This is a genomic window from Arthrobacter sp. M71 S08, from assembly GCF_059089725.1.
This window is the reverse complement of sequence record NZ_JBNHEY010000001.1, coordinates 570,716-628,386: the sequence shown is the minus strand read 5'-3', so window position 1 is coordinate 628,386 and position 57,671 is coordinate 570,716. Positions and strand designations below refer to the sequence as shown.

Here is a 57,671-nt window from a genome sequence, read left to right as displayed (position 1 = left end):
GCACGTCGGCACGGTCAGGTCTATCCTCACCCCCGCCGGGAAGCGTGCACTCGTGCTCGGCGCGCGCACCCACTACTACGAAGGCCGCGGCGTCCGCGCAGTGGTCCACGGGGTTCGGACCGCAGCCGCTGCGGGCGCTCAGGTAATGGTCCTCACCAACGGCTGCGGCGGGCTGCAGGAACGGTGGGCGCCCGGCACCCCGGTGCTCATCAGCGACCACCTCAACCTCACAGCCACCTCGCCGCTGGAGGGTGCCACCTTCGTCGACCTCACCGACCTCTACTCCACGCGCCTTCGCCAACTGGCCCGCGAGGTGGACCCCACCCTGGACGAGGGCGTCTACGCACAATTCACCGGGCCGCACTACGAAACCCCGGCGGAGGTCCAGTACGCCAAGCGGATCGGCGCTGATCTGGTCGGCATGTCCACCGCACTGGAGGCCATCGCTGCCCGTCACGCCGGCATGGAGGTCTTCGGAATGTCGCTCGTCACCAATCTGGCCGCAGGCATCAGCCCGGTCCCGCTCAGCCACACAGAGGTCCTGGAAGCCGGCCAGGCGGCGGGCCCCCGCATTTCCCGGCTCCTCGCAGACGTCATCGGCAGGCTCTGACATGGACCTTTTCACCCAAGCCCGCGAATGGGCCGCACAGGACCCGGATCCCGAGACCCGCGCTGAGCTCGAAGACCTGCTGGCCCGCGCCGGGAACGACGACCAGGCCGGACAGGGCGCTGCCCTGCAGCAGCTCGACGACGCCTTCCGCGGCCCGCTGGTCTTCGGAACGGCCGGCCTGCGAGCCCCGCTGGGCCCCGGCCCCAACCGGATGAACCGGGTGGTCGTTCGAAGCGCAGCTGCGGGACTGGCAGCCCACGCGCTGAACCTGGCCGGCGGCGCCTACGCGCCGCGCGCCGTCGTCGGCTTCGATGCGCGCCGCAACTCGCGCGTCTTCGCCGAGGAAACCGCCGCCATCTTTACCGCAGCCGGCCTTGAGACCTTCCTCATGCCCAGTGAGCTTCCGACGCCGGTGCTCGCCTACTCGGTGCGCGCCCTCGAGTGCGAGGTCGGCGTCATGGTGACGGCAAGCCACAACCCGCCCGAGGACAACGGCTACAAGGTGTACCTCGGAGGACGCGCGGTGGAGGACACCGCCCGCGGCGTGCAGATCGTCTCTCCGCATGACTGGCAGATCGCTGAGCAGATCGCCGCTGTGGACAGGGTCCACCTGGCCGAAGGGGGCTGGAACGTCCTGCCCGAGAGTATCGAGACCGACTATGTGGCCTCGGTCTTCAGCCTCGCGGACCACAACGCCTACCCTGCACGCGACCTGTCGATCGTGCTCACTCCCATGCACGGCGTCGGGGGCCGCACGGCGCAGCAGGTCCTGGCGTCCGCCGGGTTCGACTCGGTGCACGTGGTCAAGGAACAGGCCGAACCCGATCCAACCTTCCCCACGGTGGACTTCCCGAACCCGGAAGAGCCGGGCGCACTCGACCTCGCGCTTGCGGCTGCATCAGACCAGGACGCCGACCTTGTCCTGGCGAACGACCCCGACGCCGACCGCATGGCCGCCGCTGCCAAGGATCCGGCGACCGGCGAATGGCGGATGCTGCGCGGTGATGAGACGGGCGCCTTGCTCGGCGTCCACCTCGCGGCCCGGATTAAAGCCAAGGGGGCGGGCGATCAGGACAACCCGAACGCGGTGTTCGCCAACTCAGTGGTCTCCTCCCGGCTGCTCGGCAGGATCGCCGAAGCGTCCGGAGTCAGCCACGAGCAGACCCTCACCGGGTTCAAGTGGATCTCCCGCGTTCCGAACCTCACCTACGGCTATGAAGAAGCACTCGGCTATTGCGTGGCCCCCGAACTGGTTCGGGACAAGGACGGCCTGTCCGCCGCCCTGCTGCTGGCAGAGCTCGCGGCCGCCTGCAAAGCCGAAGGCAAGACCCTCTTTGACGTCCTCGACGAGCTGGCCCTTGTCCACGGCCTGCACGTCAGCGACCAGGTGTCTGTGCGGGTCGGAAGCCTGGGGCTGCTGGGAGCGATGATGAACCGCCTGCGTGAGGCGCCGCCGTCGTCGTTCGCGGGTTCCGACGTGGTGGTCGCCGAGGACCTGGCCGAAGGCGCACACCTCCCGCCCACCGATGGGCTGCTCTATGTCACCCGGGACGACACCCGGGTGATCATCCGCCCCAGCGGCACCGAGCCCAAGCTCAAGTGCTACCTCGAGGTCATTGAACCGGTGGATTCCGCCGCCGAGCTCGGGAGCGTTAAGACAACAGCGCGGACCAGGCTTGACGCCGTGATCCGCGATGTTGAGGAAGCGCTCGGGCTCTAGACGAGCACTTCCACAGTTCCGCCGATTACCCGTGTCGGGAAGCTCCGTAGAGCCGTCCCTTGTCCCGATGCGGGTTCGCCGGAGTCCAGAAAGTAGACCTCCTTGTGCAGGGGCGAGGTAATGGTGAACCTCTGCCCCTTGGAGCCTACGATTCCACGCGCCATCACCTGGGAGCCGCTCGCTGGGTCCCGGTGCGAGACGGCGAACACCGTCGCCGAGTCCACCCGGAACAGCGCTACCTGGCGACCGTGAATCAGTGCGGCCTCGCCCCAGCACAGCTCGAGGTCGTCCAGCCGGCAGATGGGGTACCAGGTGCCGGCGTAAGACGTTTCGACATCGGGCGCGAGGCCGGGTGTGTGGTCGAGTTGCAGAGTCATGAGTCTCCCCGTTCGGTTTGCCTGTTCTTATGACTGAAGGCCTGCACTCGACGCTACGAATGCAGCGTTACGGCTTTCCGCCCGAAGTGTTGCGAACGCGTAAAACGCACCTCACCCTTACCCCGGACGCAGGTGAGCGTGAAGTTAATCTTCGTTTACATAAGTGAAATCACGGGGCAACTGGGCGTCCGTACGCTCGGTACCTAAGTGCGGAGACCTACTCCCAGCGCGAAAGGTACCCATCATGACTCCAGCGTCCCTGAATCAGATCCTCGTTGTCGGCGGCGGCCCGGCCGCCCACCGCTTCGTCGAAGCCATGTGGTCCCGCGGACTGGACGGCTTCCACGTCACCGTCCTCACCGAGGAGACCTGGCTGCCGTATGACAGGGTTGCCCTCAGCCAGGCACTGCTCGACGACGTCGACCTCACCCTGGGCGAGGCCACCATGTGGGATCACCCCGCAATCACGCTGGCCGCCGGCTCCCGCGCGGTCGCGCTGGACCGGGTGGCCCGCACGGTCACCACGGAGGCCGGCGACGTCTACCCCTATGACCAGCTGGTGCTGGCCACCGGCTCCAACGCAGCGCGCCTCCCCTTCGCGGGCATGGACGCCGCACACGTCTACCGAACGGTCGACGACGTTCGTACCCTCCGCGCGGAGGTCACACGCCTCACCGCGGAGTACGGACGCACTATCGACGCCGTGGTCATCGGTGGCGGCCTGCTGGGCCTCGAAGCGGCCGGCGGCATGCAGTCCCTAGGTGCGAAGGCCGCCGTCATCAACGGCGCACCCTGGCTGATGAACACACAGCTGGACCAGGGCGGCGGGCAGGCGCTCGACCGGCTCATCACTGCCAAGGGACTCGAGGTGCACGGCGGCGTCTTCCCCAGCGAGTTCGTGGTGGAGGACGGGCGGATGGTCGGCGTGGACATGGCTGACGGACGCCGGATTCCCGCGGACCTCGTCGTGGTTGCCATCGGTGTCCGCCCCCGCGATGAGCTCCCCCGCGATGCCGGTATGACCATGGGCCCACGCGGCGGCGTCGTCATTGACGATGCCTGCGCCACCGAGGACCCAAGCATCTGGGCGATCGGCGAGGTGGCCTGCTTCGAGGGCATGTGCCTCGGACTCGTGGCACCCGCCAACACCATGGCGGAGATTGTCGCAGACCGGCTCCACGGCGGATCCGCCACGTTCCCCGGTTTCGACACCGCCACAAAGCTCAAGCTCTCCGGCGTTGAGGTTGCAGCATTCGGCGACGCCTTCGCGAAGACCGAACACAGCCTCGAGATTGTGTACGCGGATCCCGCCCGTGGCCTGTACCAGAAGCTCGTGGTTACCGATGATGCCAAGACGCTCCTCGGCGGCATCTTCGTCGGCGACGCCTCCCCCTACACCGCACTCCGCCCCCTGCTGGGACGCGAGCTCAGCGCCGAGCCCGGTGCTTACCTCTCCGCTGCCGGTGCCGGCGAGGCTCCCGACACCGAGCTGCCCGACGACGCCATCCTCTGCTCCTGCAACAACGTCTCCGCGGGTTCGATCCGCGATGCCGTCAACGGCTGCGGAACCTGTGAGGGTTCCGAACCCGTCCGCGAGCTTGCCCCGCTGAAGGGCTGCACCAAGGCCGGAACCGGCTGCGGATCCTGCGTGCCGATGCTCAAGAAGCTCCTCGAGGGCGAGCTGAAGAAGAGCGGCATCGAGGTCTCCAAGGCGCTGTGTGAGCACTTCGCCATGTCCCGCCCGGAGCTCTTCGAGGCCGTCCGGGTACTGGAACTCGACAGCTTCGAGGGCATCATCGAACGCTTCGGCGTCCCTGAAACCGGTGTGCTCGGCTGTGACATCTGCAAGCCCGTCGTCGCTTCCATCCTCGCCTCGCAGCGCGCCGAGTACGTGCTCGACGGCGGCCGCGGCATCCTGCAGGACACCAACGACCGCGCACTGGCCAACATGCAGAAGAACGGCACCTACTCGGTGGTGCCGCGCATCCCGGGTGGTGAGATCACGCCGGAGAAACTGGGCGTGATCGCCAAGGTGGCCCAGGACTTCAACCTGTACACAAAGATCACGGGCGGCCAGCGCATCGACATGTTCGGCGCCCGGCTGGAGGAACTCCCCGAGATCTGGAAGATCCTCGTGGACGCCGGCTTCGAGTCCGGTCAGGCGTACGGCAAGAGCCTGCGGACCGTGAAGTCCTGCGTGGGCTCCACCTGGTGCCGGTTCGGTGTCCAGGACTCGGTGGCCATGGCCATCCAGCTCGAGCTGCGTTACCGCGGTCTGCGCAGCCCCCACAAGCTGAAGTTCGGTGTCTCCGGCTGCGCCCGCGAATGTGCCGAGGCCCGCGGCAAGGACGTCGGTATCATCGCCACCTCGGACGGCTGGAACCTATACGTCGGCGGCAACGGCGGCGCGACCCCCGCCCACGCCCAGCTGCTGGCGAAGGACCTCGACGACGACACCCTCATCCGCTACATCGACCGCTACCTCATGTACTACATCCGCACCGCCGACCGGCTGCAGCGCACGGCGGCCTGGCAGGCCGAGCTCGACGGCGGCCTGAAGCACGTCGAGGACGTCATCATCAACGACTCACTCGGCATCGCCGAGGACCTGGAGTCAGCCATGGCACGGCACATCGACAACTACGAAGACGAGTGGGCGGCCACCCTGAAGGACCCGGAGCGCCTGCGCCGGTTCCGCTCCTTCGTCAATGCCCCGCACGAGAAGGACGACTGGATCGCCAACGTCCCCGAGCGCGGCCAGATCCGGCCCGCCACCGAGGAGGAACGAGCAGCCGCGCAGTCCGGCTCCGGTCCGGTACTGCTGGGCGCCGGCATTCCGGTCCGCCAGGTAGTGGAAACAGCAACAGAGGCGGCGAAATGAACTCCCCCTCCGGGATCGATCTCACCCTTGACTGCTCCGGCCTCACCGTCCTGATCGCCGGCACGACGACGGCGGCCCGCAACGCTGTGCGCCGCTACAGCGCAGGCGGTGCGACAGTCCGCCGCATTGCGACCCCCGCCCAGTTCCACCCGCGGCTGCTCGACGCAGTGAGCCTCGCGGTAGTCCTAGCGAACGGAGACAGCGAAGCGGATCAGTCCGGTTGGGAACCGCTGCGTGAGGCCTGCCGCGAGCGCAGGATCCTCACCACCTCCGAAGAGCCCGCCACCCCAGGCGGCCGGGTCACCCTGATCGGCGGCGGACCCGGGGTGGAGGACCTGCTCACCGGTCGCGCCAGGCAGGCGTTGCGGGAGGCCGACGTCATACTTTTTGACCGGCTGGGACCGTACCGCACGCTGCCGCAACTGGCGCCGGGCGCTGAGCTGATCGACGTCGGGAAGACGCCCGGGCACCACCCGGTCAGCCAGACGGACATCGAGAAGCTCCTGGTCGCCAAGGCCCGCGAAGGCCTGCACGTGGTGCGCCTGAAGGGCGGGGATCCCTTCGTCTTCGGGCGGGGCGGCGAAGAAGTCAACACGTGCATCGCCGAGGGCATCCCCGTGATCACCGTGCCTGGAATCAGCAGCTCCATCGCCGTCCCGGCGGCCGCGGGCATTCCCGTGACCTACCGCGGAGTGGCGCATGCATTCACTGTCATTTCGGGTCACCAGCCGCTGACCGATCAGGAACTCGAAGCGCTGGCAAAGCTCGGCGGCACTATCGTGGTGTTGATGGGAATCGGCACACTACCGCAGCTGACGTCCGGCCTCCGCAGGGCGGGACTGGCCTCCGACATGCCCGTGGCGATCGTCGAGAAGGGTTACAGCCCCGAACAGCGGACCACCGTCACCAACCTGGGCGAGGCCGTGACGGCTGCCGGCCTGGCGCGCTGCACGTCGCCCGCCGTCGTCGTGATCGGTGAGGTGGTCCGGCAGCGCCGGGACTTCTCCACCACCCTTGAACAGGTTCTGACGCATCCGATGGTGGCGTCGTGACGGTGACTGCTCCGATGGCGACAGATGTGCCGGCCGACGGATCGCTGGCCGGTTTCCGGATCGGAGTGACGTCGGACCGCCGATCCGGTGACCTCATCGACGCGCTGGAGCGGCGCGGCGCCACGGTGCTGCACGCGCCGGCACTCAAGATCGCACCCGTGGCAGCTGATCTGCCGCTGATCGAGGACACCCGGGCGATCATTGCCGCGCGGCCGGACTATGCAGTGGTCACCACTGCGTATGGGTTGCGCCGGTGGTCCGAGGCTGCCGATGCGGCGGGCGTCGGGGAAGCACTGCTGGCGGTGCTCGGCGAGTCGAAGATCTACGTCCGCGGGCCCAAAGCCCGCGGAGCCGTGCGCGCCGCCGGGCTGACAGACGTCGGCATCAGCCACGATGAGACCACGGCCTCGCTCGTGAACATGATGCTCGGGCTCGACCTGCGGGGAAAAACAGTGGCTGTTCAGCTCCACGGCTACACCGACTACCGGCAACTCGACCGGCTGCGGCAGGCCGGCGCGCAGGTCCTCACCGCGACGCCGTACCGCTGGGTCAAGCCGGCTGGGTCCGACCAGCTGCCACGGCTTATCGAGGCCGTCTGCAGCGGTGGGCTCGACGTCGTGACATTCACCAGTGCTCCGGCCGTTGATGCGGTGCTGAGTACGGCATCCGAAATGGGCTGCCGTGAAGCGTTTGTGCAGGCCCTGTCCGGGCCGGTGACTGCCGCCGTCGTCGGGCCGGTGACTGCCCAGCCCCTGGTGGATGCGGGAGTGTCGCCGCTGATTCCGGAGCGGTACCGCATGGGTGCGCTGATCCGGCTGGTGGGTGAATACCTTGGCCAGCACCGCGTCCTTCGGTACCCGAGCCGCTACGGGCTGATCGAGCTGCGCGGGAAGAATCTGCGCATCGACGGGATCGCCGTCGAGCTGGCACCCGCGCCGATGAGCCTGTTCCGTGCACTGGTCGAGGCCAATGGCGCGGTGCTCTCGCGTGAACAGCTCGCGGGTGTGCTGCCGGGGGACGCCGGGGAACACGCGCTGGACATGACGATCAGCCGGCTGCGGAAGTCGCTACCGGAGGGTCGTCTCGTGGCGACGGTGATCAAGCGCGGGTACCGGTTGCAGCTCTAGCTGCTACTACCCGCCCTCCCCCACCCTCCCGCGTTGAATTGTCAGGACACACCCCGTTAGGCGCGTCGTTAGGGGCGTGTCCTGACAACTCAACGCAAGGGGATTCAGCGAAGTTGTTGGCTCGCCCTGCGGATTGCCTCGGAGATCCGGTTCAGCCGCTCCGAGTTCAGGGTCCAGGTCTGCCAGTACAGGGGCACATCGGAGTGCGCGTCCGCTTCCAGAAGCACCAGGGATCCGTCCGTCAGGTCCGTTCCAAGTTGCAGTTCGGGGATCATTCCCCAGCCCAGGCCCGCTCGAAGCGCCGCAAGAAACGCCTCGGAGGACGGGATGAGGTGTTTTGGCGGCGACTGCTCGACGCCATGGGCCTTCAAAAAGCGCTGCTGCAGATCGTCCTTCGCATTGAACTGAAGCACGGGCATCCTTGAGAAGTCCGTGCCGTCGTCGTTCTGGAACCGCTCGTGCAGCTCTCGAGTCGCGACGGGGAGATAGCGCATGAAGCCCAGCATTTCTGCCCGGCATCCGTTGGCGGGCGCCGGATCAGAGGTGATGGCAGCGATCACGTCTCCCTGCCGGAGGAGCCTGCTGCTGTGGTCCTGGTCCTCTACCCGCAGGTCGAGAGTGGTGTCTGCCCACCCGGCGGCCTCGCTCAGCACGGGGACAAACCAGGTGGCCAGCGAGTCAGCGTTCACGGCTACCGGGGTGACAGTCCGGGTGGCGACGCCGCTGCCCAGGGCGTCCCGGGCCTCGGCTTCGATGATCTGCACCTGGCGGGCCATGCGCAGCAGCACCGATCCGGCGTCTGTCGGCGCACACGGGGAGCCCCTCCGCACCACGATCTGACCGACCGATGCCTCCAGTGCCTTGATGCGCTGACTGATAGCCGAGGGCGTGACCCGCAGGGCGTCCGCGGCGGCCTCGAAGGAGCCTTCATCGACGACCGCAGCGAGCGCACGCAGCTGTTGAAATTGCATGAAGCAAATCTAATGCATCCGCAGAATCTATCGCTTGTCTACATCTGGTGCACTGCCTACCGTTGAACGCATGTGGAGTATCTGGGGCACCGGGCTGATGACAGGGCTCGCCCTCATCATTGCCATCGGCGCCCAAAACGCGTTCGTGCTGCGTCAGGGAATCCGCCGGGAACACGTGGGAGTTGTGGTGGCGCTCTGCATCGTCAGCGATGCACTCCTGATTCTCGGCGGCACCGCCGGGATCGGCGCGCTCGTCTCGCGATTCCCCGCTGCCCTGGATGTCCTGCGGTGGGGCGGGGCGGCCTACTTGACCTGGTGGGCGATCCGCTCGTTCCTCTCCGCGTTCAAGCCGGCAGCCTTGACCGCCGAGGCCCCGCGAAGCCGTGGGTCGGTAGTGGCCACCACCCTTGCGCTGACCTATCTCAACCCGCATGTGTACCTGGACACCGTGGTGCTTCTGGGCAGCCTGGCCAACCAGCAGGGAGACGGAACCCGGTGGGTCTTCGCGGCCGGCGCAGTCGTCGGAAGCATCATCTGGTTCTGCGCGCTCGGATATGGCGCCCGGGCCCTGTCCGGGGTCCTGAAAAGCCCGCGCACCTGGCGGGTGGTGGACCTTGTTATCGGGATCGTGATGCTGGCCGTTGCCATCAAGCTCATCGTGGGTTGAGCTGCCCGCGGATTCCGCGGCTGACGCTAGAGTTAAGGAAATACGCCACGCACATCCCGAGGAGACTCATGGCACACCCGGTCAACAAGACGCGCGAATCAAACGGATCACGGCCCGAACACTCCGGTGCAGGGAAACTGCCGGCAACCATCGTCGCCTTCGCTGTGATGATCCTGCTGTTCGCCGGTTCCATCTACTCACTGACGTTCTTCGAGCGCTCGAACGTCTGGCCGTTCGCAGTGTGCCTCGCGCTCTTCTTCCTGGCTTTCTGGATCCCGCAGACCATCCTCGGTCGGTCCGACACGGGCTACCGCATGGCCAAGGGCAGCCGCAAGGCCTAACGCCGCTTTCGTTGACAGGGGGTCCGCCGAGCGGGCCCCCTTTCGCGTGTACGGGCACTCCTCCCGCTGATCCTGGCCGAAATATTACGCAACGTTACGCCGGGGAATAAGCAAGCGCCGTCGACTGCTGGAATGGATAGCCCACACCGGGCATCTTCATCTCCAGCGTCAAAGGATTCATCCATGATTTCTCGCCGTCTTCCGCTGCTCGGCGCCGCAACGGCCATCGTCTTTGCGGTTGCCGGATGCGGTTCTTCTGCCTCTTCCGATACCGCCGAAACCGCTACCGAGTCCGACGGCGGCACTTCCCTCAGTGAGATCCAGGAGTCCGGAGTTCTGACGGTCGGCACCGAGGGCACCTACAAGCCCTTCTCCTACCACGAGGGCGGCGCCGGCGATCTGACCGGGTACGACGTCGAGGTCATCACCGCCGTGGCGGAGAAGCTCGGCGTGGAGCCTGAGTTCGAAGAGACCCAGTGGGACGCCATCTTCGCCGGTCTGGAGGCCGGGCGCTTCGACGTCATCGCCAACCAGGTATCCATCACCCCGGAGCGCGAGGAGTCCTACTCCTTCTCGGAGCCGTACACCTACAGCAACGGTGTCATCGTGACCGCCGCTGACAACAGCGAGATCACCTCTTTCGAAGACCTTGAGGGCAAGACCACCGCGCAGTCGCTCACCAGCAACTGGAAGGATCTGGCCGAGGAAAACGGCGCCAAGATCGAAGCCGTCGAGGGTTGGGCACAGTCGGTGACCCTCCTTGAGCAGGGCCGCGTCGATGCCACCATCAACGACGAACTGACCTTCCTCGACTACCAGAAGTCCACTCCGAACGACGCCATCAAGATCGCCGCGGAGACCGAAGACCAGTCCCGCAGCGCGCTGGCTTTCCGCCAGGGCAGCGATGAGCTGGTCGAGGCCGTCAACGCGGCCCTCGAAGAGCTTCGCGCGGACGGAACGCTGGCCGAAATCTCCGAGAAGTACTTCGGCGAGGACGTCAGCGCAGAGTAACCATTACGACGACGGCGGGCACCGGCTGCGGGGATGCAGCTCCTGAAGGTGCTCGCCGTTTGTTGTGCGGAAACCACCTTCAGCCACTGGGATAGCGTAGGAAATTATGGACATTGACTGGGACCTGGCCCTGACGTCGCTCTGGCCACTTATTCAGGGCGGCCTCACCGGCACCATCCCGCTGTCCCTGGCGTCCTTCGTCTTCGGTCTCATGTTGGCTTTGTTGGTGGCGCTCATGCGGCTCAGCGCGAACAGGCTGGTGTCCGGCATCGGGCGGGCGTATGTGTCGGTGATCCGCGGTACTCCCCTGCTGGTTCAGCTGTTCGTGATTTTCTACGGGCTTCCCTCGGTCGGGTTGACCATCGATCCGTGGCCGAGCGCGATCATCGCGTTCTCGCTTAACGTCGGCGGCTACGCTGCGGAGATCATCCGGGCGGCGATCCTGTCGGTGCCGCGCGGGCAGTGGGAAGCCGGGCACACCATCGGCATGTCCCGCACGCTGGCCCTGCGCCGCATCATCCTGCCGCAGGCCGCGCGGGTGTCGGTCCCGCCGTTGTCCAATACGTTCATTTCACTGGTGAAGGACAGCTCACTGGCGTCACTGATTCTGGTGACCGAACTGTTCCGCCAGGCCCAGGAAATCGCCGCATTCAGCCAGCAGTTCATGCTGCTCTACATTGAGGCGGCGGCCGTGTACTGGGTTTTCTGTCTTGTCCTCTCGGCTGGACAGTCCCGGATTGAGAAGAGGCTGGACCGCTATGTCGCGCACTAATCACCCCGCTGACACATCATCCGGTCCCGTGCTGACCGTCGAGGGACTGAGGAAGTCCTTCGGCGACAACGAGGTGCTGCGTTCGATCGACCTGTCCGTCGCCTCCGGCGGCGTGGTTGCCCTGGTTGGCCCCTCGGGATCCGGCAAGACCACGGTTCTGCGCTCCCTGAACGGGCTGGAGATTCCCGACGCCGGCCGCATCACCTTCGCTGACGGCCCCGCCGTCGACTTCGGCGGCAACGTGCCGAAGCGCCAACTCGCGGCGCTGAGGGACCGGAGCGCCATGGTGTTCCAGCACTACAACCTCTTCCCGCACAAGACGGTCCTCGAGAACGTGATCGAGGGGCCGGTACAGGTCCAGCGCCGCCCGAAGGCCGAGGCCGTCCGCGATGCCGAGGAGCTTCTCGGGCGCGTGGGGCTCGCGGAGAAGAGGGACCAGTACCCTCACGAGCTGTCCGGCGGCCAGCAGCAGCGCGTGGGCATCGTCCGTGCGCTGGCGCTGCGACCGACGCTGCTGTTGTTCGACGAGCCCACCTCCGCATTGGACCCCGAGCTGGTGGGCGAAGTGCTCTCCGTCATCAAGGAGCTCGCCGACGAAGGCTGGACCATGGTGCTCGTCACGCACGAGCTCGCCTTCGCCCGCGAGGTAGCCACCGAGGTGGTGTTCATGGACGGCGGAGTCGTGGTTGAACACGGCCCGCCCGAGATGGTCCTGCGCAACCCTGCCGAGGAGCGCACCAGGCGGTTCGTGCACCGGTTGCTGCACCCGTTCTAGGCTTCCTGAGCTTCAAGCCTCCGTGCTATCGCGGCTGCAGCCGGGCCACCAGTTCGCCTCGGCTTGTGACACCCGTCTTCGCGAAGACGGACTTCAAGTGATCCTGAACCGTGTTCGGAGTGACTGAAAGGTGTCTGGCGATGTGCCGGGTGGGAGCTCCGGCAAGGACTTCACGGCAGACCGCCCGTTCACGCGGTGACAAACCATAGGCGGCGATCAGCATGCCGGTGAGCTCGGACCCGGTTGCGGGACTGATTGAGACTGCAATCCGGCTTTCCTCATCGCCCTCAAGCGGGCTGGCTTCCATGAGCGCCCATTGGCCCTGCCCGTCGCGAATCGTTGCCCGGAACCCTCCCGACGGCTTGGCTCCCAGTCCGTGCGCCATGATGCGCATCATCACCGCAAACCGATCCGGCGCGAACTCGTTCAGCCGTTCCTGCCACTGCCGCGCTTCCGGAGTGATGGAACGGAGTTCTCCGCGGGAGTTGAGGACAACAATTGCCGGCCGGGGACCCCAGGTGTGGGCCGCGAGTTCCGTGCGGACCGCCAGCCTGGTCGCGGTGGCAACGGTCGGTGCAACGGACGTCAGGTACTCCACTTCGCGGTCGGAGAAGTCCCCACCTGTGCGTACCATTCCGGCGGCGCCCCAACAGCTTGCATCGGACGTAAAGAGCAGGCGCAGCTCCTCCTTCACGCCGAGCGGCCTCCACACGTTCGTGTATCTGGCGCTGCGCTCCTGCTCGTGTGCGGGTAGGTCGGACAGCCGGACCAACAGCTTCCCGCTCCGCGCCATGGCTGTGAACGTGTTGGGCTCTTCGGCGGAGTACTCCGCATCTGCGAGCAGCGGCTCGAACTGCGGCGGAATGCGCGTCTCCCCGCTGACCATCGCACTGATCACCAGGGTCCCCGGATCAAGGGTGGCCCAACAGGTCAGCTCTGTGCCGACGTCGCGCCCTGTCAACTGGATTGCCGCGGCGTGCAGGTCATTGACGCCTAGTCCCGACGCGGCCAGCGCTGCGATGTCCCTTCGAGCCCGGCGGGCTCGCTCCTCCCACACGCCTCCAGTTTGGCACTCATCTGCTGGCCGGTCACCCCCATTAATCTGGGATTTTCCCACCCGGCAAGTGTCCCTACCGTTGGTGCCATGAGCTACTCACTGCAACATCTTCAACCGGGCGACGGCGTCGAATTGCGAGCGCCGGACGCCACGCTCACAGTGAAAGTGGATGCTGAACACACCCCGCCGGCTGCCCTGCACACCTTCTCGGTCCTGACGCCCTCCGCCAAGTTCCTGGTGTTCAGTCAAACTGCAGCAATGGGCAGGTTCCATGCTGACATGGCCTCTTCGGTGCCGGAGGGACGTCCACTGCAGGAGGTCGCACAGGAAATCCAGGAGGTGCTGAGCCGCCACGACGTGACGGTTGAGTGGACAGGAGTGCCGCGATGATCACGATCACGTGGGTATTCGCCTCGATCGCAGCCGGGCTTCACATCCTCGTCTTCGTGTGGGAGGCCCTGATCTTCCCCCGCCCTGCAGTGCATCAGCGCATCTTCTTCACCCCTACCCAGGACGTCCCGGCCGTCCGGCTGTGGGCGTTCGGCGTCGGCTTCTATAACCTGTTCCTTGGCTTGGGCACCCTTGTTGGCGTAGGCACCTGGATGGCAGGACATGAAACTGTTGGGCGGACGCTGGTCACCTACACCTGTTGGTTCATGTTCCTTTCGGGCTTGGTGCTCGTCGTCGCCGACCGCATGGAGATGGGCCGTGCGCGCGGAAAAGGGATCGGAGGAGCGCTCGGGCAAGGCCTGCCGCCCCTCGTTGCACTCCTCGCCGTCGCCGCCGCTTGAGGATGTACCGGACATTCCCACCGAACCCCGAGGTTCAGCGGGATATCCCAGGGGGGCTAGGCTCGAAGTCATGGACCACACAATCAGCCTGACCCAGCACGTCAACGCGCCCCCGGAGAAGGTCTGGGCGGTCATTTCCGACATTCCCGGTTCGGCGTCCACCCTCTCCGGCATCAAGTCGATCGAGATGCTAAGCCTCGGCCCCTACGGCGAGGGAACGCGCTGGAAAGAAACCCGCACCATGATGGGCAGGTCCGAGACCGTGGAAATGTGGGTGTCCAAGGCCGATCCTCCCCGGAGCACCACGGTGAAAGCACTGCAGGGCAAGGCCGACTACACCTCTCGAATGACTCTCACGGATCGCGACGGCGGCACCGACCTGACCATGACGTTCGGCGCCACAATGATCAATCCCTCCCGGATGAACAAGCTGGCGATGGCTCTCTTCGGCAAACTTGGCATGCGCGCCACCCGCAAGGCCCTTGCCAGGGACCTCGCGGAAATCGCGGCCAAGGCCGAGTCGCTCTAGAGCAGGCCCTTCGTGTGCCAGACCGTCTTCGTCTCCGTGAAGAAGGTGATGCGCTCCAGGGAGGGGGCACCGGCGTCGGGCCCTGATTCCGGCGGAAGCACACGCTTCAGAGTGTCGGCGGCAGCGATCTGCAGGTTAACCCAGTCCAGGTCACCCGCGCCGAGCAGGTCCAGCGCGTTGACGTCGGCGTGCGCGGCGAGCCAGGGCGCGATCTCCGCGGGCGACCCGCTGAGGATGTTCACGACACCAGCCGGCACGTCACTGGTCGCGAAGACCTCGCCGAGGCTCAGCGCAGCAAGCGGCGCACGCTCGCTCGGAATAACGACGACGGTGTTCCCGCTCACCAGGATCGGCGCCACCGCACGGACAAAGCCCAGCAACGATCCGGCACCCTGCGGCGCGATCACGGCCACGACTCCCGTGGGCTCCGGCACGGACAGGTTGAAGAACGGCCCCGACACGGAATTACCGTTGCCTGCAACCTGCACGTACTTGTCTGCCCAGCCGGCGTACCAGACCCAGAGATCAATTGCTTCGTCCACCTGGGACGTCGCAGCGGAGACCGAGACGCCCTCGAACGCTGCAATCTCCTCGGCGAACTGTGCACGGCGTCCGTCCAGGATTTCCGCGATCCGGTACAGCACCTGCCCGCGGTTGTAGCCTGTGGTCCCGGACCAGCCGCTGACGGCGGAGCGGGCTGCTACGACGGCGTCGCGGGCGTCCTTCCGGGAAGCCTTCGCGGCGTTGACTGAACTCACCGAAAAGCTCCCCTTCGTGGTTGCAACCTCGTACACTCGCCCGGATTCGCTCCGGATGAACTTCCCACCGACGTACAGCTTGTAGGTCTTGGGAACAGCCAGGCGGCTCATCGGTTGACTCCCTTGAAAGAAGAGGACGGCGCCAGGTACGCATGGAGGCCCTGCTTGCCGCCTTCGCGTCCATAACCGGATTCCTTGTACCCGCCGAACGGCGAGGACGGGTCGAACTTGTTGAAGGTATTGGCCCAGACGACGCCGGCACGCAGCTTGTCCGCGACGGCCAGGATGCGGCTGCCCTTGTCGGTCCAGATGCCGGCAGACAGGCCGTAGGGCGTATTGTTCGCCTTGGCGATCGCCTCGGCGGGCGTGCGGAAGGTCAGCACGGACAACACGGGGCCGAAGATCTCATCCCGGGCGATCCGGTGACTGGTGGACACGTTGGTGAAGATGGTCGGCGGGAACCAAAAACCTTCCGACGGCAGGTTGCAGGCGGGGCTCCAGCGCTCGGCACCTTCCTGCTCACCGATATTGGAAAGCTCGCGCATCCGGCCCAGCTGGGACGCGGAGTTGATGGCGCCGACGTCGGTATTCTTGTCCAGCGGGTCGCCCACGCGCAGGGTGGCGAGGCGTGCCTTCAGCCGGTCGACGACGTCGTCGTGGATGGACTCCTGAACCAGCAGCCGCGAGCCTGCGCAGCAGACCTGGCCCTGATTGAAGAAGATACCGTTGACGATGCCCTCAACAGCCTGGTCGATCGGGGCGTCGTCGAACACGATGTTCGCGCCCTTGCCGCCCAGCTCGAGCGTGAGTTTCTTGGACGTGCCTGCGGTTGAGCGGGCAATCTCCCGGCCCACCGCCGTCGCGCCCGTGAAGGCGACCTTGTTCACGTCCGGGTGGTTCACCAGCGCGGAGCCGGTGGAACCGGCCCCCGTGACGATGTTGACAACGCCGGCGGGCAGGTCCGCCTGCTGCAGGATCTCGGCGAAGAGCAGCGCGGTCAGCGGCGTGGTTTCAGCGGGCTTCAGCACCACGGTGTTGCCGGCGGCGAGCGCGGGGGCGATCTTCCAGGCCAGCATCAGCAGCGGGAAGTTCCATGGGATCACCTGTGCGGCGACACCGAGCGAGCGGGGATTCGCGCCGAGTCCGGCGTACTCCAGCTTGTCGGCCCAACCTGCGTAGTAGAAGAACCAGGCGGCGACCAGCGGGATGTCGACGTCGCGGCTTTCCTTGATGGGCTTGCCGTTGTCGAGGCTCTCCGCCACCGCCAATTCACGGGCGCGTTCCTGGACCAGCCGGGCGATGCGGAAGAGGTACTTGCCGCGGTCCGCACCGGACATACGCGACCATGTCTTCTCGTACGCACGGCGCGCGGCCACGACGGCGGTGTCGACGTCCTGCTCGTTGGCGCAGGACACGGTGGCGATGTGCTTCTCCGTGGCCGGGGAAATGGTGGTGAAAGACTCCCCGTTGCCGGGCACGAACTCACCGTTGATGAAGAGACCGTAGTCGTCTTTGAGGTTCAGGATCGCTGCCGACTCTGGCGCGGGAGCGTAGTCGAGGAAGGTCATAGCAGGTCCTTTAGTCGATCGTGACGTAGGCCGGACCGGAGTACCGGCCGCTGGTGAGCTTCTGGCGCTGCAGGAGCACGTCGTTGAGGAGGCTTGAGGCGCCGAAGCGGAACAGGTCCGGCTGCAGCCACTCCTCCCCCACAGTTTCCGCGACGGTTACCAGGTACTTGATCGCGTCCTTCGAGGCGCGGATGCCACCTGCGGGCTTCACACCGATCTTCTCGCCGGTGAGGCGGTGCCAGTCGCGGACGACCTCGAGCATTGACAGCGTGACCGGAAGGGTGGCGGCCGGGGTGACCTTGCCCGTTGAGGTCTTGATGAAGTCACCGCCGGCGAGGATGCCCAGCCAGGAGGCCCGGCGAACGTTGTCGTAGGTGTTCAGCTCGCCGGTTTCGAGGATGACCTTGAGGTGCGCGTAGGTACCGTCGGGGCGCTTGCACGCTTCCTTGACGGCGACGATTTCGTCGAACACCTGGCCGTACCGGCCGGAGAGGAACGCGCCGCGGTCGATGACCATGTCGATCTCATCCGCTCCGGCGGCAACGGCGTCGGACGTATCAGAGAGTTTCACGGACCGGGACGCGCGGCCGCTCGGAAAGGCGGTGGCCACGGCGGCGACGTTGATGCGGCCGGCGGCGCCGTCGTCGTGCGCGCTTCCCAGGGCTTCCACGGCGTGCGGCACCATGTCGCCGTAGACGCACACCGCGGCGACGCGGGGGGTGGACATGTCATCAGGGTCCGGAACCAGCGCCTTGGCCACCAGGGATTTGACCTTGCCCGGTGTGTCGGCGCCCTCAAGCGTGGTGAGATCGGTCAGCCGGATGATTGTGTCCAGCGCCCAGGCCTTGGACGTGGTTTTGATCGAGCGGGTCCCGAGGGCTGCGGCGCGGGCTTCCAGGCCCACTGCATCGACGCCCGGAATTCCTTCGAGGTAGCGGCGCAGGCTGCGTTCGGTGAGGTCTCCACCGATCACGTCCAGGGCTCTCGACGCCGGTGCAACGGTGGTTCCGGCGCGTGTGGTTTCCATGGTCACAAGTTCTCCATACTTCTACTCGCTCCCATGCCGGAACGGTTCCCGCCGCACCCTTTGTGCCGTACGTTTCGCGTACTTGGCGAGGGGTATCGATAGCGCCGGGACAGGTGGTCGGACCCGCATGGACGCTACGACTTTACCACCGGGTAACCGCCGGGTGAGGAACCGGTACTACCCCATCTGCGGCTGCTCCTGAACCTGCTGCGGCTGTTCCTGGATCAGCTGCGGCTGTTCCCGGACCTGGATCCTGCGACTTGGGCTTTGCCACACGCCGCTGGACCTGGACCAAGCCCGCGGCAGCTGGCTAAGGCAAACACCTGCATCAACGATGCGCATGAACGGAAACAACAGCCCGAACAACAGATACACCGGGCGTCGCGTAACCACGGCAGCGAACAGGGAGAGGAGGAAATCGGGAACGAAGACGCCGATAAGCACGGCGCTCAACGGTACAAGCCCCGAGAGCCATACAGCGGGCAACGATGGGTCAGTAGCGTCCACCAGCGCACTGAAGATCAGGGTCAGCAAAGTCGCTGGTACCAACAGGAGGAGAAAGACTGCGCTTGAAACCAGTTCGAAGATGTGAACGCACAGGTTGGCCCAGAATCGGTTGAACTCGAAATCATGCCGCCGCACCGTCTGCCAGAAGCCAAGGTTCCAGCGCCGGATCTGCCGTACATAGTCGCGGAAGTTATCCGGATCCTGCGTGTAGGCGACTGCCGCGGCGGGGTGGAAGGCGATGCGGCCGAGCTTCTTGGCGTGAACCTCGAACGTCATGTTGAAGTCTTCGATGACCAGCCCCTGGCCGACCACATCAATATTCTTCAATGCCTCCGCCCGGTACATGCTCGCGAAGCCGGGGACGATGTTGACCACATTCGCGTGGACCGCTGCCTGACCATATTTCAGCAACATCTGCACCACCACGTAGAGCCGCTCACGGTAGGCCACCAGGAATCGCCCGGCAAGAGTGGGAGGGTGAGGATGGATGAGGGACTTCGCCCGCCCGGCGACGGCCACTACCCCGGGGTCGCCAAACATCGGGAGGCCGGTTTTCAGGTAGTCAGGCGTTGGCCGGGTATCAGCATCAAGCAGCAGGACCACCTTGAAACGTTCGCAGAGGTCGAAGGCCAGAATGCCTTCGGCGAGCGCCCCGGCCTTCCCCCGGTTGGGGTACACCTCCAACACATTCACTCCCGCGTCCCGCGCGATCCTCGCAGTGGCATCGGAGGAACAGTCTGAGACAACGTGGATGTTGTCCAGAGGCACAAGCGCCGCAGCAGCCCGAATGGTCTCAAGAATGACCAGCTCTTCGTTGTGGGCTGCAATGAGCACCGCCACCTCCCCGGGCTCGGGGACGGCTCCGGGTGTTGGGTGCACCGGGTCCCGTCCATACACGCGCTCGAGCCCATACCGGCCCAACCCAACGAGGGACCAGAAGATGGTGCTGATACCCAGAATCAGCAGAAGGATCAGGGTTGTAGTCCAGAATTCCATGTTGACCGTTGCTCACTCTCCACAGACTGATTTTTACTGCACCTGGCGGGTGGTGACGAGTTGTTTCCACGGCCCATCAGGAACGTCTGCGGCGTCTACGAATTGCCAGTCCACTCTGTCGTTCTGGCCGTTGAGGTAGCGAAAACCGAGGCATCCGTTCAGCGCCGGTGAGACGTCCAAGCCTGCGCCGTTGAAATCCTTGCTCGCGGGCCGTGCGTCATCATCGCCGAACACGTAGCGTGCGTCGTTGTATTGACCCGGCCCTGCGTCCTGGATTTGCCCATAGCAGATGCGGTCCCCTTTTTTGATCCGGACCCACCGGTTCTTCATGAAGCTGTACTTGCGGTCGGTCAGAAGATCACTGTTGCCGGCTGCATCGGCCGCCGCCCATGGGATGACTTCTCCCCGGTTCGCGAATGCGTCCGGATGGTTGATGTCGTCGTAAGGCAGGTCCAGATAGAACGGATTCTCCAGCGGAGTCATGTTGAGCGGGAAGTATCCATTGGACGCAATGCGCTCTTCCGTGAAGCAGCCTTCGGCTGTCTGCACGCCGTCGCATCCGCCGTAGCTTTCCCGCCACTTCGAATCGTAGGTGGAGATGACCTGGCTTCCATCGGGCGCCTCGGGGTCAAACACTTCGCCGACCCAGAAGGTAGTGGCAACAATGTCTGTGTGCCATGGGTACTGGCTGTCCTCCGAAGCTGCCTGGGATTCCTTGCCGTTCGGGCACACCGATGCCAGTATCGCGGTTCCGGCGGCAATGACCGCTCCGACGAGTAGGATTCGGTGCCGGAGTGCGGCCGACGTTCTAACCACGGCTGACTCCCGGACGAACGCTCGGACGGCTAGCGGGACTTGTGAAGGGCCGGCAGCAGATAGGGAGCTCACCCGCGCCGCGAGGACGCACTGCTGCCGGCCCGGTCGGGAGCATTAGACTGTCTCCAGCCTTGGGGCCGGTGCGGCGACTACAGACGGGTCCAGTGTCACCAGCATTGACCTGGCAACCTTCAGGATGATGGAGTCCACGGTCGTTGACGGGTTGAATCCGACAAGGTGCTGCGAGCGGGTGTTGTCGGGAACGCGCCGTCGCATATCCTCGTATCCTTCTCCGTAGGCCTCCTCGTACGGCACGAGGCGGATCTCGCTCGAGCTGCCCAGAAGCTTGATGATGCGCTGGGCCAGGTCAAGGATGGAGATTTCGGTCATGCCGCCGAGGTTGAACGCTCCGCCGCGGGCGGCGGGCGCTTCGGCTATGCGGACCATCGCGGGAACGACGTCGGCAACGTAGGAAAAACACCGGGTTTGTTGACCATCGCCGTAGACGGTGAGTGGTTCACCGCGCAGGGCCTGGCCTACGAGGTTCGGGACCACCATGCCGTATCGCCCGGTCTGCCGGGGGCCGACGGTATTGAATAACCGCACTATCGCAACCTGGAGCCCATACTCGCGCCAGTAGGCGTGGGCGAATGCCTCGTCGATCCCCTTTGCGGCCGCGTAGGTCCAACGGGATTTCAACGGGGAACCGAGGATACGATCAGACTCTTCCGAGAGCCGGTCCGACGCGTTCTTGCCGTAGATCTCGCTGGTCGAAGCGAGCAGGAGGGTTGCCCCGGCGTCCCTGCAGGCGTCCAGCACCACTTCCGTTCCGTGGATGTTCGTCCGAAGGCTTTCAAGAGGGTGCTCCACGATGAGATGTACTCCCACCGCTGCAGCGAGGTGGAACACCCGGTCAGCGCCGGAGACGACGTCGGACACGGTTGCCCTGTCCAGTATGTTTCCCTCGACGAAGGCGAAGTTGGCATGGTCCCGGACCGCCGAAAGGTTACGCAGCGAACCGGTGGACAGATTGTCGAGCACTGTCACCTGGTCCCCCGCGCTCAGCAGATGCTCGGTGAGGTGACTGCCGATGAAGCCGGCACCTCCGGTAATGACGGTTTTCATGGTGCTTCCTTTGCGCGCGTGGGTGGGTGGAGCTTCACAGGTGCAGGATGTTGTCGGCGTGAGGCAGACGGAACGTGGCGTCGAGCACGGCCGGGTGGTTGTCCAACCAGCCCAGATCCACGGCCGCATGGGCAGTGTGGAGAAGGACCAGGTCCGCGCCGTAACCCACAGGATCCGCTTCGTGCGCCAGTTCTTCGCCGCTGTGCAGCTGCAGGTTGGGGATCAGAGGGTCGTGGTACGCCACGGTCGCGCCTTCCTCCCTCAAGCTTTCGATGATTTCCAGGGCAGGTGATTCCCGCACATCCTGGACGTCCGGCTTGTAGGCCACTCCAACGACCAGGACCCTCGCCGAATGCAGCGCCGCGTCACGGTCCGAGAGGATCCGACGCATTCGATCCACCACTCGGCCCGGGCGCGACGCGATGGCGCTCATGCTCTGTTCGATCACCGGTGTGCTGAGGCGCCGCTTCTTCATCTGCCACAGCAGATAGTGAGGGTCACATGGAATGCAGTGCCCGCCTACTCCGGGGCCCGGAGTGAACGCCATGAACCCGTAGGGCTTCGTCGCGGCGGCCGTAATGACCTCCATGACGTCCAGACCAAGGGACAACGCGATGTCGGCAAACTCATTGGCAAGGCCGATGTTGACGGCCCGGAACGTATTTTCGACCAGCTTGGTCATCTCGGCGGCGTCCGCTGAACCGACCAGATGTACGTGTCGCGTATACGTACGGATCAGATTCGCTGCGACGTTGCCGCACTCGCTGGTGATGCCACCGACGACGCGCGGAACTTCCTCATGGGCGAAGGCGTCGGTTCCCGGATTGATCCGCTCCGGGCTGAAAGCAACGTGGACGTCACTGCCCGCAATCAGGCCGCGCTCCGCCAACGGGCTCGCGAGCAAATCACGTGTGCTGCCGACGTAAGTGGTCGAGGTAAGCAGGAGCAGCTGCCCCGGCACCGCGAATTCGACCACGGAACGGCACGCACTCCCCAGAATTCGCAGGTCTGGCACCAGATAGTCATCCACCGGAGTGGGCACGCAGATGATGACGGCGGCTGCGCGGGCGAGCTGTGAGGCGTCGGCGCTCAGGACGAAGGTCGGATCCTGCAGAGCCCTGGCGAGGCGCATCCGATCCGTCTCGACCAGGTCCGCTTCCCCGTTGCGGATATCCTCAATACGCCGGGAGCTGACATCGATGCCCAGCACCCTCGAGCCGGCCGTACTGAACGCCAGCGCCGTTGGAAGGCCCACATACCCCATGCCGACTATGGCGACGTCATAGTCGAACTTGTTCTCCACACGGGGGCGCGGAGGTTCAAGGACGGAAACAGGCCGGTCGACGAGGGGGTGCAGCTTGCGGGCCCTCTTTTCGCGCGTGATCTCTTCAGTCATTGGACGTTCCCTTGCGTAGGTGTGCGCCGGGTGGTTCCTCGGCGCTGGTGGGCGAGTGTGACCGCCAGCCACGGGGTCTGTGGAATGCCTCTGAATCCCTACCCGGGCAGCTGTTCAACGTGTTTTCCAGCCTAGGAAGCGGCCTTTCGTTCGACCCGCGTAATCATCACTCGACTTACTATCTGGGATCCTGAGTCCTCGGGTCCGGGCACTTCAGCACCACTTGGAAATCGCGAAATCTTCCACTCTAAGTAGAGTCGGTCAGCCGCGATCGGCTTCACCGAACGGTTTGGTCCTCAGCCGTGCAGGTGCTCCTCGGAGAGCTCTTGCCTGTGATTGATTCCCAGTTTCGAGAAGATCCGGTACAGGTGTCCCTCCACTGTCCGGATGGAGACTGTCAGTGCCTCCGCAATCTTTTGGTTGGAACGGCCCTCCAAAACCAGGCGCACAATCTCGCGCTCCCTTGAGGTGAGAGAAGCCTCCGCCACATCCCGCAGGTCCTCCCGCGCTTCCGGAAAGGCCGCGGGATGGTGGATAAGCCGCTGCAGGACGGCGCGCTGCAACCGGGGCAGGTGCTGCCCGGCATACGCGCGCGCCGCACGCGCCAGGCATTCGGCTGCAAGAAGCGGCTTGCCCTGGGCATCGGCTCGAGCAGCGGCCTCGATCATGCGCTCGGGGTCTTCCCCACGGAGGGCGTTGGCGATGTACCTGAGGGTCTCGCCATCGCTTCCCTGCATCGCGGCGCCGACTTCCGCGAAGCGGTCCAGGTGTGCAGATCCACCCAGCAGCGTCAGAAGCTCCAGCAGCTCACGTTCAACACCTATGATGCCGGCGGCGTTTGCCTCGCTCGCTGCTTCCGTCAGGGCAGGGTCATCAGGCGCTGCAAGTCCCGCACGCGCGGCGGCGACGTATCCGCGGGCCACCAGCCACGTCGCTTCCGAGCCTCGGTGGGGCAGTGCCTCAAAATCAGCCGCATACCTGCGGGCACGGGCGGAGTCGCCAAGCAGCATTGCAGCGAAAGAGGCGTGTCCGACGGCGTAGGGCAGCATGACATCAAGGTCCCGTTTGCGTAGCGCTTCGATCCCTCCGGCAAGGCGCTTGAGCCCTTCGCCCACTTGACCCAGCGTGACCTCGAGGATCCCCCGCAATGACGGCCCTTCTCCACCGAAATAGACATAGCGCGGTGGAGCACTGAGCCTCCACTCCTCGATGAGCTGCAAGGCGTGTTCGTGCCTGTCGGCGTGCTGCAGCACCACCACGCTGCGGAACATCATGGACGGGTACAGGGGTGCAAGACCCGGATCGTCACTGACGAGGGCGGCGGCGATCAGGGCGAGGTCTGCGGCGTCGTCAGTTCGTCCGGCGGCATCGAGTGCTTCCGCGAGGAGGATTCGCGCCAGTGCCTGCTCCTGCGTACTGCCGGACCCAGAGTCGATGATGTCAGGAAGTCGGCGCAGCGGCTCCTGGTAGGTGCCGGCCAGGGAGTGGGCGTACTGACGGAGCAGGTCGCCGGTCGAGGGGGTGTCAGGGACTCCCTCCCCGACCGCTGGGCGCAGGCTCAGCGCAGCATCAGCGCAAGCGTCGGCAACTGACTTCACCGCTGCAGCGGATCGGCCAGTATGAATGGCCACTCGGGCAGCTACCAGAGCGGCGGAGGCGAGAGTGGACGGATCGCGCGCCAACGCGATGGCGGCTCCGCTCTGCGTCGTTGCCTCTTCGATCTCGTTCAGGCACATTAGAGCATACGCGGTCTGGACGCGAGCGGCGGGCACGAGTTCCGGAGATGCAATCGCCGCGGCGAATCTCAACGCGGAGTTCGGGTCGTAGTGACCGTTCGCCAGCACAGCTCCCCCCAGGAGGTCTGCGTCAGGTGCCGGGTCTCCTGTGTCGAGCAGCCAGTGCAGCCATCGAACGGGTCCGATAGCTGCCGGCAGGCCTTCCCCCGCGCTTTCCAGCGCGCGAAGTCTGATCTGCCGGCTACGGCCCACGGGAACGTTTCGTCGGGCTACCTCTGCACACAGCACGTAGCGGATGGACACCGACTCGGACTCCTTGTCCAGCTGCAGGACTCCGTGTTCGAGCAATTGCGTCAGCTGTTCGTGATGGACCATTTCGGAGAGTAGCGACATCGGAGCAGGTTCCAGTAATGCAACCGTCTGTACCAGGGGCCACTCAAGCGGCGAGGAGCGCTGCAGGAATTCCTTGACCGCGTGAGTAAGGAAGGGGTCCGCGTTCTCCTCCCGGCCCTTAGCCACCCATACGCCGTGATGCCGTTCCAGTTCGCCGGCGCGGAGACTCGCGGAAACCAGGGCCTTCAGGAGGTAAGGGTTTCCACCTGAATACTCAGACAGGTAGTGCACCGTCCCGGCGGCGACCACGCCACCGAGCTCCTTCTCGCAATACTGCCGCACTTCCTCCTCGTCCAGCGGATTGAGCCGGAAGGTTGCCAGCAAACCGTCACGGCTCAGTGCGAAGACGCCCTGGTGTTCCGCACCCCTCTCCAGTCCCAACAGAAGCAGTTTGACCACTTCGGCCATCATGAGCTGTTCCAGAATGTGGCTGCTGCTCTCGTCGAGATCCTGGGCGTCGTCCACGACCAGTACAGGGGGTTGGCCCATACGTCCCCGGAGCCCCTCGAAATGGGTCTTCAGGCGTCTCAACACCAGCAGGGGTGAGTTGAGCTCATTCTCCTCCAGTCCGCGGATGAATGGAGACAGCGCCCCATACGGGATACTTCCGAGTGCGGCGCTGGCTCGCAGGAGGAACACATGCATCTCACCCTCGAACCGCTTGACGAGAGCATCCGCGAGCGCGGACTTCCCGAGACCCACGTCTCCGTAAACGACGGCGCCGCCCATCCCTGCGTGCAGTGTTTCAGCTATGGCGTCGATGAGCAGGTCACGCCCGACCAGTTCTGTACGCTCCGACGCGCTCACGGGTTGTGTGCCGGGACGCCGGCAATCTCGGCTACCAGTTCTTCCCGGTTACGCACGTGGAGCTTCGAATAGGCCTGGTAGAGATGCCCCTCCACGGTGCGCACCGAAACCTGCAATTTGCGGGCAATTCCGTTGTTGCTGCTTCCTTCTGCAACCAGCTGAACCACTTCCGCCTCGCGCGCGGTGAGGCTGCTGAGCACGCTCTCGTTGATGTGCCGCTCCTCGGTCCCTGCGAGCGTCGCAACGATACGCCGGTGTACGTGGCGGCTGGAACTGCGGCTGCCGCTGCTGGTGGAGAAAGCGCGGGCTGATTCCGCGGCGTCCCGGGCGAACGATTTTTGCCCCGTTTCCTGCGCGAAGTCCATCACCTGCAACATCAGCTGCGCATCGTGGTTATCCATTGCCTTCGCATACAGCTCGCACAGTCGTGCAAACTGTCCCTGGCAGACAGCGCTGGTTTCGAGCAGCGGTTCGATTGCCCGCCGCTCGCCCAGGCGCAGTGCGCTCGACAGACTCAAGAGCTCGAACGCACGGATACCCTTTTGCCGGTCTTCGAGAGCCGCACTCAGCATGTCGCGTGCCGCCCGTTCCCGGAATCCGGTGGCTGCATCCGTCATGATGGCGAAGTGCCGTGTAAGTCGTTCCACCACCCAGGGCCTGTCAGACGGATCCGCACCGGCAGACGCAGGAAACGTCGTCGAGGGTTCGGACTCTCCGAGGGTCGTCTGGCAGTACCTGGCGGCCGTTGCCGCCAGCAGCGCCATTGCGAACATTTCGCTCGCCTCGCACTGCCGCAGTGCCGGCATGAGATAGACCAGCGCCTCCTGCGCATCGCCCGCGAATGCCCTGATCAACCCGTCGGTAAGTTCGGACAGTGTGCTGCTGACGGCGGCGTAGGACCCGTACGCTGTTCCGGCGTTGTTCTCAGTGCTCCAAACGCCGGTGGCAAGACGGACGTTGGACATGCACTGAGTGGCCCCTTCCACGGGTTTGGACTGCTGCCCCTCGAACGCCGCACCACCTCTGTCCCGTAACGCCAGCGAGTCATAATGACGACCTGTCATGGCGAGCGCCTCGCTGACGAAAGTGTTGGCAAGCTCCCTGAATTCCGACCCGAGGGTGTCCGGGTCAAGCGAACTGTCGCGCAGCAGCTCGAGCACGTCCGGGTACCTGCCCTCATGGGAGGCGACCCGTGCCTGGGCCACCCGTAGGTCACCGCCCCATCCCGCCTGCTTCATCACCAGCGGCGCAACACCAGTGCCGGCTCCCTGCACTGGGCGGTTCTCGCCCAGCTGGTCGGGAGGGTTCTGCGGCGCTGCCTCGCGTACGCGTTCACGAAGTTGCCGGCTATGGGCGGAGAGCATGCCGCCGGTGACTGCTTCGGCGACCAGGCTGTTCGTCAGGGAGACCGTCAGGGTCCGGTCCGTGCTGACCGACACAATGTCGCGATCCTGCAGTTCGTCCAGGTCAGCGGAATGACTAAGCCGTTGCAATGCCGCGAGCGGCGCACCGCCTGTTGCTGCGAGCATATCGACGATCTCGCGCTGGTCGACGGTGAGGTTACCCAGGGATTCGCAGATGGCCTCCCGCGTGCCCTCATGCATCGTGAAAGTACGGCCAGTCAACACCCAGGTCCCGTTGCGAAGCTCGAGGGCACCACACTCCACATAGTCGTGGCAGAGCAACCGCAGCCATCTGGGATTGCCCTGGCTGTGCAGGAAGAGTGTGCGTACCGCGTGACGGGATGCTCGATGTCCTAAAGCACCGGTCAGGAACAACTCAGTGTCGTTCTGAGTGAGCGGAGCGATGTTGAACCGAGCCATTGCGCTCGCCCGGCATATCGCCGAGAACTCCTGGGGCGAACCGGGCTCTTCGCTGCACACCGCGAGTATGCGCACTGTCTGGCTGGATACGAGCTGCCCCACCACCAGGATCGAGTCTTCGTCGAGCTGTTCTGCGTTATCGATGGCAAGCACGGTGTCACGGCCCCGGGCTCGTTTTTCAAGCAAACGCGTGAGGCCTTCAAGGATACGCAGGGGACTGTCGAGCGCGCTCTCATCCAGTTCCGTCAGCAGCAGGCTCAGAGCTCCATAACGCACACGGGACCCAGGGGCTGAACCCCGCAGCGCGACGACGCAGGCGTGCTCGGCGAGCTGCAAGGACGCGTAATGGAGCAGCGAGGTCTTCCCGATGCCAGGTTCGCCCAGAATGACCGCTCCGGCGGAATTTCCCGAGGTCAGCGTATCCACTATTTCCGCGCAGACATCTGCCCGTCCGATGAGTGGGGAAGAGATTCCCATTCGAGGTGGCCGTGCGGCGGATGGGCTCCCTTGCCCGTTCGTGCTCAGTTTAAGAAGAGTCACTGTTCGTCCCCTACGTTGCAGCAGTATCAAGCGGCAATCTAAGGCTAGGGAGGTCCACGCGGAGAGGCATAAGTGGTGGGTACCTGCACGCTGCGTTAGGACTACTCTATGCATCTAGGTGCCGCCGGGCTCTCCTACTCGTCGGACCCCCGTGCGACTAGGCATTTCTACGTTGTTCAGTGGAGTAGAGCGGGTGCCGGCGCCACTCAGGAAACGGCGACATAAAGTCGTCTTCCCGAGGTTTCTCCAAGGTCCCAGAGGCAGTCGCGGGGATCGCGCCCCGTGGGAGGCCCGCGACTGCCTCTGGGACCATTCAGGCCGCGAACACCGCGTTGATGACATTCTGCGCCCACTCGAGGATCGCCGCGTCGGCGAGGTCGCGGCCGCCGATGGACGAGGTCTTTGGCTTGGGGATCAGCGCCGCATTCATCGCGGGCTTCACGGAGGAACCCGGGTACATCCGCTTGAGGCGCATCTCCTTGGACTCGGGCAGGTTGGCCGGCGCGAACTTGATGAAGTTGCCCTGCAGCGCGACGTCGGTCAGGCCGACAGAACGCGCCTGCACCCTGAAGCGCGCCACGGCCACGAGGTTGACAACCGGCGCAGGCAGGTCGCCGTAGCGGTCCTTGAGTTCCTCGACCACTTCGTCAATCGCAGCGTCAGTGACCGACGACGCGAGCTTCCGATACGCTTCAAGCCGCAGCCGCTCCCCCGGTACGTAGTCGTGCGGAAGGTGCGCATTGACCGGCAGCTCGATCTTCATCTCGGCGGCCTTCTCCTCGGCTTCGCCGCGGTAGTTCGCCACGGCCTCGCCGACAAGTCGGATATAGAGGTCGAATCCGACACCGGCGATGTGCCCGGACTGCTCCCCGCCCAGGAGGTTGCCCGCACCGCGGATCTCGAGGTCCTTCAGAGCCAGCTGCATGCCGGCGCCGAGCTCGTTGTGCGACGCCACCGCCTTCAACCGCTCCAGTGCCACCTCGCCCAGCGGCTTCTCCGACGGGTACAGGAAGTACGCGTACGCACGTTCGCGTCCACGGCCCACGCGCCCGCGCAGCTGGTGCAGCTGCGACAGCCCGTAGTTGTCCGCGCGGTCCACGATCAGCGTGTTCGCGTTCGAGATGTCCAGCCCGGTCTCGATGATCGTGGTGCAGACCAGCACGTCGAACTTTTTCTCCCAGAAGTCCACGATGATCTGTTCCAGGCGCGATTCGCTCATCTGCCCGTGCGCGACGGCGACGCGCGCCTCCGGAATCAGCTGCTGCAGGTGCGAGGCCGTCCGGTCGATCGAGGACACCCGGTTGTGCACGAAGAACACCTGCCCTTCACGCATCAGCTCACGCCGGATCGCCGCGGACGTCTGCTTGTCCGTGTACGGGCCAACATAGGTCAGCACGGGGTGCCGCTCTTCCGGCGGCGTCGCAAGAGTTGAGGTCTCGCGGATACCCGTCAGTGACATCTCCAGGGTTCGCGGGATCGGTGTTGCACTCATGGCGAGCACGTCCACGTTGGTGCGCATCTTCTTCAGCGCTTCCTTGTGCTCGACGCCGAACCGCTGCTCCTCGTCCACGATCACCAGGCCGAGGTCCTTGAACTGCACCTCGGTGGAGAGCAGCCGGTGCGTGCCGATGACGACGTCGACACTCCCGTTCTTGAGCCCCTCCACCGTTTCCTTCGATTCCTTGCCGGTCTGGAACCGCGACAGCGCACGGATGCGGATGGGGAATCCGGAGAACCGCTCGGAAAATGTTTCGAAGTGCTGCTGCACCAGGAGCGTGGTGGGAACCAGTACGGCCACTTGCTTCCCGTCCTGCACAGCCTTGAACGCGGCCCGGACGGCGATTTCGGTCTTGCCGTAACCCACGTCGCCGGAGACGAGGCGGTCCATCGGGATTTCCCGCTCCATGTCGGCCTTGACCTCGTTGATCGTGGTCAGCTGGTCGGGCGTCTCAATGTATGGGAAGGCTTCCTCAAGCTCCCGCTGCCAGGGCGTGTCCGGCGCGAATGCATGTCCGCGCGACGCCATGCGCGCCGAATAGAGACGAATCAACTCGCCGGCGATCTCCTTGACCGCCTTGCGCGCCTGGCTCTTGGTCTTTGCCCAGTCAGAGCCGCCCATCTTGCTCAGCGCGGGGGTATCGCCGCCTACGTAGCGGGTCACCTGATCCAGCTGGTCCGTCGGCACAAATAGCCGGTCCCCCGGCGAGCCGCGCTTCGACGGCGCGTACTCCAGCACCAGGTATTCGCGGATGGTTTTGGTCGGCCCCGCACCCGTGGATCGCTGGATCAGCTCGACGAACCGGGCCACACCATGCTGCTCGTGCACCACGAAGTCGCCCTCGCGCAGCTGCAGAGGGTCGACGGCGTTGCGCCGCTTCGAGGGCATCTTCCGCATGTCGCGGGTTCCGGAGGCGGTGGTCCGGCCCAGCAGGTCCGCTTCGGTGAGCAGCCCGAGCTTCAGCCCGTCGAGCACAAAACCCCGGCCGGCGGACGCCGTCGTAATCTCGATGATCCCGGGCTGCGGCGACCCGTCGAGGGACTCAACGCGCGACGCCGGGATGTCGGCATCGTGGAACAGTTCGGCCAGGCGCTGGGCCGGTCCGGGGCCTTCGGTGGCGACCACCACGCGCCACTGGTCGCGCACCCGGCCGCCGATGAACTCCATCATCTCGGCGACGTCCCCCTGGTAGCCGCGGGGTTCGCGTGCCGCGACGGTGAAACTGTCGACGTCGGTGAGCAGGTCGTCGGATCCGAAGGACGTGATCGACCACCACGCGACGCTGTTCGCGAGCGCCGAAGAACGGGTATCCACCAGTGACCGGAAGCTGGCCGCTTCCAGATCGGCACCCAGCTGACCGCTCAGGTCGACGGGTGCGGCGCCGCCGTCGGACGCTGTTGCCCACGCCGCCTGGAGGAACTCCTCGTTGGTCGCCTCAAGGTCGTGGGCGCGCGCGCGCACCTTTTCCGGTTCGACGACGACGGTGATCGACCCGGCGGGCAGCTCGCCGACAAACGGCACCATGGCGTCGACCAGCACGGGGGCGAGCGATTCCATGCCCTCGACGGCGATGCCTCCGGCGATCTTCTCAAGCATCCCGGCCGCAGCGGGCAACTGGTCCTTCAGGTGCGCGGCTCGGGACATCACGGACGGTGTGATGAGCAGTTCCCGGCAGGGCGGCGCGTACAGCTCGGTAGGAACGCCGCTGTCCTCATTGATGGGCAGCGAGCGCTGGTCGGCGACGGCGAACCAGCGCATCTGATCCACCTCGTCGCCGAAGAACTCCACGCGGAGGGGGTGGTCTTCGGTGGGCGGGAAGACGTCGATGATGCCGCCGCGCACCGCGAATTCACCTCGGTGCGTGACCATGTCCACCCGCGAGTAGGCGGCGTCGGCGAGCGCGCGGACCACTTCGTCGAACGCGCGTTCCTCACCTACCTTCAGCGCGACCGGTTCCAGCTGGCCCAGCCCTGCGACGAGCGGCTGAACGACGGCGCGGATCGGCGCGGTGATGACGCGCACCGGGTCGGCGCCCGGGTGGGCAAGCCGCCGGAGGACGGACAGGCGCCGGCCGACCGTGTCCGAGCGGGGTGACAGCCGCTCATGCGGCAGCGTCTCCCAGCTCGGAAACTCCTCAATGGACGACGCCGGCAGGTAACTCCGCAGGGCGGCGGCCAGATCCTCGGCCTCGCGGCCGGTGGCTGTGACGGCCACGACCACTGGCTGCGCGGCGCCACTGCCGTCGTCGTCGTTTCCTGCCTCGGTGAGGCCATCGACCATCTCCGCGAGCAGCGCGGCGCGAAGGCCGGTGGGGGCGCCGATTTCAAGATCGGTGCTGCGGTCTGCAACCGGGCGGGACGCGTTGGTCCGCACCCGGGCAAACGAGGCGTCCTCGGCAAGAGCGGCGCGCAGTCCGTTCAGGGTCATCGATTCCTCCATGCGTTTATGTCTGCCGCTGGGTTGCGTAGGGCCTCGAACGAACGGGAACCGTGGCAGGACAGCACAAAAACCCGAATTCGAAAGAATCCGGGACGGCTCCTAGCTTATCGCGAGCAGGCGGGGAGTACCGCTTGCCCTTCAGAGCAGCAAGCCCTGAAAGGGCTGCGCGCTGCGGTCAGGGCGTCTGCTCAGGATCGGCTTCGGGTTCGGGAGTGCCTGCGGGATCGGCTTTTGCCATGGACGCGTCGTCCGTCACCACTGTGCCCGCTTCTTCGAGTGCGACACCGAAACTCAGCCCGGTAACCCCCTCAGGGATCGGAGGCGTGGTCCATTCTGCGCGGGTGAACTCTTCAGTGGGTTCCATGAAGTCGCTTGACGTCCAGTAGATCCAGACTCCCCGTTCCAGCCTGTAGGCCACACTGAACCGCACGGGAGCAGTGGAGGTGTACCACGTCTCCAGCGAGTAGGTCTCCCCCGGCACCACGGTGGGGGCGCACACACCGAGGTCTTTCCCGGAGGCGAGCTTCGCCTCACCCTTGGTGATGTCCCGGACCTCCAGTGAGATGGCCGTCCCGCCGTCCCGTCCCGGAACGCGTGTGAACTCGGAGTGCAGGTCACCAAAGGATTCGGCGTCCCAGCACATGGGCATCTCCTCGGTAAGGACCAGATCGGGCCGGCGCTCCTGTTCCGGGCCGGTATTCGGTTCCTCCAGACCCGGGTTCTTCAAGACGTTGGGGCCGTCTGCCGGCGGTACTTCCGGACCGCGTTCCACCGGTTGTACTGGCCCTCCCAACACTTGCTCGACCGTCAGCACGATGGTGTTCGTGGTTTCGGTGCGCTCGTCGAGCCAGGCAAGGAACTTCTCCATAAGGTCCTCAGTAATGGAGATTTCGTTGCACTCGGCGGTACAGAGCTGGTGGAAGGTCAGCGGCACCCATCCTCCATCTGCGCCGGGCGCTTCGACCGCGGCCTTCAGGTCATCAAGCGTCCATTCGTCGGTAACTTGGCTCGGCGCCGCCACCAGGTATGGATTTTCTGACGGAATCGCTTCCGCCTCCGGGCAGTCGGAGCAGTCGAAGCGGTTCTTCAGCATGCCCAACTCACGGCCGGAGTTGTAGCCGCATTCCTCCACAAGCCGCTGTACATCCGGCGTGGAGGAGGCAAAGGGGTAGGCGAAATTGCGCACGTTGAAGCCCCAACTGGTAAGCGTCTCCCGGTCAAGGCAGATGTCGCGCTTACCCTCATCCGGGTGCACCACTTCGAGCTCGGCATGTGAGACGGTATGACCGCCGATCTCGTGGCCCGCAGCGCCCATCTCCCGCAGTTCCTTCAGCGTCAGGTAGCCGGGCTGCCCGATCGAACCTGAGTTCACATAGAACGTCCCACGCATCCCATGTTCGTCGAGCAGTTCCACAGCCTTCGCCTGGGTATCCCATCCATCATCGAACGTGATGCTGATAACGGTTTGTCCGGGCTCTTCCTCGACCGGTTCCACCACAGGAAGCGGACTGAGGTCTATATCGGGCGGCACAAACGGATCGAGGGGTTGCGCGGCTTCGGTCGTGGGATTAGCTGCCGGTTCCTGCTCAATAGAGCCGCGAACCACGTTGAATCCCCCCAGCAGCGCGACAATAGAAAGCAGCGCGAGAGTCACCAGGACGCTCACCACCAGTGTGCTCGTGACTCTCCATCCGCCCATGCGGCCATGATAGAGAACCGGCGCTGTAAAAACCTAGGGGGTCTTCTTCAGCGCAGCCCTTCCAAGGTGAGTCGCAACGCCAGGCTCACATAGGATGTACGGGACTCAAAACTCTCAAACTCCGGAGGATTAGTGGCACTCAGCGCCTCAACCACCCTGCCCTACGACGTTGCAACGGTGACCAATGTCTTCACCGATGAAGCGTTCCTCAAGCACACGAGCGAGCGCGTCGGCGGGGAGCTCAAGTCCCTCACGGTCGACGGCGACACCGCCTCCGCCTTCACTCTCACCGCAGTGCGCACGCTGCCCACTACCCGTCTGCCGGACTTCGCCCGAAAGTTCGTCGGCGAGACCCTGACCGTCACGCAGACCGAGGACTGGGCCGCTCCGCTGGCCGATGGCTCCCGTGAGGTGAAGGTGTCCATCAGCGTCTCGGGCGCGCCTGTCTCGGTCGACGCCGTTCAGCGGCTGATAGCCGAGGGCACCTCCACCCGTGTGGACGTCGAGGGCAACGTCAACTCCTCGATTCCCTTCATGGGCGCCAAGATCGCTGCCGCAGCCGAGCCGTATATCGGGAAGGCCCTGAACATGCAGGCGGCCGAGGCCAAGAGCTGGCTGGAGAACCGCTGATGGAACTGCCGCTCGCCCTGTCTATTGTCCTGATCGTCGCCGGACTCTGGACCCTGGTTGTCTGGCCTCCGTTCCTGCGCAGGGTGTTCATGGACCCGCGGGCGAGGGATGACCGTGGTGCTCCCACCCGGTTTCTGAAGGTCCATTTCATGCTGGTGACAACCTCCATGGTGCTGGGTGCAGCAACCCTGGTCATCGGTATCCGCACGCTTACCGCCTAAGTAATAGTCGAGCCTTGGCCGGGCCTCCCCTGCTAGGGTTTTTCAGGAATTGGTGCGCCGGGAAGACTGGTCGACAGAAATTCTTCCTGCCCTGAAGGAGCCGCTCATGTCAGACCTGAATGCCACCCCTCCGAAGCGGGTATTCAGCCGCTCCAGCTGGCTGGAGTACCAGCGGATCAGCGAGATCCTCCGCAAGGAGACCGTTGGCGGCATCCTCCTCATGATCGCCGCCGCACTGGCTTTGATCTGGGCAAACTCGCCATTCTCGGACAGCTACTTCGCGTTGCGGGATTTCGAGTTCGGTTATGAGCCCTGGCACCTCAAGCTCTCGGTGGGGCACTGGGCTGCCGACGGCCTGCTGGCGATCTTCTTCTTCCTCGTGGGCCTTGAACTCAAGCGTGAGTTCGTCGCCGGGGATCTGCGGAGTCCCGCCCGGGCTATCGTTCCGGTGGCAGCGGCGGCCGGCGGCGTGATTGTTCCTGCGCTGTTCTACGTTCTCGTCAACCTCGGTTCTCCCGAAACGCTGCGGGGCTGGGCTATCCCCACCGCAACGGACATTGCGTTCGCGGTGGCCGTCCTCGCCGTGATCAGTTCGCATCTCCCAAGTGCCCTCCGGATCTTCCTGCTCACCCTCGCCGTCGTGGATGACCTCATCGCCATCGCGATCATTGCGTTCTTCTACACGGCGGAGGTGGAATTCACCTTCCTGCTGCTGACGCTGGTACCGCTGGCCCTGTTCGCTTTCCTTGCGCAGACAAATCCGAAGTTCTTCGGACGCAAGACACCTGCGGCCTGGGTCATCCTCCTGCCGATCGGCATGGTCACCTGGGCTCTGATGCACGCGTCCGGCGTGCACGCCACGGTGGCGGGCGTACTGCTCGGGTTCATGGTTCCGGTGCTCCGCAAGGGCAGGGGCGGCAAGACTGTGCAGCCGACGGTGAACAAGCCGGGCCTCGCCGAAACCTTCGAGCACCGGTTCCGTCCGCTGTCCGCCGGTATCGCAGTTCCTGTTTTCGCCTTCTTTTCCGCAGGGGTGGCCATCGGCGGGGTGGAAGGGTTCGTCTCTGCTTTCAGCGACCCGGTGACAGTTGGGATTGTGCTCGGACTGGTGCTGGGGAAGCCCATCGGGATCCTGCTGACCGCCTGGGCCGTGACCAAGACAACCCGGGCGTCCATGGACCCCGACCTGCGATGGGTGGACCTGCTCGGCGTCGGGCTTTTGGCCGGGGTGGGCTTCACAGTATCGCTGCTGGTCAATGACCTCAGCTTCCAGCAGGGAACCGATCAGAATGACCACGCCAAGGTGGCTATCCTCGTTGCATCGCTCCTCGCCGCGCTGCTGGCCACGCTCGTTCTGCGCTCACGGAACAAGCGCTACCGTCTGATCGAAGAGTCGGAGAAGGTCGACGCCAACCTCGACGGCATCCCCGATGTCTTCGAGGACAGGCCTCCGCGCGCCTAGCGGTTCGCTGCGAGGACCGCTTCCTCCAGCGCGACCCAGGCGAGCATCGCGCACTTCACGCGCGCCGGGAACCTGGAGACGCCGGCGAACGCAGCGGCGTCTCCCAGCACCTCCTCATCGGGCACCACGGTGCCGCGCGAGCGCATCAGCTCCCGGAAACGGTCGAGCCGCTCCATCATGTCGTCACGGGTGCTCCCACTGACCAGTTCGGTGAGTACCGACGCCGACGCCATGGAAATAGCACAGCCCGCTCCACTCCACGCCACCCTCTTTATCCGGGAATCGCCAAGCCACACCCGCACGGTCACTTCGTCGCCGCAGATTGGGTTGAGCTGGTGTGATGCGGCAGTTGCCAGGGCGGGATCAGCGTCCGACGCCGGATCGACCGGCCCCTGCCCCACGCGCCTTTTCGCGTGGTCCAGGATGATCTGCTGGTACAGGCTCTCAAGATCGCTGCTCATGAGGACGCCCCGAAGAATGAACGCACCCCGGCGACGGCCGTGAGGAACGCATCGACCTCGTCGGTGGTGTTGTAGAGGTACGTGCTGGCCCGCGTGGACGCCGTCAGTCCGAGACGCCGGTGCAGCGGCTGGGCGCAGTGATGCCCCACCCGGACGGCAATGCCTCGGGAGTCGAGGAACTGCCCGACGTCGTGGGCGTGCACGCCGTCGACGTCGAACGCGGCGAGCCCGATGCGGGGCTGCCCGGAGCGCGGGCCGAGTACCCTGATTCCGTCGATGGCCTCGAGGCCGGCCACCAGGCGCTCCCCCAGCAGTTGTTCCCACTCCTCGATGCGGCCCATGCCGGTCTCGGCCAGGTAGTTCACCGCCGAGCCCAGGGCAACCGCCTGCGAGATCCGCTGGGTGCCTGCCTCGAAGCGGGCCGGCGGCGGGAGGTACTCGGCGCGCTCGAGCGTGACGGTGGTGATCATCGAACCGCCCGTGAGGAATGGCGGCATCGCGTGCAGGTGCTTTGAACGGCCGTAGAGTGCACCGATTCCTGTGGGGCCGAGCATCTTGTGCCCGGAGAACGCAACGAAGTCGACGTCGAGTTCGGCGACGTCGATCGGCAGGTGCGGTACGGACTGGCATGCGTCCAGAACGGTGAGGGCGCCGACCTTCTGCGCCAGTGCCACCAGCTCGGCTACCGGGTTGATGGTGCCGAGCACGTTGGAGACATGCGTGAAGGCGAGAAGTTTGGTGCTGCCGTCGATGACGGAGGCGGCCTGATCGAGGCGGAGGGCGCCGTCGTCGTCGACCGGAATGTGCCGCAATGAAGCGCCGGTGCGGGCGGCAAGCTCCTGCCACGGGATCAGATTCGCGTGGTGCTCCATTTCGGTGACCACAATCGAGTCATCGGGTCCAAGGGCGTAGGGACGCGCGGCGTCGCCGCCCAGTCCCAGCGACGCGTTCGAGAGGCTGTACGCCACGAGGTTCAGTGCCTCCGTGGCGTTGGAGGTGAAGACGATCTCCTCCGGCAAGGCACCGATGAAGGCCGCCACGGTGGTGCGGGCTATCTCGTAGGCATCGGTCGCTTCAACGGCGAGGGTGTGAGCGCCGCGGTGCACGGCGGCGTTGCGCTGCTCGTAGTACTCCTGCTCGGCTTCCATCACGCTCACCGGGTTCTGGGAGGTGGCTCCGGAATCGAGGTAGACCAACGGCCGTCCGTTGAGCTCATTGGAGAGCAGCGGGAAGTCGTTGCGGATGCGGCTCACTTCGTCGTTCGAGAGCGGGTGGGATGGTGCTGACAGGATGGGCATGAATCTCCCTCGACGGCGATGTGCGCTATTCATTCTACTGCCGGCGCACACTGATGGACGGTCAGGATTGGCAGCAAGAACAGCTGTCCCCCGAGATTGCCCCGTCGGAATCGGGCTCAGGGCGGCCGAGCGGGTTGGCGCAGCACGCGTCCCCCGACATGCTTCGAGCCCCTCCTTGATCGCATCCGGCGATGACCCGGACAGGTAGGAACAGAGCAGGGTCTGCTTCGAGTCGGCCACGGCGGAACGTGATCTTATCTCACGGCCGGCGCCGGCGCTGGAGGTAGGACAGCACCGGCATCACGGCCAGGCTGACCGCAGCGAGGACGACGCCCACAGTCGAATGCTCGGCCTCAGCACCGGATCCGGCGGGACAGCACTGCGCGGCGGTCCGGAGAGGGCAGGGTCTGGGGCAGTGTTCTCATCGGCTCACTCATCATGGGATCCGATATCGGAGAAGGTCTGGCCATTGTCGTTCGACGCGAGGACACTCTCTTCGGTGGCCACCCAGATCCGCTGTGTTGAGTCGAGCGACTGGGTGGCTATCGCTGCTGCCTGCCCGGGCACTGTCCCCTGTTCCTGCCAGGTCACGCCGCCGTTGCTGCTGGTGTAAATGCGTCCGTCCGGGGTGATACCCGCCGCGCGATCTTCCGAGAGCGCGGTGAGCATCAACAGCGGTGCGTCCGGAACGGCGGACCAGGTGACGCCGTGGTCGCTGGATCGCCAGAGGCCTTCCTCCGTGGTGGCAAGGACAATGCTGCCTCTCGCCGTGCCTGCCAGGTTGTAGGGGGCGAAGTCGTGCTCCACTGCCTCCCACGCCATGCCGTCCGCGCTGGTGAGGAGTTCGCCGTCGTACCCGATGATGCCGGATCCGGTCGCCGCGAGGGCATGGAAGTCGGACTCCCCCTGCCGGGACAGGGGTTCCCAGGTCTGGCCCTGGTCGACGGATTGAATCAGTCCGACAGGGTCAGGAAGATCTGACCCGGGTCCGGGATGGCCGGAAGCGTAGTAGGTGCCGTTGGCGGTGGTGGTGAAGCCCATCAGGTCGATGCTTGGCCCGATTTTCAGTGCCGGGGACGCAGAGACGTCGTACAGGCCGTCGTGCGTTGCCAGCAGCACGCGGTTCGTCCCCGGATCCACACTCATGCCGTGGATATGCGCGTAGGGATAATCGTGCCCGTGTGCTGACTGTTCAGTCGGGGCGGTCTGCGGCGCAACCGAGGAGCACGCGGCAAGGAGGAGTGTGCCGGCGATGACACCAACCGTTCGCGGTGCCCGCTGCGTTCGGGAAGTTGAAGGGCTGAGAGGTAGCAAGCGCGAGATCCTTCAGGTCGTGAGGTGCGCGGACGCGCACGGAGTCAGGGCACCGCGCCCCAACCTCCTGCCATTTTCTCATTCCTCGGATGCGTGCTCCCAGCACGTGAAGGAGCCGACGACGGCTGGGGACGAGCCTTGTCTGGGGAAGGCTTCGACGTCGCCGGCTCCGCTCACAACTCTAGGAAACCCAGACACGCGGAACACGAGTAGTAGATACCCGCTTTTGCTCGCTTTGAGCCGCGAAGAATACTTAATTAGTACTCGATGAATCAGCCCCGGGGAGCTCGTCACGCCGTGTGATGCCGAGCTTCGCGAAAATGCGGTAGAGATGGCCTTCCACTGTGCGGACGGACACCCCTTGAGCTTCGGCGATGTCCCGGTTGGAATAGCCTTTGCCAGCGAGCCTGGCGATGTCCAGTTCGCGCTGGGTGAGCTTCGAGGTGGACCGTACCGCCTCGAACTGCGGGCTTTGGAGTCCCTCGAGCTGCCCGATAATCGTGTTGAGTTTCTGCTGCACAGCACGGGACTTTTGCTCTTCCCCCCGCTGGGACAGGTATTTGACCGCCTTACCCAGACACTCCGCGGCCACCAGCAGATATCCGGATGACTGGGCAAGTCCGGCAGCCTCTATGAGGGCGGTTGGGTCCTTCTGGGCCGCGGCCTTGGCCATCGAGGTCAGGACTGCACCTTCGGGCCCCTCGAAGGTCTCAGCCATCCGCGCCAACGGCTCGAAGCAGCGTTCGTCTCCCAGCCGTGCGGCGAGTTCCAGCGTGCTGACGGCGAGCGAGGTCATGCCGTCCTTCTCTGCCTGGTCGGCAAGAATGTGCAGCTCGTCGATGCTCCGTGCTGCACCCTGGAATAACGCCCGCGCGGCAACCACATGGGCTTTTCCGAGCAGTTGCCCCTGTCTGGTCCCCACGCTCAGAGCGGACTCGAACTCTTCGGTGTAGCTCCGCGCGCGGGCGGTGTCCCCCACCATGGTGCAGGCAAAGGCTGCGAGACCCAGGGCCATCGGCATGAGCTGGTTCGAGTCGGATTCGCGCAGACCTTCTACTCCGAGGATCAAGGCGGTGCGGGCACTGCCCATGAGCCCTTTGCGGAGTGCGATGAGTCCCTCACACAACTCCGTTATGCCGGTGAAGGAGTTGGGCCCGCTGGCGCTGCCCCGGACCACGTTGTCCAGCAGCTCCTCGATCTCGTCCCAGAGTCCGGCATGTGCCATCGAAACGAAATGACGGGTCATCACAAATTCCGAGTGCGCCAGGAACTGGTCTCCGTGGTCGGCGATTATCTGCAGTGCTTCCGCCGTGGCGCGAGCGCCCTCGATTCCTTTGCCAGTGGAGCCAAGAGCCTCTCCGAGCAGAGCGAGGCCGGCCAGCCGGACTTCATCAGTGCAGTGCTCGTCAGCGAGTACTGCGCGAAGGAGCGTCTCGGCCTCACGGAACCGGCCCTCGTAATTGAGGGCGTAACTCTCCATGAGCCTGTAGCCGTTGTGGGTTATGGCCATCCCCGCTTGTACTGCTGGATGGTCAAGGGATCCCAGGGCTGAGGCGATCCGGTCAGCAACCCGCTTCCAGCGTGCCAAGTCGGCACGGATCGCCTCGGGCGCATTAGGCCCGCGCACCCGAAGGTCCACGGACAGCAATGTGGCCTCTTTGGCAAGGACGAAGGTGGTGCACTGGTCGAGCACCTCATCGACGATCTCCCGGGCATAACCCAGATTTCCTCGTGCCATCTGCGCACGCGCAATCTCCACGAGCGCGTTGCCGCGAAGCTCCGGCGTATGCACTGCACGCGCGGCACGCAGCGCGAACTCCGCATCATGAAGGCGGTTGGCCACTACCGCAGCGCGCAGCAGCGTCTTGTCATCCGGCGGCAACCCGCAATCCAGCCCCCACGCTACAAAGCGCAGGAAACCGTCACCGGTACTGGAGTCCTTGTCCAGCACGTCCAGCACTTTCCTGCGGATCGCGAGGCTGCGTCCCGCAGGAACCTCCTGACGGATCACTTCACCGTAGAGAGGGTGGCTCAGGCTGACCAGCCGGTCCCGGTCCTCCTCAATGGCAACGAGTCCGTCATCAAGCAGGGCCGAGACCGGAGGCCTGCCCGTGCAGTGAACCAACGCATCGAGCGGCATGGGTTCGGCGAGCGCCAACGTTTCCAGCACGGACATCTCTTCGGGCGTCCTGCGGCGGAAACGGGCCTTGATCAGGTCGACGAGGCTAACGTCGAGCTGCGGCGCCGCACCAACCAGCCGCCACACCTTATTGCGTACGCCAAGGTAGCCGGAGCGTTTCCCCTGCCGCAGCAGCGCCAGCAGGAACATCGGATTTCCGCCGGACATCTGCGCCAGGGTGGCGCTGACACTCGCCAACACGTCTCCGCCGAGTTCGCGCCGGCAGAGCTCGTGGACCTCCCCCTGGTTGAGCGGCCGAACTTCGTACCGGTGCAGCAGTCCGTCCTGCCACAGGGAGCCGAATTCTGACGCCGGGCCGGGCGTATTGCGGGCCAGGGCCAGCAGTCGCGCCCGCCTGCCGGTGACGAGCTGGGAGAGCAGCACACTGGTGTTGTCGTCGAGTTCGTGGGAATCATCGACCAGGAACAGCGGCATCTTCTTGCTGCCGTTGAAGCTGACTTCCAGGTGCGCCATGATGCTGCGGTACACGGCAACGGAGGAGCCGACGTCGTTGATCGACAGCGAGTGCAGATACGGGGAGAGCGCACCGAATGGCACTTTGCGCAGCGAAGGGCTGGCGGAAATGTGCAGAACGGCGACGCTACCTTCCAGGTGCCTGGCGACCGTTCGGGCGAGCGCAGTTTTCCCGACGCCGGCCTCTCCCACGAGGAGGGCGCCAAGATATTGGGATCCGTTGAGTGCCGCGACTATCTCTTCAACCAGGTCCTCGCGGCCAACCAGGTCATGAACGCCCTCAGCTTGCTCCCCCATAATCCAGCTACTCTAGAAGCAGAGCGAGCTGGCTACGCGAGGACACCCCAAGTTTCGAATAGAGCCGATAAACATGGCCTTCAATGGTCCGGACCGAAACGCACATGACTTGAGCTATATCACGGTTGGTGCGCCCCTGTGCCACCAACACCGCAATGCTACGTTCCCGGTCCGTGAGGGATTCCAGTGCCCCCCGCCGCCCGGCCACTCCGGGGGCGCCGACGTCGCGCAGCACCTTCCCGGCCTCGGCGATTGTTACCTGGTCACTGGCTTCCTGGGCCAGTTCCGCCGCCAACCGCGCAGCATCCGCAGCCAACCGGTGATTCCCGAGTTCCGCAGCCTTCTGCGAGGCGAGCAGCAGCTGATTGGTGTCCCTGGAGGCGATGCCCTTTCCGTACATGGCACACACCTCGGCGAAGGGTCCCTGCGAGGCGAGAGCTGAGGAGACCAGCCGGTCAGCCGCTGAGTCGAGCCCCAGCTGTACGCTCTGGCACAGGAACAGCAGCTCGTGGCCGTGATTGCCCATGGCGCGGTCCTCGTCTGCGAGCTCGAGCATCCGTTCGGCCACCTCAACGGGTGCCTTGGTGGCGATGTCGGCCAGGGCTGCAAAGTAGTCCGCGGCGCGCCCGGTGTGCCAGGCCAGACGTTCGGGCCGGTGCCCAGCCCGTGCCAGGTGTTCCTTCGATGCACGAGCCTCGCCGGCGAGTGCGTAGGAGTAGGCGGTGCTCGCTTCGGCAACCGGGATGAGTTGCTGCCGGTCGCGGACCCGCATCTGGCTCAGTGCCGGGAGCAGCTTGTCGAGCGCTTCCGTTCCGCGGCCCGCGTACGCCAGGAGGCACCCTTCGGCGAACTCTGATGCAGACCCGTCGTAGGCGCTTTCCTTGCCGTGGTGCGAGGGCGATGCCGCCATTTCGATACATTCGCTCCACCGGCCGGACAGGACCAGCAGCTTGAAGACCCGCGCCATCGCAGCCTCCTGCAGGAGTGTGTCGCTGCCGGCATCTATGAGCCGGGACAGTACCGAGGAAGCCAGCTTGATGGCGTCGTCCTGGCGGCCGGTCATGGCCAGAGCCTCCGCCAGCCAACCTGCCAGGCCCTGGTTCTGGTGCTCTGTCGCGTGATCGCTGAGGAGGTGCCCGTACATCTCAATGAGCTCGGCGTACCGGCCGTTGTAGACCGCCATTTCGGCCGTCAGCACGTCCACGGCATCCATGAGTTCGGCGATATCCTCAGCTGCCGTCTCCACAGAAAGCCTGCGGCGGATTTCCTCCAGGAGCGATTCCGCCTCCGCGTAGCGTGCAGGGCTCCTCAGCAGCAGCCGGCATTGGAGAAGCCCCACCTCGACCCAATCGTGGAGCTGCGGCGCTTCATGGGTCTTCAGGAACTGGTCGAGGACGAGCAGGCCGCCGGCGGTGTCTCCGTCCACTCCCATGGCCTGTGCTTCTTCGACGACCGCCTCAGGAATGGCCGAGTAGTTGGGAATGGCGTGAATGAAGCGCAGTGCCGTTGCGCCTTCCCGGTGCCGGTTGGCGAGGCGCGCTGCCTCGATGAGGCTTTCGGTGTCAATGTCCGCGCCGCAGTCGATGCACCAGTTGGCGTAGGTCATGCGTGCGATCCCGGGCATGTTGTAGCTCCGCGCTTCGGATGCCAGAGCGCGCATCAGTTCACGCCCGCGACCCAGGGGCACCTGCGCGCGAACCACTTCGCTGACCAGTCCGTTGGCGATCCGCACCAGGGGAACATCGCCCTGCTCTACCTGGATGGCCTTCCTGCGCTGCAGCTCATCCACGGTCGACGACGGCACGAACTTGAGCAGCAGGTCCAGCGGCGCAACGCCCACCACGGAGATCATCTCCAGTGCCTCGCGCTCCTCGGTCGGCAACCGGCGCAGGCGGACCATGATCCAGTCGGTCATGGAGCGCCGAGTCTTCGGTGCGGACAACGGCTGGGCCACCCAGACGCCGTCCCGCTCCAGCATTTCGCCGGAGTCAACCTGCTCGCGGGTGAGGGCCTGCAGGAAGAGCGGGTTGCCGCCGGTGATCTGCCACATGCTGGCGGCAGCGGCCCGGGACACGGGTGCGTCGAGGGCTGCCGAGAGGAGCTTGGTGGTGGACGCGAGACCGAGCGGCGCGATGTCGATCCTGCGCAGCGCTCCGTCTTTCCAGAGATCGCAGAATTCTTCAGGCGAAGCGTCGATGGACTGGCAGATGGCGATGAGCTTCACCGCACCAACCCGCACCAGGTGGGCGAGCGCCATGGCGGAAGACGCGTCGAGTTCCTCGAGGTTGTCAGCGAGGATGAGGGTTTGCCGGCCGTCGTCGCGCCGGCCGTAAAGTTCCTGCAGTCCGCGAAGGAGCATCAGTGGGTTGTCCACGATCGCGTCGTCGAGATCGCTGAGGACAAAGCTAAGGGCGCCGTAGGGCATTTTCGACGCCAGGGCCGAGCCGCGGACGTAAACGAGTTCGAAGGAAGCTTCGAGCTGGCGTGCCATGAGCTGGGCGAGAGCGGTCTTTCCTACTCCGGACTGGCCGGTGATGATGACACCGCGGCAGCTGCTGTCCAGGAGTGCGTCGCTGACGTCTTCCAGCTCAGTGTCCCGGCCAACCATTGGCCATTCTCCGTGGACGTTCAGCATCGCTGCATCCCGACTCTTCGAAACTCGCGGCCTGGTGGCCGTACGGTATCGATCCTCGGTGCCAACAGGTCATTGTTCGCACCGGACTCTACGCATTTTCCCATTAGTCCGCCCCAACACGTCGTGCGCTAGGGCAATAGACTACGCCGGAACTGCCGTTGCCGCACTGTTACTTTAAGGCTTCAACCATTGGCGACGACGGGCGGACCACCGCATGAGAGGGCACAAAAAAGGGACCGACGTTGGGATGGGGGTGGCCCAGTCTCAGAGGCCGCCCAACGTCGGCCCCCGCTTTTGGGGCCACCAGGCCGTGCAATTCACGTGCGATTCACTTGTGAACCGCTTGACTAGTTTACCGCTATTTCCCAGCAGAATGAAACCTCTGCTGGGTGGTAAGTAAACCGTCCAGAACAACGCTTTCGACGGCGTCGGCCGCCTCCTCGAGCAGGATGCCGAGGTCTTTCTTCTCGGTGCTGCTGAAGTCGCGGAGCACGTAATCGGCTGCTTCCTGCCGTCCGGGAGGGCGTCCGACGCCCACTCGCACCCGCACGTAGTCCTTGGTGCCGAGCGCTTTGCTGATGTCGCGGAGGCCGTTGTGGCCGCCTTCTCCCCCGCCGATCTTCAGCTTAATCGTATTGAAGGGGATGTCGATCTCGTCATGCACGGCCAGCACGTGGTCCGGCCCGATCCCGTAGAACTTCGCCAGCTGCGACACGGGCCCGCCGGTGAGGTTCATGTAGGTGAGCGGTTTGGCCAGGACCAGCCGCGGCCCGCCTATTCCGAGGCGGCCTTCAAGTACGACGGCGCGTGCCTTGGAGGTGCCGAACTTCCCACCCAGCCGCGCGGCGAGCACGTCGAGGACCATCTGGCCCACATTGTGCCGGTTGCCGGAATAGCCGGGCCCGGGGTTTCCGAGCCCGGCTACCAGCCAGGTGTTGTCAGACACAGATCAGGTGCTTAGGACTCGACTGCTTCAGGAACAACGTCACCGGTGGCTTCCTCAGCGGTGGCTTCGCCGCCGTCAGAGTCAACTCCGGTCTCGGTTGCCGTCTCGCCGAGGTCCTCGACAACCGGTGCGGAAACGTTGATGATCAGCGTTTCTGCTTCGGTGAGCAGGGTGACGCCCTTGGGGAGGCGGATGTCCGAGGCGTAGACGTGGTCACCCACGCCGTGGCCGTCGAGGTTGACGGTCAGCGACTCGGGCAGGTGGGTGGCTTCGGCCTCAACCGAAACGGTGGTCTGCTCGAGGTTGGACACGACGCCCGGCTTGGGCTCGCCCTCAACGTGGATGTTGACCTCAACGGTGACCTTTTCGCCGCTGCGGACGGTCAGCAGGTCGATGTGCTCGACGATCTGCTTGAGGGGGTTGCGCTGTACATCCTTGGCGAGGGCGAGGTGGGTTTCGCCGTCGACGTCGACGCTCAGGAGTGCGTTGGAGTGGCGGACTGCCAGGGTGGTTGCCTTGGCGGGCAGCAGCACGTGGATGGGGTCTGCGCCGTGGCCGTAGATGACGGCGGGGATCTTATTGGCGCGGCGTGCCTGGCGGGCAGCGCCCTTACCGAAATCGGTGCGCAGTTCTGCGGCGAGCTTCTGCTCGGACATGATGTCTCCTGAGTATTCGAGGAACTAAGTGGTCTTCTGGGCGTACCGTGCGAATGTTGACGAAAGCCCAGGACCATCCCCACGCAAACATGTGCGTTGTCAGGAAAGCCGCTAGCCACCGTCGATAACGGAACATGCTCTGGAATCATCCAAAGCGTTCCCTCGCCTAGGCATCGAGAGCCAATGTTACAGCATGGGATGCTTCCGCGGGGATGGCGGCGCTTGTAAGCTGTGGGGCGGAGCACCTGCCAATGAAAATCATGCTGCTGACCGCCGGGACGCGCGGCGACGTGGAACCGTTTCTTGCCCTGGCGCGCGCTGCCGCTGTCAGGGGACACCACGTCTACACTGCTATCCCGGACAACTCCGGTGCGGACACCACGGGTCTGGATACAGTCAGTCTGCGCATGGACTTCGCCCAGCTCATCAGTGACCACGGCGTTTCACCCGGGGTCGCGGCCAAAAAATTCCGCACAGACATCCGGCCTTCACTTCGTCGGCTTTTGTCGGCTGCCGTGGAACACATCATTGCCTTCACTCCGGACGTTGTGGTGTACCACCCGAAAGTCCTGAGTGCTCCCATCGCGGCGGAGAGGCTGGGAATTCCGTCGGCACTGGTGGAGACCATTCCGATGTTGACCCCCACGCGTGAGTTCCCGGCCCCCTTCATCCCCAAGATCAGTCTGGGCCCGCTGAATCGGGCCAGTTATGGACTGGCGAAAGTCGCCACGCTGATGTTCAAGCGGGAGCTTGCAGCGGCGGTGCAGGCCCTTCCGCCCGCGCCACGGACAGGCACGCCACCGCAGGCAACGTTGATTCCGATCAGCCCGCTGCTGCTGCACCGGCCTGCCGACTGGCCGGCCACCGTCCATCTCACCGGCCACTGGACGGGCCATCCCGCACCGACGGAAGACGCTGACACGGACCTGGTGGAGTTCATGGAGGGTGGCGACTTTGTCTATGCGGGGTTCGGTTCAATGAAAGCCGGGGACCCGAAGGCGCGGGGCGAAGCGATTATGGAGGCGGCTCGCAGGAACGGCCTCAGGGTCTTGGTGGCCAGTGGCTGGGGCGGCATCGACGTTGGCAATGCAGCCCATGGCCGCGACCTGCTGGTGAGGGAGTCAGTGGACCACCATGCGGTCCTGCCGCGTGCAACTGCTGCGATCCATCATGGAGGGGCAGGCTCTGTACATGCGGCGGTGCGGGCGGGCATTCCGTCCGTGGTGGTGCCGTTCATCGCCGACCAGCCGTTCTGGGGACATCTCCTACACCAGCGGGGCCTGGGTCCTGAACCGATCACGTACCGAAAACTCACCGCCGACCGGCTCACGGATGCCCTGGCCGAGACCGGGATGTACCGAGATCTGGCGACGTATACCGGGGAGCTGATGCGGAAAGAGGACGGAACCGCCGTCGCGCTCGACGTTCTGGAAGCCCTTGCAGCGTCGTAGGCGCCGAGCCTCCGACGGAAGCGATGAATTGACGACGCTTCACCCGGATCGGCGAAGGTAGCCTGTCGATATGGATTTCCTCTCGCTTCCTACGCTGTCGGGTGATCTGACAACTCTCGAACCCCTTGCACGGGAGCATTCTGAGGAATTGGCCCACGCTGTGGCCGAGGAAGACCTTTATAAGGTCTGGTACACCCGCCTGCCCTCCCCCGATGGCATGGAAGCCGAGATCGAGAACCGGCTAAGAAAGTACGACGACGGCCTCGTGGTCCCCTGGACCATCCGCCGGGTCAGCGACGGTCGGGCAATAGGTACGACGACCTTCCTCAACATCCGACCCGAACACCGGCGCCTTGAGATCGGCTTCACATGGATCGCCCCGAGTGCGCAGGGCACCGGCCTCAACACGGAGGTGAAGCTGCTGCAACTCACCCACGCGTTCGAGACGCTGAACTGCATCGCCGTCGAGTTCCGGGTGCACTGGCACAATCACCAGTCCCGCCGGGCAGTGGAAGCCCTCGGCGCCAAGCAGGACGGCGTTCTCCGCAACCACGACCTGTGGCGGGACGGCACCGTCCGCGACGTGGTGGTGTTCTCCATCATCGACGGCGAGTGGCCCACTGTGAGGCTCTCCCTGAGGGAGAAGTTGCGAGGCCGTAACACTGGTTTCAACCGGTACGCTTCGGAGTAAACCCGTCCTCGCCGCCGTCTTACGCGTTGTCTCCAGGAATAGAGGCCATGACCACCGATACGCCGTTCCGCATCCTTGCCGTGTGTACGGGCAACATCTGCCGCTCCCCCATGGTTGAGCGGCTGCTCCGGAGTTCCTTCGAGAAGCTGGCGCCGGGCGAGTTCGAGGTCTCGAGTGCCGGCACCGGCGCCCTCGTGGGCCGGGACATCGACCCGCAGGTGGCCGGCTTCGTCCGCGTCTTCAATGGGGACGCCAACGGCTTCGCCGCCCGACAGGTGGAGGAGCGGATCCTGGAAGGCAAGGACCTGGTTCTGACCCTGACCCGTGATCACCGTGGGCAGATCATCGAGATCATGCCGTCGCTGCTCCGCAGGACTTTCACCCTGCGCGAGTTTGCGCGGCTCGTGACACCGCTCGACGGCGACACCTCCCTCACCGCCCCAATGCGCTGGCGCGCCATCCTCCCGAAGGTGGTGCGTGCCCGGACGGTCCACCCGTCCGATCCCTCGGGCGACGATGTCGTGGACCCCTTTCGCCGTGAAGATGCCGTTTACCAGCAGATGGTTCGTGAGCTGGTGCCGGCAGTGGACGCGCTGGTGGACTGGGAACGAAAGCACCGGTGACGGTAGCCGCAAGATTGACAGTACGACGACGGCGCTTCCTCGCCCCGCTGCTGGCCGGTTACCTGCTGACTCTGTCCCTCATAGCGTTCTGGCCAACGCCGGTCGATGAGGGCGCGTCGGGCTTCATCGTCCGCGGGCTGCGGGTTCTGCACCGACTCGGTGTGCCGGGCTGGTTCGACTACAGCATGATCGAGTCCGGGGCCAACGTGCTGCTCTTCATCCCATTCGGCATCCTCGTGGCTGCGTTCCTGCCGCTGCGGCGTGCGTGGTTGTCGCTTCCCGTCGGCATCCTCGCTTCCATGTGCATCGAGGTGGGCCAACAATTGTTCCGCCCCGAGCGGGTGGCGACGCCCCGAGATGCGCTGGCCAACGCACTCGGTGCGGCGATCGGCACCGTGGTGGTGTATCGATGGGCACATCGTCACGATCAAGACTCGGAACGCCGATGAATCGTGTAGATGCAACTGCTGCCGGTATCCTCAGGGAGGACACCTAATGCTATGACGTTTGCTATCTAGCCGGTGGAAGTAGTTGGGAAGTTTTGGGGGAAGGTCTCTATGCGCATTTCTGTGATTGGATGCGGTTATTTGGGCGCGGTTCACGCGGCATCCATGGCGAAGCTCGGGCACGATGTAGTCGGCATTGACGTAGACCCGAAGAAGATCGACGAACTGTCCGTTGGTCATGCACCGTTCTTTGAACCGGGACTCCCCGACCTCCTGCAGGCCTCGCTCAACTCGGGTCGACTGAAATTCAGCACCAGTATGGCGGACGCCGCTGGCGCGGAAGTCCATTTCATCTGTGTGGGGACACCGCAGCGGAAGGGTGAATACGCCGCCGACCTACGTTACGTTGACGCCGCTTTCGCCGGGCTAGCTCCCTACCTCAACGCTGGCGACGTGGTGGTTGGAAAGTCCACTGTGCCTGTTGGAACAGCGTCGCGTCTTGCGGACGAGTACATGGAGATAGCACCGGAAGCGGTTCTCGCCTGGAACCCTGAGTTCCTGCGGGAGGGGCACGCGGTGAAGGACACGCTGCATCCCGACCGCTTCGTGTACGGAGTCCCCGACGGCGCTGCCGGCGAGCGGGGAACGGCGGCTCTTGATGGGGTCTACGCGGCATCGCTCTCCGAGGGCACTCCCCGTCTAGTTATGGACTACGCGACGGCGGAACTGGTCAAGACAGCAGCCAACAGCTTTTTGGCCACGAAGATCTCTTTTATCAATGCAATGGCTGAACTGTGCGAGACGGCCGGCGCCGACGTCACGCTACTGGCGGATGCGATCGGCATGGACGACCGCATCGGCCGCAAGTTCCTGAATGCCGGCATCGGTTTTGGAGGCGGTTGCCTACCGAAGGACATCCGAGCATTTATGGCTCGCGCGGGGGAGCTAGGTGCTGACCAGGCGCTGACCTTCTTACGCGAAGTTGACGCAATAAATATGCGCCGGCGCTCCCGAACAGTGGAGCTGACACGCGGTCTCTGCGGCGGTTCCCTCATAGGAATGCGCATCACAGTGCTTGGCGCAGCCTTCAAGCCAAACAGCGACGACGTCCGTGACTCCCCGGCCCTAAGCATCGCCGCACAACTGCAACTTCAGGGGGCAGAAGTGACTGTGACGGACCCCGAGGCGATCGAGAATGCTCGTCGGCGTTTCCCCGAGCTCCACTTCGAGCCAAATACAGATACCGCTCTTGAAGGCGCACATGCCGTCCTACTGCTCACAGAGTGGAATGAATATAGAGAGCTCGACCCAGAGCGGACCGCAGCGCTTGTAACCACGCGAAGGATCCTCGATGGCAGGAATGCTCTACAGGCTGCTGCGTGGCAGAAGTACCACTGGACTTATAAGGGTGTCGGCCGCAATTGAGCGAACATCCCGAGCAAAATGACAGACGGAATAACGGCACCGAGTCATGGTAACGATGCTCATCTGGCTCATTCTGGCTTCGCTTGGAACCGTGATTCACATCCGACGGAAGGGCGGGACCCTCAGCAAAGCAAGCCTCGCCTTATCAGTACTGTTATTCATCGCCGTGCCGACAGTCGTCCTAGCGGAACGAACGGCCATAGTCGCGCAACAACATGCCACTGCTATCCTCGCGGTCATTACTTTGATTGTTGCCGGGACGTCTGCGCGCGTGATGTTGCGGGGTATACATTCAGCATCTGTTCCCTTTATTCTCTTAGCTTTGGTAATCATAGGGTTGTTTATAGGATCATTTATGACCTCCGATACCGCACAGCGGTACATCGCCGACATACCGACGTACGCTCCACTAATCTGCGCACTTGGCTTCCTATGTGATGTTCGAGTAATCAGAGATTTCAGGCATACCGCGGGGTCATTGATCGTATTGGGGTGCACCAATGCGCTGATAATTTATGCAGTTTTACCCGAGGCCGTGACAGTGGGTTATTCATCCCTTCCTTTCAGCTTCCTTCCGGAGGGTCGTCTAGCCGGAGCGTTCCCTCACCCGAATGCCCTCGGGACGCTTGCGCTCGTAGGTTTCGGGCTCACGATGACACAATCGGCGGGCGTGAAACGCTTGATATCCAGCACTGTCTGCCTTCTATGTGTGGTGCTCAGTGATCAACGCAGTGCACTGGTCGCCGCAATTTGCATGATATTCGCTAGCGCACTCCTGAAGAGACACCGTGCCCAGGACCTTCTCATCAAGACAATAATGGTGACGTTCGTTACCATGCTGAGCCTAATCGCGATAGAAATCCGGTTGATTTCCAACATTCTGGAGCGGCGTGACGAAAGCGTCGGCACCCGCCAGGAAATTTACGTTTATGTTTGGGAGAACATCGACCAGATATTACCCTTTGGCCTTGGGCCAAACGGGTTTTACTACATGACCGGTGAAGCATTTTTCGCGATGGGACTGGCCCATGCACACAATACTTGGTTGAGCTTCACCGTGGGAGGTGGGCTGATCGCCGGCGTAGCATTCCTCGCTCTGACTCTGGACGCTTTCCGACGAACGTTCAGCACGCGAGATAAGGCATCGTTTGTTCTGCTTGTGGGAGTGTGCGTAGTAAGCATGTTCGAATCGCCTGTGTTCGCTGGCTCTAACTGGGCCCTAGTCCCCGTGGCAACCGCCGGTCTCATCGCGTTCACCGCGCCTTACGCTGCGGATCGCACATTGACCCCATCTTCGAGCCACGACCGCTCCTCGGGACTTCACAGGTACTCAGCAAGCCATTCTTCCAGTAGGGAACCACGAACATGAAGCCCAGCCGCATGTTCGGTCCGAAAAGAGTTGCAGTGTCAACAGAGGTGCTGAAGTCCGCAACTTCTGGTGGCTTATTTCTTCTGATGGCTTTCGCTCTAGCTCCAGCACAGTATGGGGCGTATGTGGCTTACGTGGCGATAATAAGTGTCTTCATCCCAATTGCCGGATGCGGATTCAGTTTTTGGGCGCAGCCAGCAACCACACAGCACGGACCCGCAGCCACTAGGTCAGCGGCACTAGTGATTCTATTAATGACCACTCTTCCTAGCATATTAGTTGCCCTGCTGGCAGGTGGTCTGTTCGCCAGCGACCAAGCTTTACTACTGGCGCTCTTAGTGACTTCCGAGTTGATTGTCTACCCATCTTGGAACGCGCTCTCACTGATTCTTTTGAGCGATAAAAAATACAAGAGCTATATGGCGCATGCTCTTTTACCCGCTATCACGAAGCTGATCGCAACCTTTTATGCTCTTGCGATCGTACACGGTGACATTCTCACGTGGGCATACTCTGTGGCGCTGTCCGGGGTTGTTGGACTAGCGATCACGTTGGTGTGTTTGCAGCGCGAATCGTTAGCGGTAGGTTGGGCTATCTTGAAACTGTGGATTCGGCGGGGACTAAATTATTTGAGTGTTGGAACGGTCAGCTCGCTCAGCGACAACATCGACAAGATGATGGTTGCTGCACTGCTCTCGCCCACGCAAGTGGGATCGTACGGAATTGCCTCGAGGCTCACTGCCTATGCAGCGGTACCCATCAAAGGCATAGCACTTGAAGCTTATCCGAAGTACTTTGACTTAGCGTCGGCCAAAGAGTGGCGTGACCTTGAATCTCTATTCCATCGAACGATGAAGCGTGGAATCATTGCCGGCTTGCTCGTCGCCGCACCGCTGCTAATAGCAACTGCAATTGGAGCATCGGCCTTTCTCGCGCAGTACCCCAACTTGTTCGCATGTACTGCAGCTCTCACCGCTACGATTCCCATACGTGCAGTGCTTTATGCATCTGGGGATGTCATGTACGCGATAGGGAAGCCAAGCTATCGCCTATACATCACGATTGCGAACGCCGCCGTAACCTTCGTCGCAGTTCTCGCGCTCGGTTCGGTGCTCGGAATAGTGGGTGCGGCCATCGGATTTACTCTTTCGTTAGCCCTGTCCGCCATAGTGTCTGTTCTTTATGTACGACGCGCCATCGCCCGTGCAACCAATAACCTCATGCAAGCAGCAGGGAAAGCCGAATGATTTATTGCATAGTCACAGCCGATGCCGAAGAATTGCTGGAAGGTAATCTAGAGAAGTTTCTCGATTCCACTCCGCTAGGAGCCGTGAGGAACATCGTGTTGCTACGAGATGTGCCAATCGAGGTTGCAGCCCGGTATCAAGCCGATCCCCGAGTATTCGTAGCGGTGGGAGTCCCAGGAGGAGGCATCTCGATGATCAGAAACCATGGACTTCACATTTTGGCCTCTCATGCTTTGGATCCCGACGACATCGTCGCATTCCCCGACGACGACTGTATTTATCCCGATGGTTTGCCTGATCGTGTTCAAGCGCTAGCCGATTCCAGCCGAAGCGAACTGCTCGTCGGATCGTATGGAGAAGGCGCGGGTGAAGTGTCTAACGTGAAAAGTCTCCGTCTTCTCGATGCTCTTTACCGCGCTAGCTCTGTCACGCTGTTCATCAAATGGTCGCTCATCGTCCGAGTTGGCTTATTCAATAGCGCTCTAGGCGTAGGATCGCAGAACTACAACTATGGCGAGGACAACGACTATGCAGTACGTGCTTTTGCCTGCAGCAGCAAGAGCGTTTTCGATCCTTCTCTTCGAGTCTGGCACCTGGAGAAGCGGACTACCAGCGGCAGGAATCCAAAAGGCTATATGACGGTTTGTGCTCTGCATCTGGGCATGCGTGGAATGCTTCGAGTTTTGTTGACAGCAACCGCTAAGGCGGTCATTCAAGACTTAGTGCATCTCGATCGTCGGACGCGGAGCTGTCGGTATGTAGTGGACGCCCTAAGCCCGCGAAAGCTTGCGAAAGCTCGCAAGTCTGCGGCATATGCACGCTCGCCGCTCGAACCAGCGACCCAAACCCTATGACCCGACACATGCTCCAGTTCGGAAGACCCGACAACATGACCCAAGTTCTCGCGATGCACCCGAAGGAAGGGATCTGAGCTTGTACTGGCGAGGGCTTCTTCGGCCGCAAGCGAGCGCCCCCTTCCATTAGTTGTCTCACATTGGCTGGGTTTGAGTTACTAGCCGTATCGACATCGCCGGTCGTAATGAGGACTGCTCGATCTAGGTGTGATGGCCTGGCATTCCTGTTCTGGTCACCGCCATCCACGGTCAACGACGTTCTTCTGCAGTTGAGGGAAACGGTTTCATGACTTAATCTTCCACGCGCGCCGCCCCCACGTTGGGCCGATGAAACCCAAAGTGCTCGACCAGTTCCTTCAGGCTAGACAGGAATTGGAACCCCGACCGCATACATACACTCTTGTCGAGGGGCCGGCGCGCGGCTCCTTCGACGCCCGCCATAAGCCAGAGTTCATCCGCGAGCCTATTGAAGTAACGGACAGTTTCGCCGGAGCGGACCACCTTCACCCCGCAGAGACTGGACCTTACTTCAGCGGTGCAGAGCCCGATGAACTCCGTAAGCCACGGTTCATCTGGAGCCCTTGTAATGATTCCACTCGACCACACGCTGAACCGGCAGCTCACGCGGCATCACTATTTCAAGCACCGATTCTTGGACAACATCGACCCGATCTAGCGGCGCAGGACTCTGTCGCCACCACGCCATAACACCGTTCCGCGGAAGTTCTTCACCGATGTACTGGCCCAGAAAGCGAGGTCGTGATCGTGTGTCCAGAAAACATGGCCAGGTGTGCGTCCACTCAGCCACATCAGCGACAGCGACCGGACCAGCACAAACAGTCAAGTATCATACTTTCGATCAGTATGAATCGCATATGCGCCCGAGTTGGATTAGCTGGAAGAATCATCTTGAACGGACGCCGCTACACTGTTAATTACGGCATTCCACAGATGGTTCACCCTACTCGGACCAAATTGCGCCATTATCGATGCTCGTCCCGCTGAGCCCATCGTCTGACGAAGCTGTTTGTCTTGGAGCAAGGCAGAAAAACTTCTCGAAAACTCATCGCTGTAATCTATCACCGCAGCATCAATGCCGTCTTTTACTTGTATTCCTTCAAAAGCGACAGCGGTGCCGCATACAGGGCGTCCAACAGCCATACTTTGAACGGCGCGGTTCTTCAGCCCGGTCCCAACGGTATCCGGCACAACGACTATATCGGCAGAAGACAGAGCTTCTCTATAGTCATCTACCCACCCTAGCATTTCAAAGTTAATACCCGTGAACAGACTCGCTACCGTCTCATCAAGCTCAACACGACCCAAAATCTTAACAGCGATATCGTGTGTATTATCAATATGCATATGGAGGAAAGAAGCGAAATTAGCGACTGCCTCCCGCATATGATCCAAGCGCAAATCACAGTAGACTAGTACTTCGAGAGGCGAACCAGCGGTCTCATTCGGCTGGCTAGCGACAGCTTTCTCTAAGTCGGAAGGCAGACTGACAGGTATGGCTACAACACGACTATAGCTATGAACCCGTTGCAAGTAGTTTTTATCGGACTCTGAGACCACGTGCCAGAGCGGATCTCCGTCCTTCAATCGACGCTCTAGCAGAAAGTAGGTGAGAGCTACCAGCAAATAACGTGCACGTCGGAACGGAGTTTTCGCTTCTCGTGCAAGTCGGACGTTACGCCGAGAACCTGGGTCTATCAGGCTGAGGATGGAGACGCTTCGCCTGCGAGGGGGCAATAGTGCAAGTGCACCCACCCCGTCTAATATCAGTACGTCAAACTCGCGTCGTCGCAAGTAATGTCTACCTCGCACAATCGCCGACATCACGAGCCAGTCCGGCAGAAATGATCTCCACGCAAGATTGAGCCACGTGAGACTACTCCTTATGGCCGGCAGCGCGAATTCAATCCCCGTCTCTTCGCGAAGCGCTACTAAATCGATCGCTGATTTTGGCTTTGCTATTCCGATTACTTCGACTGAATATTGCGCCTGCATCAATCTTTCGATATTCAATATCGTTTGCTGATGCACGCCCTCGGTAGGTGGATACGAAACATCTGAGAATATGTAAGCGATCCTCAACCCATCGTCCGTTCTATGGAAGAGATCAAACCTGACGCCATCGCCTCTGCGCTATACACTTCTTTGCATGCGTCGGAAATGGCAGAACCGCGGCTACGCCATGATTCCTTGCTATTCCACATCTCACTAATCTTGCTCGCCAAATCTTCCGTATCATCGGTTGTAAAAAATACCGCGTTCTCACCTTCAGACACAGCCTCTATCTCGGGCGCGTGGGACTCGTCTCTAGAAATAATCATCGGAACACCGAAGCTCAAGCTCTGAGTTACCGACAATCCGACATATCCAGGCGAGACGCTTGCGATGGCCCCCGAGTACATCCTGTTCAGTTCGACATAGTCGTCGATGTGTCCCAAAACGGCTATGTTGTCATGTGCTATCGACTCATTCGCCATTCGGGAAACTCGATCAAGTTCAGGTCCGTCCCCAACAATGACGAGCCGAATCCGACTGTTACGCACGTACGCGATTTCGAAGGCGCGGATTAACAACAATGGCTTTTTAGACTCGTGAAGCCGGCCAACGTAAATGAATGTGTCCCTCTCGGAATCTTCGTCGAAGGAGAACTGATCGTTCCTGTAGAGCGCGTTAGGAGCGGAATCTACGAGCTTACCTGGGTGCAGTCGGCGAAGCTCCTCGGCTTGCGAATCAGTATAAGCCAGCAACCCCGTGGCCAGCATCCGCATAATATGCCTCAAATTACCGCTACGGCTTTGCCCTCCTTTCCTGGGTAAGGCATGCCCCCAGAGAATTGTATGTTTATTCGACAAGCGCCTGAGAACGAGGACAGGCCAGAGATTCAACATTCTGGGATTCAGATCCGCTACAACAATGCGACTGCGGAGGAGGGGCAACGGCGGAAGTAGCTGAAATACTAAGTTTCGCGGAAACATCAAGTTAGTGACCTGCGTCTGCTCAAGATCGCCCTGGTTGATGATCTTCACAGACGGATCAACGGACTTCGATCCGCTGTAGATTCTGACATCATCCCCAAAGTGCGCAGTTATCAGACGCATCGTATTCAGGCGGTAGGCGCCCAATGAACTGAAGCACATCACAACCTTCGGCTTAGAAGGTCGCCTT

At 63.4% G+C, this 57,671-nt stretch carries 47 protein-coding genes (1 of these 47 cut by a window edge); 24 read left to right on the top strand and 23 right to left on the bottom strand.

All coding sequences use genetic code 11. The features are described 5' to 3' along the window. Positions 1-610, top strand: the 3' portion of a protein-coding gene (locus AC5RTB_RS02900; protein WP_494059563.1) for a purine-nucleoside phosphorylase. 203 nt of this gene lie to the left of the window's left edge; only the last 610 of its 813 coding nucleotides appear in the window; the start codon falls outside the window, past its left edge; its stop codon occupies positions 608-610. Position 611: 1 nt separating this feature from the next. Beyond that, positions 612-2,330 (top strand): phospho-sugar mutase, encoded by a 1,719-nt coding sequence (locus AC5RTB_RS02895; protein WP_494059562.1) that lies wholly within the window; start codon positions 612-614, stop codon positions 2,328-2,330. Here AC5RTB_RS02895 and nirD read toward each other — a convergent pair. Beyond that, positions 2,327-2,707, bottom strand: a complete 381-nt coding sequence (nirD, locus tag AC5RTB_RS02890; protein WP_494059561.1) for a nitrite reductase small subunit NirD — start codon at positions 2,705-2,707, stop codon at positions 2,327-2,329. The two genes, AC5RTB_RS02895 and nirD, sit on opposite strands and share 4 nt — an antisense overlap. A gap of 244 nt (positions 2,708-2,951) precedes the next feature. On the opposite strand from nirD, the gene nirB reads away from it, so the two are divergent. Genes nirB through AC5RTB_RS02875 form a run of 3 tightly spaced genes read left to right on the top strand, consistent with a single transcriptional unit; the run spans position 2,952 to position 7,767 of the window. Then, on the top strand, positions 2,952-5,588 hold the full coding sequence (gene nirB, locus AC5RTB_RS02885; RefSeq protein WP_494059560.1) for a nitrite reductase large subunit NirB: 2,637 nt from the start codon (positions 2,952-2,954) through the stop codon (positions 5,586-5,588). Continuing rightward, positions 5,585-6,640, top strand: coding sequence for a uroporphyrinogen-III C-methyltransferase (gene cobA, locus AC5RTB_RS02880; RefSeq protein ID WP_494059559.1), 1,056 nt, complete (start codon positions 5,585-5,587; stop codon positions 6,638-6,640). The genes nirB and cobA overlap by 4 nt, the downstream gene beginning before the upstream one ends. Positions 6,641-6,654: 14 nt before the next feature. Further along, positions 6,655-7,767 (top strand): uroporphyrinogen-III synthase, encoded by a 1,113-nt coding sequence (locus tag AC5RTB_RS02875; RefSeq protein ID WP_494059759.1) that lies wholly within the window; start codon positions 6,655-6,657, stop codon positions 7,765-7,767. 104 nt (positions 7,768-7,871) lie between these two features. Here AC5RTB_RS02875 and AC5RTB_RS02870 read toward each other — a convergent pair whose 3' ends face one another. Beyond that, positions 7,872-8,738: a LysR family transcriptional regulator ArgP gene (locus AC5RTB_RS02870; protein ID WP_494059558.1), complete on the bottom strand. Its 867-nt coding sequence runs from the start codon at positions 8,736-8,738 to the stop codon at positions 7,872-7,874. A gap of 70 nt (positions 8,739-8,808) precedes the next feature. Between AC5RTB_RS02870 and AC5RTB_RS02865 the strand changes: the two genes are divergently transcribed. From AC5RTB_RS02865 to AC5RTB_RS02845, 5 genes are all read left to right on the top strand, one after another. Then, positions 8,809-9,405, top strand: a complete 597-nt coding sequence (locus tag AC5RTB_RS02865; protein WP_494059758.1) for a LysE/ArgO family amino acid transporter — start codon at positions 8,809-8,811, stop codon at positions 9,403-9,405. A gap of 68 nt (positions 9,406-9,473) precedes the next feature. After that, the gene (locus AC5RTB_RS02860) at positions 9,474-9,746 is read left to right on the top strand and encodes a hypothetical protein (RefSeq protein ID WP_494059557.1); all 273 of its coding nucleotides are present in this window, start codon (positions 9,474-9,476) and stop codon (positions 9,744-9,746) included. A gap of 183 nt (positions 9,747-9,929) precedes the next feature. Continuing rightward, positions 9,930-10,757 carry an amino acid ABC transporter substrate-binding protein gene (locus tag AC5RTB_RS02855; protein WP_494059556.1) on the top strand — a complete coding sequence of 276 codons (828 nt, stop codon included), beginning with the start codon at positions 9,930-9,932 and terminating at the stop codon, positions 10,755-10,757. A 106-nt stretch (positions 10,758-10,863) separates the two neighbouring features. Further along, on the top strand, positions 10,864-11,529 hold the full coding sequence (locus tag AC5RTB_RS02850; RefSeq protein ID WP_494059555.1) for an amino acid ABC transporter permease: 666 nt from the start codon (positions 10,864-10,866) through the stop codon (positions 11,527-11,529). Continuing rightward, on the top strand, positions 11,516-12,304 hold the full coding sequence (locus tag AC5RTB_RS02845; protein WP_494059554.1) for an amino acid ABC transporter ATP-binding protein: 789 nt from the start codon (positions 11,516-11,518) through the stop codon (positions 12,302-12,304). The genes AC5RTB_RS02850 and AC5RTB_RS02845 overlap by 14 nt, the downstream gene beginning before the upstream one ends. A gap of 25 nt (positions 12,305-12,329) precedes the next feature. Here the strand turns inward: AC5RTB_RS02845 and AC5RTB_RS02840 are convergent, their stop codons facing one another. After that, positions 12,330-13,361 carry a helix-turn-helix transcriptional regulator gene (locus AC5RTB_RS02840; RefSeq protein WP_494059553.1) on the bottom strand — a complete coding sequence of 344 codons (1,032 nt, stop codon included), beginning with the start codon at positions 13,359-13,361 and terminating at the stop codon, positions 12,330-12,332. An 87-nt stretch (positions 13,362-13,448) separates the two neighbouring features. Here AC5RTB_RS02840 and AC5RTB_RS02835 point away from each other — a divergent pair, with 87 nt between their 5' ends. The 3 genes from AC5RTB_RS02835 to AC5RTB_RS02825 all read left to right on the top strand — a co-directional run bounded on the left by AC5RTB_RS02835 (position 13,449) and on the right by AC5RTB_RS02825 (position 14,681). Continuing rightward, entirely contained in the window at positions 13,449-13,751 is a 303-nt protein-coding gene (locus AC5RTB_RS02835) for a hypothetical protein (protein ID WP_494059552.1), read from the top strand. Beyond that, entirely contained in the window at positions 13,748-14,152 is a 405-nt protein-coding gene (locus AC5RTB_RS02830; RefSeq protein WP_494059551.1) for a DUF1304 domain-containing protein, read from the top strand. The genes AC5RTB_RS02835 and AC5RTB_RS02830 overlap by 4 nt, the downstream gene beginning before the upstream one ends. A 70-nt stretch (positions 14,153-14,222) precedes the next feature. Beyond that, positions 14,223-14,681 (top strand): SRPBCC family protein, encoded by a 459-nt coding sequence (locus AC5RTB_RS02825; protein WP_494059550.1) that lies wholly within the window; start codon positions 14,223-14,225, stop codon positions 14,679-14,681. On the opposite strand, the gene AC5RTB_RS02820 is transcribed toward AC5RTB_RS02825, so the two are convergent. The 11 genes from AC5RTB_RS02820 to AC5RTB_RS02770 form a co-directional block, all read right to left on the bottom strand. Next, the gene (locus tag AC5RTB_RS02820; RefSeq protein WP_494059549.1) at positions 14,678-15,550 is read right to left on the bottom strand and encodes an aldehyde dehydrogenase family protein; all 873 of its coding nucleotides are present in this window, start codon (positions 15,548-15,550) and stop codon (positions 14,678-14,680) included. The genes AC5RTB_RS02825 and AC5RTB_RS02820 overlap by 4 nt on opposite strands. Further along, positions 15,547-17,007 carry an aldehyde dehydrogenase family protein gene (locus tag AC5RTB_RS02815; RefSeq protein WP_494059548.1) on the bottom strand — a complete coding sequence of 487 codons (1,461 nt, stop codon included), beginning with the start codon at positions 17,005-17,007 and terminating at the stop codon, positions 15,547-15,549. Before AC5RTB_RS02815 ends, AC5RTB_RS02820 begins: the two co-directional genes overlap by 4 nt. Positions 17,008-17,017: 10 nt before the next feature. Next, a complete protein-coding gene (deoC, locus tag AC5RTB_RS02810; RefSeq protein ID WP_494059547.1) occupies positions 17,018-18,034 on the bottom strand; it encodes a deoxyribose-phosphate aldolase in 1,017 nt (338 codons plus the stop codon). A gap of 177 nt (positions 18,035-18,211) precedes the next feature. Then, complete coding sequence (locus tag AC5RTB_RS02805; protein WP_494059546.1) at positions 18,212-19,537, bottom strand: glycosyltransferase family 2 protein; 1,326 nt, start codon at positions 19,535-19,537, stop codon at positions 18,212-18,214. A gap of 33 nt (positions 19,538-19,570) precedes the next feature. Beyond that, positions 19,571-20,353, bottom strand: a complete 783-nt coding sequence (locus tag AC5RTB_RS02800; RefSeq protein WP_494059545.1) for a hypothetical protein — start codon at positions 20,351-20,353, stop codon at positions 19,571-19,573. Positions 20,354-20,467: 114 nt separating this feature from the next. Further along, positions 20,468-21,478, bottom strand: a complete 1,011-nt coding sequence (locus AC5RTB_RS02795) for an NAD-dependent epimerase/dehydratase family protein (RefSeq protein WP_494059544.1) — start codon at positions 21,476-21,478, stop codon at positions 20,468-20,470. A gap of 34 nt (positions 21,479-21,512) precedes the next feature. Continuing rightward, positions 21,513-22,874 carry a nucleotide sugar dehydrogenase gene (locus tag AC5RTB_RS02790; protein WP_494059543.1) on the bottom strand — a complete coding sequence of 454 codons (1,362 nt, stop codon included), beginning with the start codon at positions 22,872-22,874 and terminating at the stop codon, positions 21,513-21,515. A 296-nt stretch (positions 22,875-23,170) separates the two neighbouring features. Then, positions 23,171-25,810: a LuxR C-terminal-related transcriptional regulator gene (locus AC5RTB_RS02785; protein ID WP_494059542.1), complete on the bottom strand. Its 2,640-nt coding sequence runs from the start codon at positions 25,808-25,810 to the stop codon at positions 23,171-23,173. Beyond that, positions 25,807-28,110 (bottom strand): LuxR C-terminal-related transcriptional regulator, encoded by a 2,304-nt coding sequence (locus AC5RTB_RS02780; RefSeq protein WP_494059541.1) that lies wholly within the window; start codon positions 28,108-28,110, stop codon positions 25,807-25,809. The genes AC5RTB_RS02785 and AC5RTB_RS02780 overlap by 4 nt, the downstream gene beginning before the upstream one ends. A gap of 376 nt (positions 28,111-28,486) precedes the next feature. Further along, on the bottom strand, positions 28,487-32,098 hold the full coding sequence (gene mfd, locus AC5RTB_RS02775) for a transcription-repair coupling factor (protein WP_494059540.1): 3,612 nt from the start codon (positions 32,096-32,098) through the stop codon (positions 28,487-28,489). A gap of 187 nt (positions 32,099-32,285) precedes the next feature. Continuing rightward, positions 32,286-33,809: a polysaccharide deacetylase family protein gene (locus AC5RTB_RS02770; RefSeq protein WP_494059539.1), complete on the bottom strand. Its 1,524-nt coding sequence runs from the start codon at positions 33,807-33,809 to the stop codon at positions 32,286-32,288. 132 nt (positions 33,810-33,941) lie between these two features. On the opposite strand from AC5RTB_RS02770, the gene AC5RTB_RS02765 reads away from it, so the two are divergent. The 3 genes from AC5RTB_RS02765 (at position 33,942) to nhaA (ending at position 36,122) form a co-directional block, all read left to right on the top strand. Then, on the top strand, positions 33,942-34,439 hold the full coding sequence (locus tag AC5RTB_RS02765) for a DUF2505 domain-containing protein (RefSeq protein WP_494059538.1): 498 nt from the start codon (positions 33,942-33,944) through the stop codon (positions 34,437-34,439). Next, entirely contained in the window at positions 34,439-34,660 is a 222-nt protein-coding gene (locus AC5RTB_RS02760; RefSeq protein ID WP_494059537.1) for an SCO4848 family membrane protein, read from the top strand. Before AC5RTB_RS02765 ends, AC5RTB_RS02760 begins: the two co-directional genes overlap by 1 nt. Before the next feature lie 106 nt (positions 34,661-34,766). Then, positions 34,767-36,122 (top strand): Na+/H+ antiporter NhaA, encoded by a 1,356-nt coding sequence (gene nhaA / locus AC5RTB_RS02755; protein WP_494059536.1) that lies wholly within the window; start codon positions 34,767-34,769, stop codon positions 36,120-36,122. Here the strand turns inward: nhaA and sufU are convergent. The 7 genes from sufU to AC5RTB_RS02720 form a co-directional block, all read right to left on the bottom strand. Continuing rightward, entirely contained in the window at positions 36,119-36,583 is a 465-nt protein-coding gene (sufU, locus tag AC5RTB_RS02750; RefSeq protein ID WP_494059535.1) for a Fe-S cluster assembly sulfur transfer protein SufU, read from the bottom strand. The two genes, nhaA and sufU, sit on opposite strands and share 4 nt — an antisense overlap. After that, the gene (locus tag AC5RTB_RS02745; RefSeq protein WP_494059534.1) at positions 36,580-37,881 is read right to left on the bottom strand and encodes an aminotransferase class V-fold PLP-dependent enzyme; all 1,302 of its coding nucleotides are present in this window, start codon (positions 37,879-37,881) and stop codon (positions 36,580-36,582) included. The genes sufU and AC5RTB_RS02745 overlap by 4 nt, the downstream gene beginning before the upstream one ends. A 429-nt stretch (positions 37,882-38,310) precedes the next feature. Continuing rightward, positions 38,311-39,195: a F510_1955 family glycosylhydrolase gene (locus tag AC5RTB_RS02740; RefSeq protein ID WP_494059533.1), complete on the bottom strand. Its 885-nt coding sequence runs from the start codon at positions 39,193-39,195 to the stop codon at positions 38,311-38,313. A gap of 253 nt (positions 39,196-39,448) precedes the next feature. Beyond that, positions 39,449-42,145 carry a LuxR C-terminal-related transcriptional regulator gene (locus tag AC5RTB_RS02735; protein WP_494059532.1) on the bottom strand — a complete coding sequence of 899 codons (2,697 nt, stop codon included), beginning with the start codon at positions 42,143-42,145 and terminating at the stop codon, positions 39,449-39,451. A 7-nt stretch (positions 42,146-42,152) separates the two neighbouring features. After that, entirely contained in the window at positions 42,153-44,780 is a 2,628-nt protein-coding gene (locus AC5RTB_RS02730; protein ID WP_494059531.1) for a helix-turn-helix transcriptional regulator, read from the bottom strand. 358 nt (positions 44,781-45,138) lie between these two features. Beyond that, positions 45,139-45,726: an aminoacyl-tRNA hydrolase gene (gene pth / locus AC5RTB_RS02725; protein ID WP_494059530.1), complete on the bottom strand. Its 588-nt coding sequence runs from the start codon at positions 45,724-45,726 to the stop codon at positions 45,139-45,141. Positions 45,727-45,737: 11 nt separating this feature from the next. After that, positions 45,738-46,382, bottom strand: coding sequence for a 50S ribosomal protein L25/general stress protein Ctc (locus AC5RTB_RS02720; RefSeq protein WP_494059529.1), 645 nt, complete (start codon positions 46,380-46,382; stop codon positions 45,738-45,740). A gap of 251 nt (positions 46,383-46,633) precedes the next feature. On the opposite strand from AC5RTB_RS02720, the gene AC5RTB_RS02715 reads away from it, so the two are divergent. The 8 genes from AC5RTB_RS02715 to AC5RTB_RS02680 all read left to right on the top strand — a co-directional run bounded on the left by AC5RTB_RS02715 (position 46,634) and on the right by AC5RTB_RS02680 (position 54,488). After that, positions 46,634-47,833, top strand: a complete 1,200-nt coding sequence (locus AC5RTB_RS02715; RefSeq protein ID WP_494059528.1) for a glycosyltransferase — start codon at positions 46,634-46,636, stop codon at positions 47,831-47,833. Positions 47,834-47,903: 70 nt separating this feature from the next. Continuing rightward, complete coding sequence (locus AC5RTB_RS02710) at positions 47,904-48,524, top strand: GNAT family N-acetyltransferase (RefSeq protein ID WP_494059527.1); 621 nt, start codon at positions 47,904-47,906, stop codon at positions 48,522-48,524. Positions 48,525-48,571: 47 nt separating this feature from the next. Beyond that, the gene (locus AC5RTB_RS02705; RefSeq protein ID WP_494059526.1) at positions 48,572-49,147 is read left to right on the top strand and encodes an arsenate reductase/protein-tyrosine-phosphatase family protein; all 576 of its coding nucleotides are present in this window, start codon (positions 48,572-48,574) and stop codon (positions 49,145-49,147) included. Beyond that, positions 49,144-49,596 carry a VanZ family protein gene (locus tag AC5RTB_RS02700; protein ID WP_494059525.1) on the top strand — a complete coding sequence of 151 codons (453 nt, stop codon included), beginning with the start codon at positions 49,144-49,146 and terminating at the stop codon, positions 49,594-49,596. Before AC5RTB_RS02705 ends, AC5RTB_RS02700 begins: the two co-directional genes overlap by 4 nt. Before the next feature lie 108 nt (positions 49,597-49,704). Continuing rightward, positions 49,705-51,018 carry a UDP-glucose dehydrogenase family protein gene (locus tag AC5RTB_RS02695; protein ID WP_494059524.1) on the top strand — a complete coding sequence of 438 codons (1,314 nt, stop codon included), beginning with the start codon at positions 49,705-49,707 and terminating at the stop codon, positions 51,016-51,018. Positions 51,019-51,064: 46 nt separating this feature from the next. Continuing rightward, the gene (locus AC5RTB_RS02690) at positions 51,065-52,387 is read left to right on the top strand and encodes an O-antigen ligase family protein (RefSeq protein WP_494059523.1); all 1,323 of its coding nucleotides are present in this window, start codon (positions 51,065-51,067) and stop codon (positions 52,385-52,387) included. Between the two features lie 35 nt (positions 52,388-52,422). Beyond that, positions 52,423-53,634: a lipopolysaccharide biosynthesis protein gene (locus AC5RTB_RS02685; protein WP_494059522.1), complete on the top strand. Its 1,212-nt coding sequence runs from the start codon at positions 52,423-52,425 to the stop codon at positions 53,632-53,634. Beyond that, positions 53,631-54,488, top strand: coding sequence for a glycosyltransferase family 2 protein (locus tag AC5RTB_RS02680; protein WP_494059521.1), 858 nt, complete (start codon positions 53,631-53,633; stop codon positions 54,486-54,488). The genes AC5RTB_RS02685 and AC5RTB_RS02680 overlap by 4 nt, the downstream gene beginning before the upstream one ends. 891 nt (positions 54,489-55,379) lie before the next feature. Here AC5RTB_RS02680 and AC5RTB_RS02675 read toward each other — a convergent pair. Then, complete coding sequence (locus AC5RTB_RS02675) at positions 55,380-56,537, bottom strand: glycosyltransferase (RefSeq protein WP_494059520.1); 1,158 nt, start codon at positions 56,535-56,537, stop codon at positions 55,380-55,382. 47 nt (positions 56,538-56,584) lie between these two features. After that, positions 56,585-57,268, bottom strand: a complete 684-nt coding sequence (locus AC5RTB_RS02670) for a glycosyltransferase family 4 protein (RefSeq protein ID WP_494059519.1) — start codon at positions 57,266-57,268, stop codon at positions 56,585-56,587. Between the last annotated feature and the right edge of the window lie 403 nt (positions 57,269-57,671).

What these genes read in the sequence shown, in the direction of transcription:
- AC5RTB_RS02795 (WP_494059544.1), bottom strand. Translation starts at nt 21,478, where the DNA reads ATGAAAACCGTCATTACCGGAGGTGCCGGCTTCATCGGCAGTCACCTC.
- AC5RTB_RS02815 (WP_494059548.1), bottom strand. Translation starts at nt 17,007, where the DNA reads ATGACCTTCCTCGACTACGCTCCCGCGCCAGAGTCGGCAGCGATCCTG.
- sufU (WP_494059535.1), bottom strand. Translation starts at nt 36,583, where the DNA reads ATGAGCAGCGATCTTGAGAGCCTGTACCAGCAGATCATCCTGGACCAC.
- AC5RTB_RS02870 (WP_494059558.1), bottom strand. Translation starts at nt 8,738, where the DNA reads ATGCAATTTCAACAGCTGCGTGCGCTCGCTGCGGTCGTCGATGAAGGC.
- AC5RTB_RS02680 (WP_494059521.1), top strand. Translation starts at nt 53,631, where the DNA reads ATGATTTATTGCATAGTCACAGCCGATGCCGAAGAATTGCTGGAAGGT.
- AC5RTB_RS02715 (WP_494059528.1), top strand. Translation starts at nt 46,634, where the DNA reads ATGAAAATCATGCTGCTGACCGCCGGGACGCGCGGCGACGTGGAACCG.
- AC5RTB_RS02760 (WP_494059537.1), top strand. Translation starts at nt 34,439, where the DNA reads ATGGAACTGCCGCTCGCCCTGTCTATTGTCCTGATCGTCGCCGGACTC.
- AC5RTB_RS02690 (WP_494059523.1), top strand. Translation starts at nt 51,065, where the DNA reads ATGGTAACGATGCTCATCTGGCTCATTCTGGCTTCGCTTGGAACCGTG.
- AC5RTB_RS02730 (WP_494059531.1), bottom strand. Translation starts at nt 44,780, where the DNA reads ATGCTGAACGTCCACGGAGAATGGCCAATGGTTGGCCGGGACACTGAG.
- AC5RTB_RS02835 (WP_494059552.1), top strand. Translation starts at nt 13,449, where the DNA reads ATGAGCTACTCACTGCAACATCTTCAACCGGGCGACGGCGTCGAATTG.
- AC5RTB_RS02855 (WP_494059556.1), top strand. Translation starts at nt 9,930, where the DNA reads ATGATTTCTCGCCGTCTTCCGCTGCTCGGCGCCGCAACGGCCATCGTC.
- AC5RTB_RS02805 (WP_494059546.1), bottom strand. Translation starts at nt 19,537, where the DNA reads ATGGAATTCTGGACTACAACCCTGATCCTTCTGCTGATTCTGGGTATC.
- AC5RTB_RS02770 (WP_494059539.1), bottom strand. Translation starts at nt 33,809, where the DNA reads ATGGGCGGATGGAGAGTCACGAGCACACTGGTGGTGAGCGTCCTGGTG.
- AC5RTB_RS02850 (WP_494059555.1), top strand. Translation starts at nt 10,864, where the DNA reads ATGGACATTGACTGGGACCTGGCCCTGACGTCGCTCTGGCCACTTATT.
- mfd (WP_494059540.1), bottom strand. Translation starts at nt 32,098, where the DNA reads ATGACCCTGAACGGACTGCGCGCCGCTCTTGCCGAGGACGCCTCGTTT.
- AC5RTB_RS02720 (WP_494059529.1), bottom strand. Translation starts at nt 46,382, where the DNA reads ATGTCCGAGCAGAAGCTCGCCGCAGAACTGCGCACCGATTTCGGTAAG.
- AC5RTB_RS02865 (WP_494059758.1), top strand. Translation starts at nt 8,809, where the DNA reads ATGTGGAGTATCTGGGGCACCGGGCTGATGACAGGGCTCGCCCTCATC.
- AC5RTB_RS02895 (WP_494059562.1), top strand. Translation starts at nt 612, where the DNA reads ATGGACCTTTTCACCCAAGCCCGCGAATGGGCCGCACAGGACCCGGAT.
- AC5RTB_RS02790 (WP_494059543.1), bottom strand. Translation starts at nt 22,874, where the DNA reads ATGACTGAAGAGATCACGCGCGAAAAGAGGGCCCGCAAGCTGCACCCC.
- AC5RTB_RS02735 (WP_494059532.1), bottom strand. Translation starts at nt 42,145, where the DNA reads ATGGGGGAGCAAGCTGAGGGCGTTCATGACCTGGTTGGCCGCGAGGAC.
- AC5RTB_RS02710 (WP_494059527.1), top strand. Translation starts at nt 47,904, where the DNA reads ATGGATTTCCTCTCGCTTCCTACGCTGTCGGGTGATCTGACAACTCTC.
- nirB (WP_494059560.1), top strand. Translation starts at nt 2,952, where the DNA reads ATGACTCCAGCGTCCCTGAATCAGATCCTCGTTGTCGGCGGCGGCCCG.
- nhaA (WP_494059536.1), top strand. Translation starts at nt 34,767, where the DNA reads ATGTCAGACCTGAATGCCACCCCTCCGAAGCGGGTATTCAGCCGCTCC.
- nirD (WP_494059561.1), bottom strand. Translation starts at nt 2,707, where the DNA reads ATGACTCTGCAACTCGACCACACACCCGGCCTCGCGCCCGATGTCGAA.
- AC5RTB_RS02780 (WP_494059541.1), bottom strand. Translation starts at nt 28,110, where the DNA reads ATGGGAATCTCTTCCCCACTCATCGGACGGGCAGATGTCTGCGCGGAA.
- AC5RTB_RS02820 (WP_494059549.1), bottom strand. Translation starts at nt 15,550, where the DNA reads ATGAGCCGCCTGGCTGTTCCCAAGACCTACAAGCTGTACGTCGGTGGG.
- deoC (WP_494059547.1), bottom strand. Translation starts at nt 18,034, where the DNA reads ATGGAAACCACACGCGCCGGAACCACCGTTGCACCGGCGTCGAGAGCC.
- AC5RTB_RS02830 (WP_494059551.1), top strand. Translation starts at nt 13,748, where the DNA reads ATGATCACGATCACGTGGGTATTCGCCTCGATCGCAGCCGGGCTTCAC.
- AC5RTB_RS02845 (WP_494059554.1), top strand. Translation starts at nt 11,516, where the DNA reads ATGTCGCGCACTAATCACCCCGCTGACACATCATCCGGTCCCGTGCTG.
- AC5RTB_RS02825 (WP_494059550.1), top strand. Translation starts at nt 14,223, where the DNA reads ATGGACCACACAATCAGCCTGACCCAGCACGTCAACGCGCCCCCGGAG.
- cobA (WP_494059559.1), top strand. Translation starts at nt 5,585, where the DNA reads ATGAACTCCCCCTCCGGGATCGATCTCACCCTTGACTGCTCCGGCCTC.
- AC5RTB_RS02875 (WP_494059759.1), top strand. Translation starts at nt 6,655, where the DNA reads ATGGCGACAGATGTGCCGGCCGACGGATCGCTGGCCGGTTTCCGGATC.
- AC5RTB_RS02860 (WP_494059557.1), top strand. Translation starts at nt 9,474, where the DNA reads ATGGCACACCCGGTCAACAAGACGCGCGAATCAAACGGATCACGGCCC.
- AC5RTB_RS02705 (WP_494059526.1), top strand. Translation starts at nt 48,572, where the DNA reads ATGACCACCGATACGCCGTTCCGCATCCTTGCCGTGTGTACGGGCAAC.
- AC5RTB_RS02745 (WP_494059534.1), bottom strand. Translation starts at nt 37,881, where the DNA reads ATGCCCATCCTGTCAGCACCATCCCACCCGCTCTCGAACGACGAAGTG.
- AC5RTB_RS02695 (WP_494059524.1), top strand. Translation starts at nt 49,705, where the DNA reads ATGCGCATTTCTGTGATTGGATGCGGTTATTTGGGCGCGGTTCACGCG.
- AC5RTB_RS02670 (WP_494059519.1), bottom strand. Translation starts at nt 57,268, where the DNA reads ATGCTGGCCACGGGGTTGCTGGCTTATACTGATTCGCAAGCCGAGGAG.